Origin of the sequence: Palleronia sp. THAF1 (assembly GCF_009363795.1) — a bacterium.
Taxonomy (GTDB): domain Bacteria; phylum Pseudomonadota; class Alphaproteobacteria; order Rhodobacterales; family Rhodobacteraceae; genus Palleronia.
Window position 1 is genome coordinate 2,407,822 of record NZ_CP045420.1, and the last position, 54,815, is coordinate 2,462,636.

Sequence of the window (54,815 nt, forward strand, 5' to 3'; positions counted from 1 at the left end):
GGTCAGCCCGGCAAAATCCAAGCCGTCGCGCAGTTGCACGCGGTAGGTAGCGACGTTGGTCATTTCGATTCTCCGATTCCGACGCGCAGCCCCGCGCCGGTGTCTTCTGCAATGTAGAAAATCTCACGCGCATCGCGGCTGAGGGACGGCGGCGGGCCTTCCATCGTGAAGGCGATTTCAAGCGCGCCGTCACCGAAGCGCCAGCGCGCCCAGAGTGTGCGGTCGGACAGGCGGTCGACGGTGGTGTCCTGCCATCCGCTGCGCAGACGCGGGACAACGTGATCGTGGCGCAGGGACAGACAGTGGCGGGTCAGCTCTTCCCACGCATCGGCATCGGACGGTGGGTCGGAATAGGGGCGAGAGGCGCGGAACGTCGCCATCGCGTTCGGATCGGGCACCTCGCGCTCAGCGCTTGCGAACTCCGGGAACTCGGACCGCCGGCCTTTGCGCACGGCTTCGGCCAGATCGCCGTCGAAGTCGGTGAAGAACTGGAACGGCGCGCGGGCGCCGATCTCTTCGCCCATGAACAGCATCGGCACGAAGGGCGCGAGCAGAAGCATCGCGTGGACGGCGCGCATCGTGGCGGGGTCGGACAGCGATATCAGGCGCTCGCCGAAGGCGCGGTTGCCGATCTGGTCGTGGGTCTGGTTGGAATTGACGAAATGATCGGGCGACAAATGTCCGGACGGCTCGCCACGCGCCTCTGCCCCCTTGGGCCGGTCTTGCCCCTGATCGACCTGCCCGTCACGTAAGGCGGTCACCAGATCGCCGAACGGATCAACTGAGAACGGCGCGTAGTAGGACTGCGCCTCTCCGGTCAGCAGGCAGTGGATCGCGTGGTGATAATCGTCGTTCCACTGCGCGCGGATGGCCTCTTCGCCCTCGACGTAGGACGTGATGTTGCGTTCATCCTCGGTGATCAGGTGAATCGGATGGTCAAGGTCCAGCTTGCCCAGATGCCGGGCAAGATGGTGCAGCACGTGGGTGTCGTTCGGCGCGCCCAGCTGGTGCACGGCGTCCAGGCGCAGGCCATCCACGCCGTAATCGCGCAACCACATCTCGGCGTTCTGTTCGACGAATTGCAGCACTTCAGGGCGGTCGAAGTCGATGGCCGCGCCCCATGGCGTTTGCCGGTCGGCGGTGAAGAACGATGGGCACAGGTCGTTCAGCACTGCGCCCTCGGGGCCGAAATGGTTGTAGACCGCGTCCACCAACACCATGAGGCCCGCGTCATGGGCGACGCGCACGAATTCGGCCAGGTCCTGCGGCGTGCCGTAGGCGGGGTGCAGCGCGAAGGGCAGCACGCCATCGTAGCCCCAGCCACGGTCGCCCGCGAACTGGCCCAGCGGCATCAGCTCGACGCAGGTGATGCCCATGGAGGCCAGAGTGTGCAGTCGGTCGCGCGCGGCGCGTAGCGTGCCATCGCGGGTGAAGGTGCCGACATGGATTTCCATGATCACCGCCGTTTCCCATGCGCGGCCCTGCCACGGCTTGCGTTGTGCCAGCGCGTCCGTGTCGACAAGGATCGACCGCGCGTGAACGCCACCATCCTGAGCGCGCGATGCCGGGTCGGGACGTTCTGTGCCGTTGTGAATGAAGGCGTAGGTCTGGCCCGCTTCGGCCTCTACCTCTGCGCTGTGCCAACCGCCGTCATCGCGGGACATCGGTAAGCTGCGCTTGCCTATCGCCAGATCCAATCGGTCCAGCGATGGCGCCCAGGTCGCGATGCGCCAGCGTCCCGGTGCGATCTTGGTGGCGCCCCAGCGCGGCGTGACCTTCCCCATCTGTACCTCTTACCGTTCCCGACCCAAGGCCAACCGCGCGGACTGCGATGCTGTTCCACCCGTGCTTCCAACAACGGCGCGCGCAGCGCATAAGGAGTGCGAACCGAGGGAAGCCAACATGACGAACCGATATTATTCGCCCACCGGAGGGCATCCGCCGCAGGATCAGCTTCTGACCGACCGCGCCGTCTTCACCGAAAGCTACGCGGTGCTGCCCAAGGGCACGATGCGCGACATCACGACGTCCTTCCTGCCATTCTGGGACGCGACGCGCCTGTGGGTCATCGCGCGGCCCCTGTCGGGCTTCGCCGAGACGTTCAGCCACTACCTGATGGAGGTGTCGGCGGGCGGTGGATCGGACCGCCCCGAAACCGATCCGGCGGCAGAGGCGGTGCTGTTTGTGACCGAAGGCACCGCCAGCCTGTCCATCGGCGGCGAGGCCCATGCGCTGGAGGCCGGAAGCTACGCCTACCTGCCGCCCAACACCGATTGGCGACTGCATGCGACCGGGGACGCGCCCTGCCGATTCCATTGGATTCGTAAGGCCTATGCCGGGGTCGATGGCCTGCCGCGCCCCGACGCCTTCGTGACGCACGAGCGCGATGCCACGGTGGTCGAAATGCCGGGGACCGATGGCGCTTGGGCCACCACCCGTTTCGTCGCACCCGACGATCTGCGGCACGACATGCATGTAAACATCGTCACCTTCCAGCCCGGGGGCGTGATCCCATTTCTGGAAACACACGTGATGGAGCACGGGTTGTATGTGCTTGAAGGCAAGGCCGTCTACCGCTTGAACCGCGACTGGGTCGAGGTCGAAGCGGGCGACTACATGTGGCTGCGCGCCTTCTGCCCGCAAGCCTGCTATGCGGGTGGTCCAGGGCCGTTCCGCTACCTTTTGTACAAGGACGTAAACCGGCACATGGCTCTGCCGCGGTCGCTGTGATCAACCAAGACTGACGTCCAGGATCATCATCAGGATCAGCCCAACGATCAGGCCCAAAGTCGCGCGGTTCTGATTGCCGTTGGCGTGGGTCTCGGGGATGATCTCATGGCTGATGATATACAGCATCGCGCCGGCCGCGAAGGTCAGACCCCATGGCAGGATCGCGTCGCCTGCGCTGACGGCCAGAACGCCCAGCGCGCCGCCCACAGGCTCTACCAGCCCCGTGGCGGCGGCGATCAGGAACGACCGTCCGCGCGAATATCCATTGGCCAGCAGTGCCACGGCGACGGCCAGCCCCTCTGGCGCGTTCTGCAGCCCGATGCCGATGGCCAGCGACACGCCGTTTTCCACGTTGCCACCGCCGAAGCCCACGCCGACGGCCAGTCCTTCGGGGAAGTTGTGAATGGTGATCGCGATGACAAACAGCCAGATCTTGGCCAGCTTCGCGGACCCCACGCCTTCGCGCCCAGTCTCGAAATGCTCATGCGGCAACAGGTGGTTCAGCACCGCGACGAACCCCGCGCCCAGTGCCAGACCGCCCGCCGCGACGAAGGCGGCGCCGGTCTTGCCATAGTCGGGCGTGGCCGCGTCGATGCCTGGCAGGATCAGCGAGAAGAACGACGCCGACAGCATGACCCCGGCGGCGAACCCCAGGAACGCATCCGCCGCGCGCTGGCTGACCGTGCGCCCGACCAGCACGGGCAGAGCGCCCACGCCGGTCATCAGTCCCGCGGCAAGACTGGCCAAGAATCCAAGGGTCAGAATATCCATAAGGCACCGCAGGTAAGCCAATGCAACGCGACCTCAAGGACGTGGACGGCAATCGGACCGCTTGCTAGACACGCGGTTGTTCGCAGCAGGAGCCGCCATGCCCGTCATCACCGAGATCGAAGACCTCAAGCGCATCTATCGCCGCCGGGTGCCCAAGATGTTCTACGACTATTGCGAGAGCGGGTCATGGACGGAACAGACATTCCGCGAGAACTCTAGCGACTTCGATCTTATCCGCCTGCGCCAACGGGTTGCGGTGAACATGGACGGACGCACGACCGCCAGCCAGATGATCGGTCAGGACGTGTCGATGCCGGTGGCGCTGGCCCCCGTCGGCATGACCGGGATGCAGCACGCGGACGGGGAAATCCTTGCGGCGCAGGCGGCAGAGGCGTTCGGCGTGCCGTTCACGCTGTCCACGATGTCGATCTGCTCGATCGAGGATGTGGCGGCGGCGACGACCAAACCGTTCTGGTTCCAGCTTTACGTGATGCGCGATCAGGAGTTTCTGGAAGGCATCATCCAGCGCGCCAAGGACGCCAAGTGCTCGGCGCTGGTGCTGACGTTGGATCTGCAAGTGCTGGGACAGCGGCACAAGGATCTTAAGAACGGGCTGAGCGCGCCGCCCAAGCCGACATTGAAGAACATGCTGAACCTATCCACCAAATGGGGCTGGGGCATGGAGATGCTGCGCACCGACAAGCGCGAGTTCCGCAATATCGTGGGCCATGCCAAGGGTGTGGGCGATGTGTCGTCGCTGATGGACTGGACGGCACAGCAGTTCGATCCGCGTCTTGACTGGGACAAGGTCGCGCAGATCAAGGAGATGTGGGGCGGGAAGCTTATCCTGAAGGGCATTCTGGACGCCGAGGACGCCCGCCGCGCCGCCGATCTGGGCTGCGACGCGATCATCGTGTCGAACCACGGCGGGCGGCAGTTGGACGGGGCGCTGTCTTCGATCCGCGTGTTGCCAGAGATTTTGGAAGCGGTGGGTGACCGGATGGAAGTGCATCTGGATAGCGGCATCCGCTCGGGCCAAGATGTGCTGAAGGCCATCGCGATGGGCGCCAGGGGCGTCTACATCGGGCGTGCGTTCATCTACGGGCTGGGCGCGATGGGCCGCGAAGGCGTCACAAAGGCGCTGGAAGTCATCCACAAGGAGCTGGACGTCTCGATGGCGCTATGCGGCTACCGCGACGTGAAAGACCTGGATCGGAAGTGTTTGCTGATCGGGCCGGAGTTCGCGCGATACCAGCAGATGGCATAGGCGGGGCTCTGCCCGTCCGGGGCTCTGCCCGTCCGGGGCTCTGCCCCGGACCCCGAGGTATTTTTGGAACGATGAAGCTAAAGCGGGATGGTGACGCCGTCCCTGCCGATGGTGAGCGGGCCGTCGTAGGTTTGGCGCACGGGGGCTTCCCATTGCTGCGGCCCGAAGCCGGGCAGGCCGTCGGGGACCAAGTGGTTCAGGGCAAGGTGCTTGGCCCCGGCCTTGGTCGCGATGCGCCCGGCCTCTTCCGCCGACGTGTGACTGCGCAGGATATGGGTGCGCAGGCGGTCGTCTCCGTTCGGTGTGGCGGCGAACAGGGCATCGACGCCAGCGGTCAGCATCGCCTCATGGACCAGCAGGTCGGCGTCGCGCGCGAAATCGGTCATCGCGGGGAGCGGTGCGGTATCGCCAGAGATGACGACCGTTTTACCCCCGCCCTCTAGCCGCACCGCGAAGCTATCGGCGATGGGCGGGTGGTCGTTGCGGATTGTCGTGACGAAGAGCGAGCCGATGGTGAAGGACGGTGTGATTTCGTGGATCGTGACCAGATCACGCAGATCGGGACGCCCCTCGTCCGCGATGCGCAGGTCGATGTCGAAGGCCATGGCCGCGCAGAAGTGCTGCCAGTAGTCGGCAAGACCGGTCGGCCCGTAGATTGGAACGGGCCGCTTCAGCCCCGCGGTCCAAGCGGTGTGCAGCAGCGGCCCAAGCTCCAGATAGTGATCCGAATGCAGGTGCGTGATGATGATCGCGTCCAGCGCCGTCAGCGATACATTGGCGTCGCACAGGCCCCGCGCGGCACCCAGTCCTGCATCCACCAGCACCACCTGCCCCGCCAGTCGCACCAGTGTAGACGTGGGCATCTGGCTGCCGGGCCGGATCGCGGGGCCGCCCTTGCAGCCCATCAGCGTGATGCTATCCATCAATCCCTCCGCTACACGATTGCCCGCCCTGTGCCGCACCCGTGACACGGATCATGGTTAGCGGTAGCTGATGCCCGACACTAGCCGCGAGCACCCCATGGCCAAGACCTTCAAATTCACCGACCTGTTCGATCTGCGCTGGAAACGCGCAGAGGCAGACCTGATGACGCCCCTGACGCGCCTGTATGCCGACCGGATGGACCCGGCAGAGCTGCGCGACCGGGTGCGCGCCCTGCTGGCTGAGAAATGGGCCGCGCGGCCCGCCGACCTGCGCCGTCTGGACCTGGAGCGCGACATCCAGCCCGACTGGTTCCAGAGCCAAAGCATGGCGGGCTACGTCTTCTATGTTGACCGCTTTGCAGGCTCGATGGCCGGTGTCGCCAAGCGCATCCCCTATTTGCAAAGTCTTGGCATCCGCTACGCCCATTTCATGCCCTGCCTTCAGCCGCGCCCCGGCGACAGCGACGGCGGCTATGCGGTGATGGACTACGGCCAGATCGACCCCGAGCTGGGCAGCATGGACGATTTCCGTGCCGTGACGGCCAAGATGCGCAAGGCCGGGATCAGCCCCTGCATCGACATGGTGCTGAACCACACCGCCAAGGAACACGCCTGGGCCGAGGCGGCGCGCGCGGGCGATCCGTTCTACCGGGAGTTCTACCGCCTGTATGACGACGCCACTATCCCGCTTCAGTTCGAGGAGACGCTGCTGGAAGTCTTCCCCGAGCAAGCCCCCGGCAATTTCACCTGGGACGAAGGGATGCAGAAGTGGGTCTGGACCACCTTCAACACGTTCCAGTGGGATCTGAACTGGGAGAACCCGGAAGTCTTCCTGGCGATCCTTGGCATCATCCTCGACCTTGCGAACAGTGGCGCGGAAGTGCTTCGACTGGATGCCGTGGCCTTCATGTGGAAGCGCATGGGCACCGTCTGCCAGAACGAGCCGGAGGTGCACGATATCCTGCAGGCGCTGAACCAGGCGGCATCCGTTGCGGCGCCCGCCACGATCTTCAAGGCCGAAGCCATCGTCGGCCCGCACCAGCTAGTCCCCTACCTTGGCGCGGGACGGCACGTGGGCAAGGTGTCGAACCTTGCCTACCACAACAGCCTGATGGTGCAGTTCTGGTCGGCGCTGGCGTCGGGCAAGTCCGACCTGATGAGCCATGTGCTCGACATCCACTTCCCCGACAGCTTCGTGAATGCCGAATGGGCCACGTACATCCGCTGCCACGACGATATCGGATGGGCGATCACCGAAGATGACGCAGAGGCCGTGGGGTTGGACGGCGCAGCCCACCGCCGTTTCCTGACGGATTTCTATGCGGGCCGGTATGAGGGCAGTTTCGCCCGCGGTGCCGATTTCCAGGTGAACGAAGAGACCGGCGACGCGCGGACCAACGGCACCTTCGCCTCCCTCGCGGGGCTGGAGATCGCGCTTGAGACCGGCGACGAGGTGGCGGCGGAGCTTGCCGTGAAGCGCATCCTGATGGGTCACGCGCTGATCGCGGGCTTCGGTGGCATCCCGCTGATCTACATGGGCGACGAGATCGGGATGCGGAACGATCACGGCTACCTCGACGATCCCGACCGCGCGGGCGACGGGCGCTGGATGCAGCGTCCCGCGATGGATTGGATGACGGCGGAGCAAGCCGAAACCGACGACGGCCCCGCCGGTCGCCTGTGGCGCGGCGTGCGGCACATTCTGGCCGTGCGCGCTGAATGTGACGCCCTGCGCGGCGACGTCCCCAGCCGTGTGCTGCGCACGGGCCACGACAAGCTGTTCTGCATGACCCGCCCCGGCCCCGATGCCACGGTGACGGCGATCTACAACGTCACCGACGCCGAACAGCAGATCGAAGCGGATCGCGTTGGGTTGAACATCGACGCCCTGCCGCGGGACATGCTGTCGGGGGCATTGCCCGGCGTAGAGGAAGACCGGATCGTCGTGCCCCCCTACGGCGCGCTGTGGCTGGAGGCACGGGAGTGGTAGCGCCGATGACGGGCCGGCGGTGCATCGCCGGATTGTCGCACCGCTGCTACACAATCTGTGTAAACCTTCTGCGGAGCGAGAACCCCGCGCGAGGTGCACCATGCCCATCAAGCTGCGACTGGCGACCTTCAATATCGAAAACCTGTTCACACGGTTTGACTTCTCGGCGTTCCTGGATGGTCCGACCAGCCGCGCCGCGCGCTACCTCGATCCCGTCGTTCAGTTTCTCGGGCAATACGGCGATGGCGATCTGACGCAATTCAACGACTTCCGATCGCTCGTACGCACCGCCTCCATCTCGCAGGACGACGACAAGCGGCAGCACACGGCCCTGGCGCTTGCTGCGCTGGATGCGGATGTCGTGTGCTTGCAGGAAGTCGATGGCTACGATGCGCTGCAACGCTTCCTCAAGGCCTACTACGCCAAGTTAGGAGAGAAGACCTACCGCCATGTGGTGCTGCATGAGGCCAATGATCCGCGCGGGATCGACGTTGCGGTGGTCGCGCAGGACGATTGGCCGATCTACACGCGCAGCCATGCCGATCTGACGCCCGCATGGATCGACAACGAGCCCACGGGCGAGGCACTGCTAGAGCGCTTTCCTTTGGCACGCAGGCGCGCCGGGCAACTGCGGGGCAAACGCATCTTCCGGCGCGATTGCCTAGAGGTTCAACTGACCAAAGCCCCAGTGACCGTCTTCAACTGCCATTTCAAGTCCATGGGTGGGGGGCGAGACGACACGATGGGCATGCGCCAGTTGGAAGCGCTGACGGTCCGCGAGATCATCAATCGTCGGTTCGAAGATCCCTCCACGGCCCTTTGGGCGGTCTGAGGAGACCTCAACGACTACCGGCAGGTCATCAAGGTTCGTGCGCGAACCGACGATGATGGAAACCGTGTGGAAGATATCGTGACCGAAGATACATCCGGCATCGATCCGCTGATCGACGATGGGTTCGGCGTGAACCTGTGCGATATGCTGCCCCGACCGGACCGCTGGACGCACTACTACGCGTGGGAGCGGCACAAGACGCAGCTCGACTATATCATCACCTCACCCGCCCTGGCCGAAAAGATGGTGGGTGCGCCGCAAATCATCCGGGCCGGGATGCCGTGGCGGGTTCCGAACTCCGCAGACACGCCCCGCTATCCGCGCGTCGGATGGGATCGGCCCAAGGCGTCGGATCACTGTCCGGTGGTTGCCGAATTCAAACTGTAATTCCGCAGCCGGGATGGGGTTTCCAAACCCCTTTCCTTGTCCTATACGCCCGCATCCCCGTGCTGACACCCTTGGAGGCGGCGGGGTTCATGCAATTTCAGGAGAACCGATATGGCTGGCGAAACGCCCGACATCATCGCACACGAACGGACGGGGACAGGCAAGGGGGCCGCCCGTCAGGCCCGGCGCGACATGCTCGTGCCCGGCATCGTTTATGGCGGCGAGCAAGATCCACTTCCCATCAATCTGCCCTACAACGAGCTTGTGAAGAAGCTGAAGGCCGGCCGTTTCCTGGCCACGCTCTTCAATCTCAAGGTCGAAGGCCACGACGACGTGCGCGTCATCTGCCGCAACGTGCAGCGTGACATCGTGAAGGACCTGCCGGTCCACGTCGATTTCATGCGTCTGCGCCGCAACAGCCGCGTGTCGCTGTATATCCCTGTCGAGGTCATCGACGAGGATGACGCCCCCGGCTTGCAGTCGGGTGGTGTGCTGACCATGGTGCGCAACGAAGTCGAACTGCGCTGCACCGCGGGCGACATTCCCGAGAAGATTACGGTCTCTCTGGCGGGTAAGGACGTGGGCGATTCGATCCACATCTCCGAGGTCACGCTTCCGGAAGGCACGCGTCCGACGATCGACCGCGACTTCGTGATCGCCAACATCCAGCCGCCGTCGGGTCTGGCCTCTCAGTCCGATGACGAGGACGAGGTTGCACCGGATGAAGTGCCGTCGACCGAGATGGAAGACGGCTCCGAGAACGAGGACGCGGCAGGCGTCGACCGCTAAGGTCCAACGTCACGTAACAGCATTCAGGAATGGCGCGGGAGACCGCGCCATTTTGCTTTTTGGCTGTGCGTCTCTATGTAGCCACTTCTGTACTACGGGACGAAGAAGCCGGTGATTTAATGAAAGAATATATCAACGATCCGGATCAATCGCAGGCCCATCGGACCTTCGATGAACGGGCGAAGGAGGCGCGGGGCAAAGCCGCTGCGATAGACGGATCGATCTCTGGCGCGTCTGGTGTGCTGTTCGAACAGGCCATGGCGCAGACCCGGATGGCCGTCTGTCTTTCCGACCCGAACCAAGACGACAATCCGATTGTCTTCGCCAACAAGGCATTCCTCTCGCTGACTGGCTATGAGGAAGACGAGATCGTCGGACATAACTGCCGGTTCCTGCAGGGACCGAAGACCGACAAGTCGAAGGTCGATCAGATCCGCAAGGCGCTGGAGACCGAGGATGTCATCGTCGTCGAACTTCTCAACTACCGCAAGGATGGCACCGAATTCTGGAACGCGCTACATCTGGGCCCGATCTACGGACCGGATGGCCAGTTGCTGTACTATTTCGGCTCGCAATGGGACGTCAGCGATGTGCATGCCGCACGGGCGGACGAGCTGTATGCCAAGACAGTTGCGCGCGAACTCAGCCACCGGATGAAGAACATGTTCTCGGTCATCGGCGGCTTGGTGACCGTAACGGGCCGCACGCGCGGCATTCAAAACGAGGCGGCAGAGATCAACGATCGCATCCGCGCGATGGGCCGCGCCTTCGAGACGACTCTGGACGATGCGACGCACGGCAACGTGGATTTCCGTTCGGCGGTGAAGGCCGTCGTTGCGCCCTACGATCCCGAGGGGACGCGCATCAAATACGTCGGATCCCGTCTGCGCGTCAGCCCGAACGCCGTGTCTACCCTGGGCTTGGTGATGCACGAGCTGGCAACGAACGCGATCAAATACGGCGCCCTGTCGAACGACACGGGCACCGTCACCGTTTCCTGGTCTGCGGATTCCGAGAACCTGATGGTCGATTGGAAAGAAGCGGGTGCACCCGATATTTCGGAACCCAATCGTACGGGTTCGGGGTTGGGAATAATCGCGACCTTGCTAAGCGCCAGCGGCGGTCGGATAGAGCCGAAGTGGCAACCGAACGGCTTGCAGATGAGAATTGTGATACCCCATGGCTAATCAAAGCTCCGGCCCCGTCATCCTGTTGCTGGAGGACGAGCCGATGATCCTGATGGAGCTGTCCTTCGCAGTCGAGGACTTGGGCGCGACCCCTGTTACCGCGACCTCGGCGGAGAAAGCCCTGGAGGCCATCGAGGTTGCAATCCCCGATGCGGCGGTGCTTGATTTCAATCTGGGCCGAGGCAAGACATGCCAGGCGGTCAGCGCTCGTCTGGAGACCTTGGGTGTGCCGTTCGTCCTGCATTCGGGCGATCTGATGCGACAGGGTGAGGTGATCTCGAAGATGCAGGCGGAAGTGATCCCGAAGCCCTCGGACAGCCGGTACGTCGCCCAACGGGCGCTTGCTCTGGTCAGACAGGACGCCGCCGAATAGAACGGGCGGCGAACGGACAGGAGCAATCTGATGCGACTTTTCGCGGGGCTGGGCAATCCGGGCACGAAATACGCCGGCAACCGGCACAACATCGGCTTCATGGCTGTCGAGCGGATTGCGCAGGACCACGGCTTCCCGCCGTTCCGTCAGAAATTTCAGGGGATGGTCAGCGAAGGCCGATTGGGCGACGAACGCATCGTTCTGCTGATGCCGCAGACTTTCATGAACCTGTCCGGTCAATCCGTCGCTGCCGCCGCGCGCTTTCACAAGCTGGACGTGACCGATGTGGTTGTCTTCCATGATGAGATCGACCTCGCCCCCGGAAAGCTGAAGTGCAAAACCGGCGGCGGCCACGCAGGCCACAACGGTCTGCGCTCGATCCACCAGCACATGGGGCCGGATTATGGGCGTGTGCGCATGGGCGTGGGTCATCCGGGCCACAAGGATGCCGTTCCCGGCTACGTGCTGCGTGATTTCGCTAAGGCGGATGAGGCCTGGCTGGACGACATGCTGCGCGGCGTGTCCGACGGCGCAGAGGCGCTGGCGCGAGGCGACACGGGCGCGTTTTCGAACGCCGTCGCCCTGCGCCTGAACCCGCCGCGCCCCTCGACCGGGACGGCGAAACCGAAGCAAGATTCCAAGCCAGAGCCGCAGCCGGAGCCGGTGGATGACCGGTCTGCGATGCAGAAGCTGATGGATCGCTTTCGCTAAGCGATGATGGGGGCCCTGCCCCCGGTGCTGACGCACCTCCCCCGAGGTATTTTTGGAACGATGAAGCCGACGCGGTGGCACGACATGGCGCGCGGTCTACCCTACATAGCGCAGACCAAGGAGCGACCCATGAATATCGACGACCCGGTGAACGTGCGCGGTGGTAAGTTGGAAGCCTGCGGGATGGATCCCGTCACCGGCTTCTTCCGCGACGGCCACTGCAACGCCTGCACCGAAGATCAGGGCAGCCACACCGTCTGCGCCGTAATGACCGAGGAGTTTCTGGCGCTGTCGAAATACCTTGGCAACGACCTGTCGACCCCCCGCCCCGAATTCGGCTTTGCCGGGCTGAAGGCAGGCGATCGCTGGTGCCTGTGTGCCTCACGCTTCCTGCAGGCCGCAGAAGAAGGCGCGGGGCCGAAGGTGCATCTGGGGGCCACGCACAAGCGAGCGCTGGATGTCGTGCCGCTCGACGTGCTGGAAGCGCACGCCGAGGGCTGAGCGATCAGCTCGACTTCGAGATGTCGACGCCGAGAGCGCTTGCGACGGTGAAGATGTCCTTGTCGCCCCGTCCGCACATGTTCATGCAAATCAGGTGATCGCTCGGCAGGTCCGGCGCGATCTTCATGACGTGGGCCAACGCGTGCGACGGTTCCAACGCGGGAATGATGCCTTCGGTTTCGCAGCAGAAGGTGAAGGCGTCCAGCGCCTCGCGGTCGGTGATCGAGACGTATTGCGCGCGGCCGATGTCGTGCAGCCATGCGTGTTCCGGCCCGATGCCGGGATAGTCGAGGCCCGCCGAGATCGAGAAACCTTCAAGGATTTGGCCGTCGTCGTCCTGCAGCAGGTAGGTCCGGTTGCCGTGAAGCACGCCTGGGCGCCCCCCGGTCAGCGAGGCGCAATGCTCCATCTTGTCCGAGACACCCTTGCCGCCCGCTTCGACGCCGATGATGTTCACGCCATCGTCGTCGAGGAAGGGGTAGAACAGGCCCATGGCGTTCGATCCACCGCCGATGGCGGCGATCAGGGTGTCGGGCAAGCGGCCCTCTTGTTCCTGCATCTGGGACTTGGCTTCCGTCCCGATGATCGCCTGGAAGTCGCGGACCATGGCCGGATAGGGGTGCGGACCGGCGACGGTGCCGATGCAGTAGAAGGTGTCGCGCACATTGGTCACCCAGTCGCGCAGGGCGTCGTTCATGGCGTCCTTCAGCGTGCCGCGACCCGAGGTGACGGGAATCACCTCTGCCCCCAGCAGGCGCATGCGGAAGACGTTGGGCTGCTGACGTTCCACATCATGCGCGCCCATGTAGACGACGCACTTCAGACCGAACTTGGCGCAGACGGTGGCCGTGGCCACGCCGTGCTGGCCCGCACCGGTTTCCGCGATGATGCGCGTCTTGCCCATGCGGCGGGCGAGGATGATCTGGCCCAGCACGTTGTTGATCTTATGCGCGCCGGTGTGGTTCAGCTCGTCGCGCTTGAGGTAGATCTTGGCGCCACCCAGCCGTTCGGTCATGCGCTCGGCGAGATAGAGCGGGCTGGGGCGGCCGACGTAGTGGGTCCAGAGGTGGTGCATCTCGGCCCAGAAACTGTCGTCGGTCTTGGAATGCTCGTATTGCTCTTCCAGCTCCAAGATCAGCGGCATCAGTGTCTCGGACACGAAACGCCCCCCGAAATCACCGAAACGCCCCTTGTCGTCGGGGCCGGTGCGGTAGGAGTTCTTCAGATCGTCGGGCATGGTGCGGCGCTCCCTTTGGCTGGTGGTCAGCGATAGCGTTAGCGCGCGGCGGCGGCAAGCGGGCGGGTTAGCGCAGGCGGCGGCGGATCATGCTGGCGCGACGGCGCAGACGGATCAGCACTGTGGTGACCATCGGACGGAGCGACGGCACGTCGATAGCCAACAGCAGCAGACCCAGCGGCAGCATCCACAAGCCGAAGACAGGCAGAATCGCGAGCAGGCTTCCAAGGACCAAAAGGATACCCAACGGAATACGGATGATCGCGATGCTGGGGCGACGCAGGACCGGGACAACACGTTGCGCTTGAGGCACGATGCGGGCAAGCGCATCAAGCTGCCGGTCGAGCCTTCGGCGTAGGCGGTCGCGTCTTCGGTTATCGGTCATCGATTGCAGCTAGATACGGGCGTGCTGTCTTTCAATCCGCACGTCCGGCACGAAGCCAAACGGCGCGAGCCTCGGCGAACGACGGCACCACATCCGATGGATAGCGGTGAAAACGGGACGCCAAGGCGACCTTCGAAATTTCACGCATGGCTTGGAGATGCGCACCGGTACGGGCGTAATCCTGCATCGCCGCTGTATCCTGCCAGACTGTCAGCGACCACGCGCGCACGCCAAAAAGATGCGTGGCTGCATGAAGGTTGCCCGGATGCGCCGAAGCTTGCTTCAACGAGTCCTGCGACAAAGCGATGAAGCGCCCCAGCCGCAGCGGATGCGGCATCAGGCCCCCGACCGCGACAATCGGCACGGCCTAACCGTCCCGAAGGGCCGCACCGAAGGCGGCAATGCGGGCGCCATCCTTCACGCCGGGGGCGCTTTCGACGCCGGATGACACATCGACCTGCCGCGCGCCCGTCATCGCCACGGCCTGCGCCACGTTATCGGGCGTCAGTCCACCCGCCAGCATCCACGGCTTGGACCATTCCCGTCCGGCGATCAGATGCCAGTCGAAGGCCAGCCCGTTGCCGCCCGGAAGGTCGGCCCCCTTGGGTGGCTTGGCGTCGATCAGGAGCTGATCGGCCACCGCCTCAAAGGCGGGGATCGCATCAAGATCGTCCGCGTCCGCCACGCCGAGCGCCTTCATCACGGGCAAGCCGTAGCGTGTGCGCACTTCGGCCACACGTTCGGGCGTTTCCGAGCCGTGAAGCTGCAGCATGTCCAGGGGCACGGCGTCGGTCAGCGCATCCAACGCCGCATCGTCCGCGTTGACCGTCAGTGCGACCTTCGCCACGCCAACGGGCACCGACAGCGCCATGTCGCGCGCAACCTCCAGCGACAGGTGCCGGGGGGATTTGGGAAAGAAAACGAAGCCCAGATAGGTCGCGCCTGCCGCGATGGCGGCGGGAATGTCGGCCGGATCGGTCAGCCCGCAGAATTTGATGCGGGTGGTGCTCAAGATGCGCGGCGCGTGGGTGTCGAGCCGTCTTCCAGCAGGGCGAGAATATCGTTGCCCTTGCCGGGCTTTTCGCGCTTCATCTGCGTCACTTCACGCTCCAGCACCTCACGCTCGCGGCGTTCGGTGCGGGCGGCTCGGCGGTGCTTATGCTCGCGCGCATACTCCCACAGGAAACCGATCAGAAGGCCTACGACGACGGCACCAAGTATGACGACGAACATCGGCAGCGTGATCGTCCAGCTGATCCCCATGAAGCCCGCCATCGCCTCTGGAAGGACCCGCAACGTCACCTCCTGCGCGTTGGCCAGTGCCACGATCAGCAACAAGATGGCGACAATCGCCAGCAAAACAAATTTAACGATACGCATAGTCGTCTTCACTCCCCGTTCAGGCGATCCCTGAGTAGCTTGCCCGCCTTGAAGAAGGGCACGTGTTTTTCTTCGACCTGCACGGCTTCGCCCGTGCGAGGGTTTCGGCCCTGTCGCGCATCGCGCTTCTTGACCGAAAACGCGCCAAAGCCGCGAAGCTCGACACGGTTGCCTTGGCACATGGCGTCCACAATCTCTTCGAAGATCGTGTTCACCACCCGCTCGACATCGCGCAACGTAAGGTGCGGATTCTCTTCGGCCGCCTTTTGGATCAATTCGGAGCGTATCATTCTGGCACGTCCTTCGACTTTCGCATCGATTTCTGTTCGACGCATGGGAGCATCGGCATAAGGCCGGGAATTCGAAACGCAATCGTGATCGATGTTATAGCCTTATCGCTGACAAGGCACGAAAAAACCCCCGCAGCTTACGCCACGGGGGTAATTTTCAGCGATTTTTCGCGGGTTGCGGATCAGTCGTCGTCGCGATTCAGGGCAGCGCCCAGGATATCGCCCAACGATGCACCCGAATCAGACGAGCCATACTGCTCGACCGCTTCCTTCTCTTCCGCGATCTCGCGCGCCTTGATCGACAGACCCAGACGACGGGACTTCTGATCGACGTTCGTGACGCGCACGTCCAGCTTGTCGCCGACGCCGAAACGCTCGGGGCGCTGCTCGGAACGATCACGCGACAGGTCGGAGCGACGGATGAAGGACTTCATGCCCTCGTACTCGACCTCGATGCCGCCGTCTTCGATCGCCGTGACTTCCACGGTGATGATCGAGCCGCGCGACACGCCGCCGACCACGTCCGAGAAGCTGTCGTCGGTGGCCTTCATCGAGAGCGAAATCCGCTCTTTCTCGACGTCGACTTCCGTGACGACCGCGTTCACCACGTCACCCTTGTGGAAACGCTGGATGGCTTCTTCGCCACGCTCGTCCCACGAGATGTCGGACAGGTGGACCATGCCGTCGATGTCGTTGTCGAGACCCACGAACAGACCGAATTCGGTGATGTTCTTGATCTCGCCTTCGACCGGCGTGCCCTCGGGGTGGGTTTCCGCGAAGACTTCCCACGGGTTGCGCTGGGTCTGCTTGAGACCAAGCGAGACGCGACGCTTCTGGCTGTCGATCTCGAGCACCATGACCTCGACCTCTTGCGAGGTGGACACGATCTTGCCCGGGTGGACGTTCTTCTTGGTCCACGACATTTCCGACACGTGGACAAGGCCTTCGACGCCCGGCTCTAGTTCTACGAATGCACCGTAGTCGGTGATGTTCGTCACGCGGCCCTGGTGATGGCTGTCCAGCGGGAACTTTGCTTCGACGGTATCCCACGGATCGTCCTGCAGCTGCTTCATGCCCAGGCTGATACGGTGGGTTTCCTTGTTGATCTTGATGACCTGCACCTTGATCGTCTCGCCGATGGTGACGATCTCGGACGGGTGGTTGACCCGGCGCCACGCCATGTCGGTGACGTGCAGCAGACCGTCGACACCGCCAAGGTCCACGAACGCACCGTATTCGGTGATGTTCTTGACCACACCGTCCACGGCCTGACCTTCGGCGAGGTTCGCGATGACCTCTGCACGCTGTTCGGCACGGGACTCTTCCAGGATCGCACGGCGCGACACCACGATGTTGCCGCGACGGCGGTCCATCTTGAGGATCTGGAACGGCTGCTTGAGACCCATAAGCGGGCCCGCATCGCGCACGGGGCGCACATCGACCTGAGAGCCGGGCAGGAACGCAACGGCGCCGCCCAGATCCACGGTGAAGCCACCTTTGACACGGCCGAAGATCGCACCGTCGACGCGGTTCTCGTCGGCGTAGGCTTTTTCCAGACGGTCCCACGCGGCTTCGCGGCGGGCCATTTCATGCGAAATGACGGCTTCGCCGCGGGCGTTCTCGACCTGGCGAAGATAAACTTCGACCTCGTCACCGACGTTGATTTCGGGGGCTTCGCCGGGTTGGGCGAATTCCTTGAGATCGACGCGGCCTTCCATCTTGTAGCCGACGTCGATGATGGCTTGTCCTGCCTCGATGGCGAGGACCTTGCCTTTGACAACCGAACCTTCGTCCGGAGTGTCGATGTCGAAGCTTTCGTTCAGGAGGGCTTCGAATTCCTCCATGGATGCGTTTTGAGCCATGTGGCCTATGATTTCCTTTTAGCGGTTTATACTGGCCGTGCGGTTGTCTCCGCCGGTCTTGGGTTGGTCAGGACAGGGGGAACGCGGATGATAAAAAGGGCCGGTAAAACCGACCCTGCCCACGTCCGGGATCGTTCCGCCCCTTCGACGGTGTGGCAGATACGCCAGCTCGCCTCGTTTGGCAAGCGCGGTGACGGGTGTCTGACCGTTTACGGGGTCCGCGGCTGATGGACCGTTCTTCTGCACGGCGCGAAGATAGCGACCCTAACCGCCACGACAGGCTACCGCCCCATCCAGCCGCCATCGACGGTCAGGATCTCTCCGTTCACGTAGTCCGACGCGGCGGAGCACAGGAAGACAGCAGGGCCACCAAAGTCGGCAGGCGTACCCCAACGGCCCGCAGGGATGCGCGACAGGATCGCGTCCGAGCGATCGGGGTCGTCCTGCAGCGCCTGCGTGTTGTCGGTGGCGACGTAGCCGGGCGCGATGGCGTTCACGTTCACGCCCTGCCCCGCCCATTCGTTCGACAGAGCCTTCGTCAGCTGCGCGATACCACCCTTGGACGCCGCGTAGCCCGGCACCGTTATTCCACCTTGGAACGACAGAAGCGAGGCGATGAAGACGATCTTGCCCTGCCCGCGCGCCAGCATCCCGCGCCCGATCTCTCGGCTTAGGACGAACTGGGCGGACAGGTTCACCTCTATCACCTCGTCCCACAGCGCATCGGGGTGCGTCGCCGCGGGTTCACGGCGAATGGTGCCCGCGTTGTTGATCAGGATGTCGGGAGTGGTGCCGTCTTCTTCTATCTTTCGCGCGAAGTCCGTCACCGCCGTGCGATCCGAGAAGTCGCACTGATGCGAGGTAAAACGGCGGCCCATCGCGGTGACCGCCTGCTCAACCTCGCTGCCCGCTTCTAGCGAAGCGCTGACGCCCACAATGTCCGCCCCTGCCGTCGCCAGAGCTTCGGCAATCGCACGCCCGATCCCCCGTTTGCAGCCGGTGACGAGCGCGGTCTTGCCGGTCAGATCGAATGGGTTGGTCATGGCGGTCTCCGGTTCAGTGACGATCAACGCGGGCGGGCGCTTCGGTTTGTGGCGTGCTGGGCGAGGCTATCGCTCATCCGCCCGACCAAACCGCCGCTACGGCACCTTCGGCGGCGGCGACGGCCTCTGCGATGCTCATCTCGGTCGTGTCGATCCTTATGGCGTCTTCAGCGGCGCGCATCGGCGCATCGGCGCGGCCCGCGTCGCGTTCGTCGCGGCGCTTCACATCGGCCAGAACCTCTTCCAGCGTGGTGTCATCGTCGAACTCGGCGTGGCGTCGCGCCGCGCGAACCTCGGCGGAGGCGGTCACGAACAGCTTCACCTCTGCTTCGGGGCAGATCACCGTTCCGATGTCGCGTCCGTCCAGAACCGCGCCGTCGCCCAGCCGCGCAAAGCGGCGTTGGAAGGCGACCAGAGCTGCACGGACTTCGGGGATTGCGGCGACCTTGCTGGCGGCTTCGGCCACATCGGCAGAGCGGAGGCCATCGGTCTGCAAATCGTCTGGCATCAGGGCTGTTGCCGCAGCCACCGCGTCTTCACCGTTCAACACCCGCCGCCCGGTCGCGCGATACAAAAGCCCGGTGTCCAGATGACGGAACCCGAACCGCTGCGCGACGGCGCGGCTGATCGTGCCCTTGCCGGACGCTGCCGGACCGTCGATGGCGACGGTGAAGGCCATCAGGTGTCCGATTGCTCGAAATGGGGCAGCCGGTCGTCCAGCTCGTAGTAGTCACCCTTGTTGGCGACGTAGATGTGACGGTCCAGTTCCAGCCCCGTGGGTCCGTCCAACGTGCCCGCCATGATCGACAGTTCGTCACCGCCACCGTCCCAGAACAGGTTCGACCCGCAATCCGGGCAGAAGCCACGCTTCGCTGTATCCGAGGACTGATACCAGCGCACTTCGCCCTCGATCTCGACCTGCGCCTTGGGGGCGGATGTCGCGGCAACGTAGTGCCCCGACGTGCGCCGACACTGCTGGCAATGGCAGCCAGAGACCGGACGCAACGGGCCGGTGACGCGGTAAGAGACTTCGGAACACAGGCATCCCCCGGTCGTGGACAGGTGTTCTTTGTCGACGTCGAACATATCGGACATATGGCTTCCCTTTGGCTTTCGATGACACCTAGAGCGCGTAGGCGCGGCGTCAGGCGTTCGGACGGGTGAAGGTGGCGCCAAGATCGCCCATCAGCCGCTCGAAGATCGGGAACGATGTGGCGATGGGTGTGGCGTCGTCCACCATGACGGGCTTGGCGCTGGCCATGCCGAGGCATAGGAACGCCATGGCGATGCGGTGGTCCAGACGCGCGGCGACGGTCGCCCCGCCGGGCACACCGCCAGCACCCATGCCGGTAACTTTCCACCAGTCTTCGCCGTCTTCGACCGTCACTCCACACGCGCGCAAACCTTGCGCCATCGCGTCGATCCGGTCCGACTCCTTCACGCGCAGTTCCGCCACGCCGGGCATGTCGGTCACGCCTTCGGCGAAGGCCGCGACGACCGACAGGATGGGATACTCGTCGATCATCGAGGCGGCGCGTTCGGGGGGCACGCGGATGCCCTTCATATCGGGACTGAACCGCGCACGCAGGTCGGCGGCGGGCTCTCCGCCCTCTTCGCGCTCGTTCTCATAGGTCAGGTCTGCGCCCATCTCGCGCAGGGTCTCGAACAGGCCCGCGCGGGTGGGGTTGAGGCCGATGTTCGGGACCAGCACGTCAGAACCTTCGACGATTAGCGCGGCGCACACGGGGAAGGCTGCGGAGGATGGATCGCGCGGCACGGCGATGGTCTGGGGCGTCAGTTCCGGTCGGCCTTGCAGGGTGATAACGCGGCCCTCGTCGGTGACGTCCGTACTGATCGTCGCGCCGAAGCCGGACAGCATCCGCTCGGAATGGTCACGGGTGGCTTCGCGTTCCATCACGACGGTTTCGCCCGGCGCGTTGAGGCCCGCCAGAAGCACGGCGGATTTCACCTGAGCGGAGGGCACGGGCGTGGCGTAGCGCACCGGAACAGGGTCTGCCGCACCGACCAAGGTCAGCGGCAGCCGCCCACCGGACCGGCCCACGGCCTGCGCCCCGAACAGGGCCAACGGATCAGTCACGCGCGCCATGGGGCGACCGTTTAGAGAGGCGTCGCCGGTGAAGGTCGTCGCGAAGGGGTACGTCGCGACCGCGCCCATGAGCAGGCGCACACCGGTGCCGGAGTTGCCGCAGTCAATCACGCCGTCGGGTTCCGAAAAGCCACCGACGCCGACACCGTGGACGGACCACGCGCCGCCGCCGTGGCTGACGACATCGGCCCCCAGCGCGGCCATGGCGCGGCCCGTGTCCAGCACGTCCTGCCCTTCCAGCAAGCCGGTGATCTTCGTCTCACCCACCGCCATCGCGCCAAGGATCAGCGCGCGGTGGCTGATCGACTTGTCGCCGGGAACATGCGCCTCGCCGCGCAGCGGGTTGCCCTTGCGGGAGGAAAGCGGAACGGGATCGCCGTGGCCGGACATGGAAGACACCTCGCCTGTGATCGGGTCGAGGCGGTGCTGGCACGCGGCGCTTTTGCGCGCAAGATCAGATCGCGGCCAGAAGCGGCAGCAGAACGAAGATGAACAGGATGAACGGAGCGAAGGAATAGCGTTTCATGGGACCGGACCGGGCACTGTTGACGATGCCCTGATACGTGAATGTCGCCCGCTTCCGGCATGAAATCTGAGAACAATTCGCCCGATGCGCGACCTTCCGCCAAACGGCCTGAGGGCGCGCCGATTTTCCGCCGATCAGCGGCGGCGGAAGGTCAGGTAGTGCGGCACGCGGCCTTCGCGCAGAGCCTTCTGCTCGTAGCGTGTCGACAGCCAATCGCCCCACGGCTTGCGCCAGTCGGCGGGACGTTCGGCCAGCCAGTCGAAGCCCGCGTCCGGCACCTCTTCCAGCGTCTGGCGCACGTAGTCGGGAATGTCGGTCGCGACGCGAAAGATCGCGCCGGGTTTTAGAACGCGCGCGAGCGGTTGCAGGTGTTCTTGCGTCACGAAGCGGCGGCGGTGGTGACGGGCCTTGGGCCATGGGTCGGGATACAGCAGGAAGGCGCGGGAGATGGACGCCTCTGGCAACACATCGAACAGGTCGCGCACGTCGCCGGGATGGATACGGATGTTGTCGGTGCCTGCGTCACGGATCTTGCCCAGCAGCATCGCGACGCCGTTGATGTAGGGTTCGGCCCCGATGATGCCCACGTCCGGGTTCCCGGCGGCTTGATGCACCAGATGCTCGCCACCGCCGAAGCCGATCTCCAGCCACGTGTCGCGCCCTTGGAACAGGGTGTCCAAGTCCAGCGGAGTGCGGTCCGGGTTCTCGTCCCACTCTACCGGACCGGGCGACAGGGCGTCGAGGTCCTGCTCAAGGTAACGCTCGTGGCTGGCCTTCAGGTTGTGACCCTTGCGGCGACCGTAAAAATTGCGCCACGGCGCAGAGGGGGGCTTTTCCGACATGGGCCGCGCAATAAGTCAGGTGGGAACGGGGTGCAACGCAGGAGCGCGTTTGATGAGTGATGTGAATTGGGCCGAACTGCCCCAGCCGGAAGACGACGGCGCGGCGGATCACGTGAAGGGGCTTGTTCTGCCGGACTGGCCGCTGCCGTCGACCGACGGAGCCGATATTTCCATGGGCGTGCAGACGGGCCGGATCGTGGTGTTTTGCTACCCGATGACGGGTCGTCCCGACCATGACCTGCCGGACGGCTGGAACGAGATCCCCGGCGCGCGCGGTTGCTCGCCGCAAGCCTGTTCGTACCGCGATCTGTCGGAAGACCTGAAAGCCGCCGGGGTGGATCGGATCTTCGGGCTGTCGACGCAGCACACCGACTGGCAGGCCGAGGCGAAAGAGCGGTTGGGACTGCCCTACCCGCTGCTGTCCGACCACGGGGCAGAGATGGCAGAGGAACTGGACCTGCCGCGGTTCGAGGTGGACGGGACGGTTCTTTTGAAGCGAATGACGATGATCGTCGATGGCGGCACGGTGACCGCGGTACACTACCCTGTGTTCCCGCCGGATCAGGATGCCCAGTGGGTGCTGGACCAGCTGCGTTGAAGCCTACGTCTCGCGGTTTGCTGGGTGCGGCAGGTATTTGAAGAACGGTGAACTGGAGGGCGGCGCGCGTCAGGGGAGAAACTGCTTTTCCATGTCGACGCGGTGGAAACGGTCGGTCTGGTGGCGGCCCGTTTCGATGAAGCCGGCCTTGCGGTAGATCGCGATGTTTCGGGTCATGGCGACGTTGGTGTAAAGGCGCAGGGTCTTGTGCCCTTTGTCACGCGCGGTGCGTTCGGCGTGAGCAAGGATCGCCCGACCAAGCCCCTTGCCCTGAGCATTCGGCGCGATGGCGATGTTGTCGATCATCAGGGCGGGCGGCTGGTCGATCAGGATCGCAATACCAAGGATTGCGCCACCATCGTCCAGCACGAAAGCCTCGCCTGCGGCGATGCGGGACGCGTAGTCCTCTGACATCGGTGCGGGAGGCCTGCCGATCAACGGGATGTAGGGGGCATAGGCCGCGTCCACGATTGCCTTGATCGCAGACAGATCGGCGGGGGTGGCCGGGCGCAGCATTGCTGCCGCGCCCGACAAGGATCAGACCGCTTTCTTCAGCGCGTCGGCGATGTCCGTCTTCTCCCATGAGAAGCCGCCGTCCGCCTCGGGCGCGCGACCGAAGTGGCCGTAAGCGGCGGTGCGTTGGTAGATCGGCTTGTTCAGGCCCAGATGCGTGCGGATGCCGCGCGGCGTGAGGTCCATGGTGGCAGCAACGGCGCGCTCGATCTCTTCCTCGTGGACCTCGCCCGTACCGTAGGTGTCGGCGTAGATCGACAGGGGCTTCGAGACGCCGATGGCGTAGCTCAGCTGAATGCAGCAGCGCTTAGCCAGACCGGCGGCGACCACGTTCTTCGCCAAGTAGCGGGCGGCGTAGGCGGCGGAGCGGTCCACCTTGGTGGGATCCTTGCCGGAGAATGCGCCGCCTCCGTGGGGGGCCGCGCCGCCATAGGTATCCACGATGATCTTGCGGCCTGTCAGACCTGCGTCGCCGTCCGGCCCGCCGATCACGAAGACGCCGGTGGGGTTCACCCACCATTCGGTGGCGTCGGTCAGCCAGCCGTCGGGCAGGACTTCGCGGATGTAGGGCTCGACGATGGCGCGGATGTCATCGCTGGTCTGGGACTCGTCGCGGTGTTGGGTGGACAGCACGATAGAGGTCACCTCGACCGGCTTGCCGTCCTCGTAGCGCAGGCTGATCTGGGACTTGGCGTCGGGGCCAAGCGTCGGTTCCGTGCCGTCTTTGCGGACCTCTGCCAAACGCCGCAGGATCTGGTGGGCGTAGTGGATCGGCGCGGGCATGAGTTCGGGCGTATCTTCGACCGCGTAGCCGAACATGATGCCTTGATCGCCAGCACCTTCGTCCTTGTCGCCGTCTTCATCAACGCCCTGCGCGATGTGCGCGGACTGCGGGTGCAGCAGATTGTCGACCTGGCAGGTGTTCCAGTGGAACTTGTCCTGCTCGTAACCGATGTCCTTAATGCAATCGCGGGCGATCTGTTCGACCTTGCCCAGGTATTCGTCCAGCTTGCTTTTGTCGGTCAGGCCGACTTCGCCGCCGATGACGACGCGGTTGGTCGTGGCGAAGGTTTCGCAAGCGACGCGGGCTTCGGGCTGCTCGCCCAGGAACGCGTCAAGAACGGCGTCCGAGATACGGTCGCAGACCTTATCGGGGTGGCCCTCGGACACTGATTCCGAGGTGAAAATGTAGTTTTGACGCGGCATGGGGACGTGCTCCGTTGAATCCAAATCGGCGCGCACGCCAGGAAGCCGTTGTGCGCTTGACGCCGCGACGTAGCGGGGTGCGGCGTTCCGATCAAGGCGTTTCGCGCGAACGGGTCCAACCGAGCAAAAGACACAGCAAGATTGCCACGAACGCGGGCCAATCACCAAACCGCGCGTAGATCGTTGCCGGGGCGGCCGAGGGAAGCGGCACGTCAAGATGGCCCGCCAAGCCCAGCGGCAGCGATTGCAGAACCCGCCCCCGCGCGTCGATCACTGCCGAGATACCAGTGTTTGCCGACCGTATCATCGGCAGACCTTGTTCGATCGCGCGCATCCGGGCCTGCGCAAGGTGCTGTTGCGGGCCGGCAAAGGTGCCAAACCACGCGTCGTTGGTGATCTGAAGCAACCAATCGGGCCGCGCGGTCGCGCCGACCTCTTCTGGGAAAATCGCCTCATAGCAGATCAGCGGCAGTGCGCGGCCCAGCGGACCAAGGTCGATCAGGCGCGGGCCGGGTCCGGGGGAGTAGCCGAAGCTGGATTGCGCCAGCCCCCGGATGCCGAAGCGGGCGAAGAAATCGCCCATCGGGAAAAACTCGCCGAACGGGACGAGGTGATGCTTGTCGTAAACCTCGGCAATGGTGCCGCCCGCGCCCACGACGATCATTGTGTTGAAATAGCGGTCGCCTTCGGCGCGCTGGGTGCCGACCGCGATGGGGATGCCGCGTGCGGCGTTGGCGAGGCGCTGCAGGACGGGATGGCCCGGCTCGATCAGGTAAGGAACGGAGGTTTCGGGCCAAACGATCAGGTCAGGTGTGCCGGGGGCGGCGGTGATGCCCAGCGCGCGGTCGAAATGTGCGGCCCCGATCTCGGCGGCCCACTTCTCGTTCTGCGGCACGTTCGGTTGGACGATGCGGATGGTGGGCGCGCCGTCGGGGATCGCAGGGGCAGGCCCCCGCAGACTGCCCGCGCCGATGGGAAGAAGCCACAGGACCAGAAGCGCCGGGATCGCGGGCCAGCGCGGGCCGATGGCGGCAAGCGCAGCCCCCAGCAGAAGCGTCAGAAGCGACAGGCCGAACGGCCCGGTGACGGACGCGATCTGAGCGGCAGGCGTGTCGGCCCAGATGTAGGCGGGCAAGGCCCAGGGGAAGCCGGTCAGGATCAGTGAGCGTGTCGCCTCGACCGCCGCCAGCGCGCCCGCGAAGGCCACTGCGCCGCGCCAGCCGGGGCGGGCAAAGCGGCGTGCGACCCAGAAGGCGAGCGCCCAGAACAGCGCGAAGCCGGTTGCGGTAAAGAACAAGCCGAAGGGGGCCATCCAACCGTAGGTGTCGGCGTCCACAAGGAACGGTTCGACGATCCAGTGCAACGCGGCGGCGAAATAGGCGGTGCCCGCGATGAAGCCGATCCAGCCCGCACGGCGCGGCGTGGCAGAGCCGAGGCACAGCCAGCCTGCGAGTCCGAACCCCGCCAGCGCCAACGGCACCAGTGACAAGGGCACCTGACCCGACGCCGCCGCCAATCCGGCCAGCACCGCCAACAGGCGGCGGCGTGTTTCAGTCATGCTTGGTCGTGTCCGGGCAGACGCACCCGCAACCGCTTGAGGCGTCGGGGGTCGGCATCCACAACCTCGAACTCGGCGCCGGAGGGGTGTGGGATGACCTCTCCGCGGGCGGGCACGCGACCGGTGTGGACGACGATCAGACCGCCCAGCGTGTCGATCTCTTCCTCTTCCTCGGGGTCGCTCAGTCCCATCTCGACGGCTTCTTCAAAAGCGTTGAGCGGCGTGCGGGCCTGCGCGATCCAGATGCCGGGCTTTTCCTCGGAGAAGAGCTTATCCTCGTCCTCGTCATGCTCATCCTCGATCTGGCCGATGACCTGTTCTATCAGGTCCTCGATGGTGACCAGACCGTCCACGCCGCCGTATTCGTCGATCACCAGCGCCATATGCGTGCGTTCCGACTGCATGCGTTGCAGCAGAACGCCGATGGGCATGGAGGGCGGCGCGTAGATCAACGGGCGCATCATCGCGGTCAGGTCGAAGTCCTGCTCGTTGCCGAACCCGTGTTTCAGCGTGAAATCCTTGAGGTGAACCATGCCCTTGGGGTGGTCGAGCGTGCCGTCGTAGACGGGGATGCGCGTGACGCCGGTGTCGCGGAAGGTCTCGACCAGATCGTCGATGGAGATGTCCAAGGGCACCGCCGTAATTTCGACCGAGGGGATCGCCACGTCTTCGACGCGCATGCGCGATAGGTTCAGAAGGCCGGGTGGCGTGCGCTGAAAGCTCTGCTCCTCGGTCGCGTCGTCTGCCTCCTCGCCGTTCGAGAATGCCTCGAAGATGCGTCCGAAAAATCCGCGTTCGGGACTGTCGCCCTCGTCTTCGCCGGTGCCGTTCTCGGGCCCCGATCCGCCGTCCTGATGAGACATGTTGCCTTTCCGTCTGTCCGGGCGCGATTCGGCCCTAGCGGTTATATGGGTCGGGAAGGCCCAGTTTGCCAAGGATTTCGACCTCCAGCCCTTCCATCAGCGCGGCATCGCCGTCGCGTTCGTGGTCAAAGCCCAGCAAATGCAGCGTGGCGTGGACGATCAGGTGGGTGGTGTGGTCGGCCATCGAGATGCCCGCCGCGTCAGCCTCGGACGCTGTGACACCGTAGGCGATGGCGATATCGCCCAATTCCAGATCGTCGGGTGTGTCGGGGATGCCGCCGTCCTTTTCGGCGCCGCGTTCCTCCGACGGCCACGACAGGACGTTCGTGGGGCGTGGCTTGCCCCGAAAATCGGCGTTGAGCGTGGCGATGCGGGCGTCGTTGCAGGCAAGGATCGCCACTTCGGCGTCGGCGACGCCCCTATATGCAAGCGTCGCGTTGACCGCGCGAACGCACAGGGCTTCCAGATCGAGCACATTCCACGCCGCGTCTTCGATCAGAACGTCGATTTCGGACACGGGCGCTACGCCTCGTCCTTCTCGTAAGCCTCGATAATTGCGGCGACCAGCGGGTGACGCACCACGTCCTTCGAGGTGAAGTAGTTGAACGCGATCTTGGGGATGTTGCCCAGCAGCCGCTCCGCGTCGGCAAGGCCAGAGACCTGCCCGCGCGGAAGGTCCACCTGCGTGCGGTCGCCGGTGATGACCATGCGGGACCCTTCGCCCAGACGGGTCAGGAACATCTTCATCTGCATGGACGTGGCGTTCTGCGCCTCGTCCAGCACAACGAAGGCATTGGACAGGGTGCGTCCACGCATGAACGCAAGCGGCGCGATTTCGATCTTCTTTTCTTCGCGCAGCTTGCCGACCATCTTGGCGGGCAGAAAGTCGTTCAGCGCATCATACAGCGGCTGCATGTAGGGATCGACCTTCTCTTCCTGCGTGCCGGGCAGGAAGCCGAGGCGCTCGCCCGCTTCCACAGCCGGGCGGCACAGGATGATCTTGTCGACGTTGCCTTCGATGAACATGTTCACGCCCACCGCGACGGCAAGATAGGTCTTGCCGGTGCCTGCGGGGCCGATGCCGAAGGCCAGTTCGTTCGCGAACAGCGAGGCGACATAGGCCTTCTGCGCGTCGGTCCGGGGCTCCACCAACTTTTTCTTGGTGCGGATCTCTGTGCGGGGGCCCTTGAACATCTCTATCTGGTCGCCGTCGCCGATTTCCGGCGAGTGGCCCATGCGGATTTCGGCGTCGATGTCGGCGGGGCCGACCGTGCGACCCGCTTCAAGCCGTTCATACAGCGCGTTCAGCACATTCGCCGCGCGGCTTTGGCCTTCCGTGTCGCCGATCAGGATCAGGTGGTTGCCCCGGCGCAGGATCTGCACGCCCAGATGGCTTTCGATCTGCACCAGATGCGCGTCGCCGACACCGCACAGGTCGATCAGCAACCGGTTGTCGGCGAAATCCAGATGCGTCTCGGACGCGGGCGGCTCGGTCGTTGTCAGGGGCGGGACCGGGCTTTGGGTCTGGGACAATAAGCTGCTCCATTGGCGCGTGTTGTTCGTTTGATGGTGGGGCCTGCACCGGGGTTAGGCAAGGGGTACGTCCCCCGCAAACGCAAATGCCGCGCGGGATGGTCCCGCGCGGCATGGATCAGGGCATCGTCATCCGATCAGATGGGATCGGGCACGGGCGAACCGACGCCATCGGGACCATGCAGCGTGAACGGCGGCAGCAGTCCGCAGACGGGTTTGCCGTAACGGTCGAGACGGTTCATCTGGTAACCTTCGATACCGTCGTCGATGGCCCAGTGCTCGCAACCGTCGCCGTCCACCCAGATGCCGGGCGTCTTGGTCAGGTTTTCAAGATTCTTGGCATCGAAGCCGCGGTCGACGCTCTGGTCGGTCTTCACGCCGCAAGCGGACAGGGCCAGCACTCCGGCGAGGATCAGGAAAGGCGTTTTGCTCATGTCATTCACCGGATGCAGATGATTTCGACGCGACGGTTGGCTTGCATGCCCGCCGCCGTCTGGTTCGATGCACGGGGCTGGCGTTCGCCAAGGCCGCGCACGTCATTGATCGGCTTGCCCATTTGCGCGGCATAGCGCGCGACGGCTGTTGCGCGATTGTAGCTGAGGCGCAGGTTGTATTCGTCGCTGGCGCGGCTGTCGGTATGACCGATGATCGTGTAGGCCCGCGCTGCTGTCTGTCCGAAGAACTGGTTCAGGTAGGCCTGCCCTTCGCGGCGGATCTTGGCGCTGTCGGTCGCAAACAGAACGTCGGTGTTCATCACGCCGCAGGTTTCGACCTTGTGGCAGACGGGCGTGCCCTTGCGCGTCAGGCGGTTCGAGCCGTAGCCCTCCCAGCCGTCGTCGCGGACCCAGTGTTCGCAGCCGTCCGGGTCGATCCAGATGGTGCCGATGGCGCGTTGCTGCGCCTCGACGCTTGTCGTCATGCCCAGCGCGCAAAGGCCGGCAACGATGGCAGCCCCCATCGCGCGGCGTGCCGTGTTGGTGAATTGGTTGACCACCACTGTCTCCTTCAAGTCGTTGTTGGTCTTTTACGACCGCTATTGATCTTGGCCGACACGCTGGTCGACATCCCCCGTCTTATGCATCGGAAGATTAACGGCATTTTGACTCAAGGGAAGCGGAATCCGACTTGCAAGTGTCCAGTCTGACAGAGGTTTCGCGCTAGAGTAGTGTGGAAAGCGGCTTTTCGGCGCCCTGGAAACAGTCTGTCGCCGCTTTGTGCGATCCACCCTGCGGGATTCATTGGTAAGTGATGCGGGAGGGCCTAAAGTGGCCGAGGTTTCGTAATCAGGGGATGATCGGGAAATGAGAACTGCAATTATGGCCGTAGCGGCCGCCATCGCACTGGCCGCGCCTGCCAGCGCCCACCAGACGCACGCGCATAGCCACACGCACGGTCATCAGGCCGTCGCCCAAGAGGTGGTGCAAACGCCGACCGTCGTGGTCAGCTGCTTCCGGGGGCCGTGGGACAAGGTGATCTGGGATCATCCGCAAGCACCGTTCACCGACAGTCTGGTCGCCTACGGTTACTCGTTCGAGCGGGCGAACGCGATTGCCCAGCGCGTCTGCCGGGACGCGACCCTTGTCGGTCGTCCCGAGGCACTGCGCGCGACCACCATGCAGATTTTGCGCACCGCACCGCGTAACTGAACCTTCAGATCAGTGCGCCGGCGAGCGAGTTCGGCGCACTATCGGTGATTCGCACGCGGGCCAGATCGCCCACGGCCACGTCTGCCGACACGAACACGGAGTGCAGGTGGTCGGATTTGCCGATCATCTGCCCCGGCTCTCGACCCGTCTTTTCGAACAACACGTTCACCTCACGCCCGACCATTCGGTCCTGAACGGCGCGCTGCTGGTCGCGCAATAGCGCTTGCAGACGCTGCAGGCGGTCATCGGCCTGTGCTGCATCGATTTGCGCACGCTCTGCCGCAGGGGTGCCGGGGCGGGTGGAATATTTGAAGGAATAGCACTGGCCGTATTCCACGGCCCGCACCAGCGCCATCGTGTCGTCGAAATCGGCTTCGGTTTCACCGGGGAAGCCGACGATGAAGTCGCCTGAGATCAGGATGTCGGGACGCGCCGCCCGTATGCGCTCGATCAGGCGGATGTAGCTCTCGGCGGTGTGCTTGCGGTTCATCGCCTTCAGCACTCGGTCGCTGCCCGATTGAACGGGCAGGTGCAGATAGGGCATCAACTTCGGCTCTTCGCCGTGGGCCGCGATCAACGCGTCGTCCATGTCGTTGGGGTGGCTGGTGGTGTAGCGGATGCGCTCCAGCCCGTCGATCTTTGCCAGACCACGGATCAGCCCGGCCAAGCCGCCGTCGCCGCCGTGGTAGGCATTCACGTTCTGGCCCAGCAGGGTGACTTCGCGCACGCCACGCTCGACCAGCGCGCGCGCTTCGGACAGCACGCGTTCGGACGGGCGGCTGACTTCTGCGCCGCGCGTGTAGGGCACGACGCAGAAGGCGCAGAACTTGTCGCAGCCCTCTTGCACGGTCAGGAACGCGGTGGGGCCGCGCTTGGCCTGCCCCCTGCCCTTCAGATGCTCGAACTTGTCCTCTTCGGGGAAGTCGGTATCCAGCGCGCGGCCGCCGGCGCGGGTCTGTTGCTCCATTTCGGGCAGGCGGTGGTAGCTTTGCGGGCCGACGACAAGATCGACCATCGGCTGACGGCGCAGGATCTCTTCGCCCTCGGCCTGTGCCACGCAGCCCGCGACGCCGATCTTCAGATCAGGGTTGGCTTGCTTGAGGCCCTTCATGCGGCCCAGTTCGGAATACACCTTCTCTGCCGCCTTCTCGCGGATATGGCAGGTGTTCAGCAGGATCATGTCGGCATCGTCGGCGGTATCGGTCGCGACATACCCCGCTCCGCCCATGGCTTCTGCCATGCGCTCGCTGTCGTAGACGTTCATCTGACAGCCGTAGGTCTTGATAAACAGCTTCTTCGGCGCGCCCATCGTCTTGCTCCCGATCCTGTGGAAGCTTTGCCTCTAACGCGCGCCCACCTTCACCGCAATGTCCCCAAGGTCTTGCCAAACCGGACATCAGCGGGACAGAACGGCGCGGTGACGAATACAATCGCGACATATGATGATCTGGCGGCTTTCCAGCGGTCCGAGACGACCCTGAAAGGGCCCGTCGCCATCGTGCTGGTCGAAGATACGGTCGAGGTGCAAAGCACCTTGGATCATCTGGTGAAGCTGGGCTTCGCGACGCTGGTCGTGATGGCCCGCCCTTCGGATGTGATCGAACTGCCTGATACGGTGCCTACTATCCGGGTGGGCTGGCGCAACGACCGCGTGGGGGCGGTGCCCGCGGCCGTGAACGCAGTGGCCGAGAACGGTCCGGGGCTGTGGATGCACTACTGCTTCAACGCCGAATACCTGTTCTTCCCGTTCTGCGAAACGCGCCGCGTGGGTGAAATGCTGGCCTTCCACACGGAAGAGCGGCGATTTTCCATGCTGACCTACGTGGTCGACCTGTACGGAGCGGACGTGGGCAATGCCGTGGACCGCGATGGCGCGCATCTGGATGCGTCGGGCTACTACGCGAGCGTGCGCCCCGACCCGGAAAATCACAATCACCCCAAGGAGCGGCAGCTCGACTTCCACGGCGGATTGCGCTGGCGGTTCGAAGAGCACGTCCCTGCTCACCGCCGCCGCATCGACCGGATCGGCCTGTTCCGTGCGAAGCCCGGTGTCGCACTGTTGGACGACCACACCTTCACAGAGCCGGAGTACAACACCTACTCTTGCCCGTGGCACAACAACCTGACGGCGGCGATCTGTTCGTTCCGCGCGGCGAAGGCGCTGACGACGAACGCAGGCTCTCGGCACGATATCGACAGCTTCATGTGGTTTCGGTCAGAGCCGTTCCGCTGGCACTCGCAGCAATTACTGGATTTGGGGCTGATGGAACCGGGGCAGTGGTTCTGACCGCATGGGCGCATCTAATCTACAGCTAATCCTTGACGAGATCGTCGAAGAGATGCGGCATGTCACCGAGCGGGGTGACGTTGCGGATTACATCCCGCCCCTGGCCTGTATCTCACCCCAGAAATTCGGGATCGCCGTCGCGACGATAGATGGGGCCTGCCATATCGCCGGAGACGCGTGCGAGCCATTTTCCATCCAATCGGTGTCCAAGGTCTTCTCTTTGACGGCTGCGCTGGATGCAGTGGGCGAAGACCTGTGGGACCGGATCGGGGTCGAGCCGTCGGGATCGCCCTTCAATTCCATCGTTCAGCTGGAATCCGAGGCAGGTATCCCCCGCAACCCCTTTATCAACGCAGGCGCCATCGTCGTTGCGGACGTGCTTCTGGGCGGGCGGCACCCCGACGCCGCGATGGGCGCGTTGTTGAAATTCGTGCAGTCGCTGGCTGATGACGATACGATCTACGTGGACCATGCCGTCGCCGCCGCCGAAAAGGAAACCGGTTGGCGCAACGCGGCTTTGGCGAATTACATGCGCGATTTCGGCAATATCATGCACGATCCGGCCGATACGTTGTCCCTGTATTTCCAACAGTGCTCTCTGGCCCTGAGCTGCGAGCAGCTTGCGAAGGCGGGGCGGTTCCTGATCACCGACGGCGTCGATCCGCAGACCGGGTATCGCGTGGTGACGCCCGGTCGCGCGCGACGGATCAACGCGCTGATGCTGACCTGCGGGCACTACGATGGATCGGGCGAGTTCGCATTCCGCGTTGGTCTGCCGGGAAAGTCGGGCGTCGGCGGCGGCATCCTTGCCATCGCGCCCGGCATAGCCTCCATCGCCGTATGGTCGCCCGGGCTGAATACGCGCGGCAATTCAAAGCTGGGAACCTATGCGTTGGACCGGCTTACCTCCAGAGTCGACTGGTCGATCTTCGAACCGCCGATCTAAGACGCCCTATTCGACGCGGCGCAGCCGGATGATCACATCGACGGACGCGATCTCTGTGCCCTCGGGCGGTGTGGGCAGTTCGGCGATCTTCAACTGTTCGGCGGCGGCGTCGATCAGTTGGCCATCTTCTTCCAGCAGGAAGTGGGGATGGTCGTCCATGCGGGTGTCGAAGTAGCTTTTCTGCCCCTCGACCCGCACCTCTTGCAGCAGTCCCGCGTCGCAAAACGCCCTGAGCGTGTTATAGACCGTCGCCAGCGACACCGCTTCTCCGGCATCGCGGGACGCAGCGTACAAAGCCTCTGCGGTGACGTGCCGGTCTTGCCCGTCGCCCACCAGAAGCGCGGCCAGCGACACCCGCTGCCGCGTCGGGCGTAATTCAGCCCCCGCCAGCCAGTCGGCCCCGCGCGCAAGGCGGGTGTCGTCGATATGCGTGTCGATCCTGCTCATTACCGTCTATATAGGGTGGAAAGCGGATGGGTTTCAATCGCCCTGCCCTTGCACGATTTCGCCACCGCCTGATAAGCCACAGGCAACCCACGGGCAGGAGAGACCAATGGCCGACTATCCCACATCCTTCGACAAGGAAGCGCTGCTTGCCTGCGCACGCGGAGAGCTGTTTGGGGAAGGCAATGCTCAGCTGCCCCTGCCCCCGATGCTGATGATGGACCGCATCACCGACATTTCCGGCGACGGCGGCGAGCACGGCAAGGGCCACGTGGTCGCAGAGTTCGATATCACCCCCGACCTGTGGTTCTTCGAATGTCACTTCCCCGGCAATCCGATCATGCCCGGCTGCCTTGGCCTGGACGGTCTATGGCAGCTGACCGGCTTCAACCTTGGTTGGCGCGGCTGGCAGGGGCGCGGCTATGCGCTCGGCGTGGGCGAAGTGAAGCTGACCGGCATGGTCCGCCCAGACCGCAAGATGCTGACCTACGACGTGCAGTTCACCAAGGCCATCCAGACCCGCCGCCTGACCATGGGTGTCGCCAATGGCACGGTTCACGCGGACGGCGAGTTGATCTATCAAGTCAAGGACATGAAGGTCGCGCTGAGCGAAAGCTGACCTGTCCTAAAGGGAGAATCCCATGCGTTGCGTCCCATCGAAGGCCTGCCAATGAAACGTGTTGTCGTCACCGGTCTCGGGATCGTCTCGCCCATCGGCAACAACGTCGAGGAGGTCACGCAGGCCCTGAAGGCCGGCACCTCTGGTATCGAAGCCTCGGCGGAAATGGCAGAGCGCGGGTTCCGCAGCCAGATCGCGGGCACCTTGAAGATCAACGTGTCCGAGCATGTGGACAAGCGCACCCTGCGGTTCATGGGGCCGGGTGCCGCTTACGCGCATATCGCAATGGGTCAGGCGATTGCCGATGCGGGTCTGCCCGATGATGTTGTGTCGAACCCCAAGACGGGCCTGATCGCTGGATCGGGCGGGCCGTCCACCAGCGCGCTCTATGAGGCGCACAAGATCGTCGAAGAGAAGGGCGCGCCCAAGCGGATCGGGCCGTTCGCGGTGCCCAAGGCCATGTCCTCGACCGTCAGCGCGAACCTCTGCACAGCTTACCAGATCAAGGGGATGAACTTCTCGATCACCTCGGCCTGTTCGACCAGCCTGCACTGCATCGGCATGGCCGCGCAGCAAATCCAGCTGGGCTTGCAGGACGTGATGTTCGCGGGCGGCGGGGAAGAGCTGGACTGGACGCTGTCGTGCCTGTTCGACGCGATGGGCGCGATGTCGTCGAAGTTCAACGACACGCCCACCAAGGCCAGCCGCGCGTTCGACAAGGATCGCGACGGGTTCGTCATCGCGGGCGGCGGTGCGATGCTGGTGCTGGAATCGCTGGAGCACGCGCAGGCGCGCGGGGCGAAAATCTACGCGGAAGTCACGGGCTTCGGCGCAACGTCGGACGGGGCTGACATGGTCGCGCCCTCTGGCGAGGGCGGTGAGCGTGCCATGCGGATCGCGCGCGGCACCCTGCCGGAAGGACGTAGTGTCAGTTACATCAACGCCCACGGCACCTCGACCCCCGTCGGCGACGTGGGCGAGGTCGAAGCCGTGCGCCGCGTTTTTGGCGAAGGCTCCACGCCCCCGATCAGCTCGACCAAGTCGATGACCGGCCACAGCCAGGGCGCGACCGGCGCGCAGGAAGCCGTGTATTGCCTGTTGATGCTGCAGCACGACTTCATCGCGCCGTCGATCAACGTGGAAACGCTGGACCCGGCGATCCACGAAGGCGAGATCGCGACGAAGCTGGTGGAAAACGCAAACCTCGACACCGTGATGACGAACTCCTTCGGGTTCGGCGGCACCAATGGCTCTATGCTGCTGAGCAAGTGGAAGGACTGACCCCATGGGTATGATGGATGGCAAACGCGTTCTGGTGATGGGCGTTGCGAACGACCGCTCGATCGCCTGGGGATGTGCCAAGGCGATGGCGGACGCGGGCGCTGAACTGGCGTTTACCTACCAGGGCGACGCGCTTTTGAAGCGCGTGAAACCGCTGGCGGAAAGCGTCGGGTCGGACATTATCGTGCAGGCGGACGTGTCCGATGACGACAGCATGGATGCGGCCTTCGCCTCGCTCAAGGAACGCTGGGACACGCTGGATTGCGTCATCCACGCCATCGCGTTTTCGGACAAGGACGAGCTTACGGGCCGATTTATCAACACGACCCGCGCAAACTTCCGCAACTCGCTTTCGATCAGCTGCTATTCATTCATCGACGTGGCCAAGCGGGCGTCGGAAATGATGCCCAACGGCGGCACCTTGCTGACGATGACCTACCAAGGTTCGAACAAGGTCACGCCCTATTACAACGTGATGGGCGTGGCCAAGGCGGCGCTGGAATCGGCCACGCGCTACCTGGCGAACGACCTTGGCCCCCAGGGTATCCGCGTGAACGCCATCAGCCCCGGCCCGATGCGGACGCTTGCCGGCGCGGCCATCGGCGGCGCGCGCAAGACGTTCAAGTTCACGGACCAGAATGCGCCGCTGCGCTCCAACGCAACTCTGGAAGCCGTCGGAGCGACGGCTGTGTATCTGGCCAGCGACGGCGGGGCCTGCACGACTGGAGAGATCCTGCACGTCGACGGCGGCTACCACGTCCTTGGCATGCCGCAGGTCGAACATATCCACGTCTAAGGTCATCGTCGTCATGGGCGCCGCGGTCTGGCCCGGCGGCGTCCCCTCGCCCACGCTGGAACGGCGCTGCGATGCGGCGGCAAGCCTTTTTCTGGCAGGCGGGTTCGATGCGGTCATCCCCTCCGGCGGGGTCGGCATCCACGGCCCGGCAGAGGCACAGGTGATGCGCGATCTGCTGATCTCACGCGGCGTGCCGGTGGATGCGATCCGGCTGGAGGACCGCGCCACGACCACGATGGAAACGGCGATCAACGTCGCCGTCATGCTTGCCCCCGATGCAGGCATCACCGTCGTCAGCGACACGTATCACCTGCTTCGGTGCTGGCTGGCGTTCAAAGGGTGCGGCATGTCGGTCAGACTGCGCTCTGCACGTCACGGGCACCCCACGCCGCGCACACGTATCGCTTTGAAGGCTTGGGCGCGTGAAGCGGCCGCCCTGCCCTACTACGCGTGGCGCATCTGGGTACGTCGATAATTTACTCTTTGCTTTTGCAAGTACCCATGGGCACAGCGGCGCGGCCAAGACCGACGCCGGATCACTGGCTCGCGGCGGCCTCGATGGGGCCGGGACGTTCTTCATCCGGGACGCCGCCGATCAGCAATCCGCCGATGAAACAGGCGACCATGAAGGCCATGAGCTTGATGAGATAGCCCGAGCTCGGCTCAGAGGGATTGAGTCGAGCCCAAGCCATCGTAATCGTATCACTCAACATGAAAGTTCACTCCGAACAGAAACTGGTAAACGACGAAGGGCGCGCCCGTACAGGCGCGCCCCCCGAAGAAGAACGCATAAGCCGCGCTTACTTGATCTCGACGATCTCCACGTCGAAGGTCAGTTCCTGACCGGCCAGCGGGTGGTTGGCGTCAATGGTGACTTCGGTGTCGTTCGATTCGGTCACCATGACCGGGATCGCCTGACCGTCGGGCGTCTGCATCTGCAGCTGCGTGCCGGGATCGACCGGGATGTCCGCCGGGATCTGCTCACGCGGGACAGCCTGGACGCGGGCAGGGTCTCGGTCGCCATAGGCCTGTTCGGGCGCGATTTTCACCTGCTTCTTGTCACCCTGCTCCATGCCGTGCAGCGCAGAGTCGAGGCCCGGGATGATCTGGCCAGAGCCCAGTTGGAATTCCAGAGGCTCGCGGCCCTGGCTGCTGTCGAAGGTGGTGCCGTCGGCGAGGCTACCGGAATAATGCATGGCGATCGTGTCGCCGGCTTTCGCTTGGCTCATGGTGTTGTCCTTTCGGTAAGATGGTTCGATTGGGGCCACCGGAACGGCGACGCGGGGATGTTCATGCCCCTCGACATGGCCGCTATGGATGCGGTTTAAACCCCCGAAACCCGATTTCCTCGGTTTTCCGGGCTGGGAACGCCGCCAAACCCGTGCGACGGTGGCGCAAATTCCGAGGACCCCATGCCCATCACCACCTGCATCTTTGACGCCTACGGCACCTTGTTCGATGTCTCTGCCGCCGCACGCGACGCCGCAGCCGAGCCGGGCCGCGATGTGCTTGCGGATCGGTGGCAGGTGCTGGCCCGCGACTGGCGGGCGAAGCAGTTGGAATACAGTTGGTTGCGCGCGGTCATGGGCGATCACTGCTCGTTCTGGCAGGTCACGCAGGACGGGCTGGATTGGGCGCTGGAGGCGAACGGTCTGGACGGAGACGCGGACCTGCGTGAGCGGCTTCTGGCGCTGTATTGGCAGCTGTCGGCCTATCCGGAAGTGCCAGATATGCTGGCCGCTTTGAAGCTGGCGGGCAGACATGTCGCGATATTGTCGAACGGGTCGCCCGACATGCTGGCGGGCGCTGTGGACAGCGCGGGCGTGGGCGACTTCTTGGATGCCGTTCTGTCGGTAGAGGACGTAGGCGTCTTCAAACCCGCCGATGCCGTCTATGACATGGTTGGCGCGCGTTTCGGCTGTGCGAAGAAAGAGGTGCTGTTCGTCTCGTCCAATGGCTGGGACGCGGCGGCGGCGTCGCGCTACGGTTTCCACACCGCATGGGTCAACCGCGCCGATCAGCCGGTGGACCGCGTGGGCGGCCAGCCCCATCACGTACTGCATGACCTTACCCCCATTCCGGGAATTGCCGATGCCTGACTTCACCACATTCGACGGCTTGCGCCTGCACTATGAGGATCAGGGCGAAGGCCAGCCGATCCTGTGTCTGTCGGGCCTGACCCGCACCACGCAGGACTTTCAGTATCTTGCGCCGCACCTGTCGAACGCGCGGTTGATCGCGCTCGACTATCGCGGGCGGGGGAAATCCGACTGGGCCGATCCGTCGACCTATACCGTGCCGGTCGAGGGACGCGACGTAATCGAACTGCTCGATCATCTGGGGTTGGAGCAAGTCTCGATCATCGGCACCTCGCGCGGGGGGTTGATCGCGATGCTGCTGGCGGCGGTGGCCAAGGATCGCCTGTCGGGCGTTTGCCTGAACGACATCGGCCCCGACATCGCGACCGAGGGGCTGGCCGTCATCATGGACTACGTGGGCCGCACGCCGCCGCAGAAGACGCACGCGGACATGGCAGAGGCCATGGCCACCCGCATGGTCGGCTTCGAAGGCGTGTCGTCCGAGCGTTGGCAGCAGGAAGCCCGAACGCATTTCACCGAAGACGCTGAGGGACTGGCGATCACCTACGACCCGGCGCTCGGCGATGTGGTGCGCGCGGGGGCCGGTGAACCTGCCGCCGACCTGTGGCCCTGGTTCGACGCGTTGGAAGGGCTGCCGCTGGCCTGCATCCGGGGCGCGAACTCTGACCTGCTGTCGCCCGAGACCTTCGCGGAAATGCAGGCCCGCCGCCCCGACATGATCGCGGCAGAGGTGCCGGGGCGCGGGCATATTCCGTTTCTCGATGAGCCAGAGGCGCTGGTTGCCATCGCCGCGTGGCGCGGCAGGCTTCCGGCGGTCTGACTCGCAGCGGCGCGCCATCGAGTATTTGGGAAAACAAAGAAGGGTGTGGGCATGACCCCAGAGGCGATCAGGGCAGCGGCGCAGCGCATTTACGGTCACGCGCGGCGCACGCCGGTGCTGACCTCGCCCTTTCTGGATGAGATCGCCGGTCGGCGCGTTTTCGTGAAGGCCGAACCGTTGCAGGTGACGGGGTCGTTCAAGTTCCGGGGTGCTCTGTCGGCGGTGTCGGCCTTGCCTGACGGAACGGGCGTCATCGCCTATTCGTCGGGCAACCACGCGCAGGGTGTCGCGGCGGCGGCGGCGTTGCGGGGGGTGACGGCGGTGATCGTGATGCCCGCCGACGCCCCCGCCCTCAAGATCGCAAACACCCGCGCGCTGGGGGCAGAGGTGCTCCTTTACGACCGCGCGGGCGGTGAAAGTCGGGAAGACATCGGCGCGGCAGTGGCGAAAGAGCGCGGGTTGCACCTGATCCGCCCCTATGACGATCCGGATGTTATCGCCGGGCAAGGCACGGTTGGGCTTGAGCTGGCCGAGCAACTGCCGGGCGATGTGTCGGGCGATGTGCTGGTTTGCTGCGGCGGCGGGGGGCTGAGTTCTGGCATCGCCGTCGCTTTGGCCGATACCCGCCCCGATCTGCGGGTGCGCCCGGTGGAGCCCGTGGGCTTCGACGACGTGGCCCGGTCTCTGGACGCGGGCGAGCGGCTTGGCAACGACCGCGTTTCGGGCTCGATCTGCGATGCGATCGTAACGCCGATTCCGGGAGAGCTGACGTTCCCGATCCTGAAGCGCCTGAGCGGGCCGGGCCTGAGTGTCACAGATGAACAGGCGCTGTCGGCGATGGCGCAGGCGTGGTTGCGCTTGAAGGTCGGCGCGGAACCGGGCGGCGCGGTGGCGCTGGCGGCGGCGCTGTATCACAGCGACCGGATCGAAGGCGACGCGGTGACCGTCATCCTGTCGGGCGGCAATTGCGATCCGGCGATGATGACGCGCGCGCTGGCGGGGCTGTAGCCGATGGAGCCGGTCTTGCATGTTGCGACGCATGGTGCGGCGGGTGGTCCGGCGCTGGTGCTGCTGCACGGGCTGGGGCAGGACGGTGGGATCTGGGCAGATGTAGCCGATGCAATGCCGCGCGATCTGCATGTGCTGCGCCCCGATCTGCGGGGGCACGGCGCGTCTCCGGTGCCCGATCCTCCCTACGCCATGGGGCGGATCGTCGGCGATCTGGAGCGCAGTCTTGCCGCCCACGGCGTGCGGGATGCCGTCGTCGCGGGACTGGGCTTGGGCGGGATGGTGGCGCAGGCGCTGGCGGTGAAACGACTGGACTTGGTGCGGGCGCTGGTTCTGGTGAACAGCGCCCCGAAGATTGGCACGCCCGACGGGTGGCGAGCCGAAGCAGAGCGACGCGACAGGATCCCCGAGGGCGCGGACCCGCGCGGCTATGCGGGCACTTGCGCGGCGCTGGCGGGCACCGACCTGATGGCTGCGACGGCAACGCTGCGCCTGCCCGCGCTGATCCTGTCGGGCACGCGCGACCGCACGGTGCCGCCCGACTTGGCGCAAGAGGCGGCGACGCTGATTCCCGGAGCGGAAACGGTTCTGCTGCGCGGCGCGGGCCACGATGCACCACGCGAGGCTCCCCAAGACGTGGCGCGCGTGTTGATGGACTTCCTTGCGCGCATCGGCCACCTTTCATCCCCTGCGGAGGGCCAACGATGACTGAAATCCTGTTGATCCACGGCTCTTGCCACGGAGCGTGGTGCTGGTCAGAGGTGCTGGCTGAACTGGAGACCATGGGCCAACCCGCTCGCGCCATCGACCTGCCGGGACACGGCGACGATCCCACCCCGCGCGCAGAGGTCACGCTGGACGCCTATGCCGATGCGATCCTGCAGGCCATCGAGCGGCCCACCATCGTCGTGGGTCACTCTATGGGCGGGTTTCCCGTGACAGCGGCCGCGCTGAAGGCACCGGAACTGGTTGCGAGACTGGTCTACCTGACCGCCTACGTTCCGCGGGACGGCGCCAGCATCGCCGACATGCGCCACGACTGGCCCGAGCAGCCCTTGCTGCCGGTGATCCGCCATTCAGAGGATCGCACCACGTTGCTGTTCGACGATGCCAGTCTGGAACCATTGTTCTACCACGACTGCACGCCGGAACAGATCGCCCGTGCGCGCAAGCACCTGACGCCGCAGCCAGTTCTGCCGCAGCGCGTGGGCCTGTCGCCTGCCACGCCGGAGGTGCCGCGTCACTACATCGTATGCGACGATGACCGTGCGATCCTGCCCGGTTTCCAAGAGCAGATGGCGAAGGGGATTGCGGACGTGCAGCACATGCCCACGTCACACTCACCTTTCTTTGCGGCCCCGCGCGATCTGGCACGTCGCCTTACCGCACTTGCCGCGTTATAGGTCGCCGAGTTGCGCCCCTGCGCGCGCCGTTCGGACTGTTCATGCGCACTCGCCTGCCCCTGATCTTCATCTTCATCACCCTGATGATCGACGCCATGGGTATCGGTCTGGTGATCCCCGTGATGCCGTCGCTGATCCGCGAGATCGAGGGCGGCACCATCGCCCAAGCCGCCCTGTGGGGTGGCATTTTCGCGACCGCTTACGCGGGTATGCAATTCCTGTGCGGCCCGCTTCTGGGCACGCTGTCGGATCAATACGGGCGGCGGCCGATCCTGCTGATCACCCTGTCGGTCATGGCGCTGGACTACATCATCGTCGCACTGGCCGGAAACATCTGGGTGCTGTTGGCCGCGCGGATCATGGGGGGTATCGCGTCCTCGACACGGTCGGTGGCGACCGCCTTCATCGCCGACATATCGACGCCCGAACAGAAAGCCGCGCGCTTCGGTCTTGTTGGCGCGGCCTTCGGGTTGGGCTTCGTTGCGGGGCCGCTTCTGGGCGGAGTGCTGGCCGAATTCGGCACTCGCGCGCCGTTTTGGGCCGCTGCGAGTCTGGCGCTGGCGAACATGATCCTTGGCGTGATCGTGCTGCCGGAAACCGTGACCGACAGCATCCGCCGCAAGTTCCACTGGAAGCGCGCCAACCCGTTGGGGGCGCTTCTGGATCTGGGCCGTCAGGAACGCGTGGGTCGCCTGACGTTCCTGTTCTTCCTCTATCAGACCGCCTTCTTCGTCTATCCCGCGATCTGGGCCTACTTCGCGGAAGAGCGCTTTGGCTGGGGACCGCGCAGCATCGGGTTGTCGCTGGGGCTGTTCGGCATCTCGCTGGCCGTGGTGCAGGGGGCGCTGATCCGGTTGGTTCTGAAGTATCTGGGCGACCGGCGGACGGTCCTATGGGGGATCGTGTTCAACGGCGTCGCGTTCCTGGCGCTTGGTCTGGTGACGAGCGGCACGGTGGCGCTGATCCTGACCCCGCTCGCCGCCTTGGGCGCCGTAGTGATCCCCGCGCTACAGGCGATGATGAGTCGGGCAATCCCGGACAACAGCCAAGGCGGGTTGCAGGGGCTGCTGACCAGCGCCGGGGCACTTGCGATGATCGTATCGCCGCTGATCATGAGCAACATCTTCTGGCTCGCCACGGCAGAGACGACGCCCTTCTACCTGCCGGGGGCGCCGTTCCTGCTGTCCATGGTGCTTATGGGCGTCTGCGTCTGGGTGTTCCTGAGCCGGAAGAGGATGACCTCCTAGGGACTGAGAGGGCGAGCAGATTAGAAAATTCGCAGGGGTTCATCACGCCCTACGAATTTCCGTGATCTTCGACCGCGACCGGTGCGGCCTACAGCCCCGCCCCGCGGATCGCCTTCACGACGCCGTCCACGATCCGGTCCGCCTCGTCCCGCGTCAGGCAGAACGGGGGCGCGAAGCCAAGGATGTCACCGCCCGGCATGGCGCGCCCGATGATGTGATGCGTCGCCAGTTCCGCAATGACCTTCGCACCGATCTTGCGCGACGGATCGAAATACTTGCGCGGATCGCGCTTCTCGACCAGCTCGACGGCGCAGAGCATACCCTCGCCCCGAACCTCTCCTACGTGGGGGTGATCGGCCAGGGCGTCGGCCATTTGCGCGTTCAGATAGGCGCCGACCGTCCCGGCGTTCTCCATCAGCTTCAGCTCGTCCAACAGCTTCAGGTTCGCGACGCCAGCCGCCGCCCCGATGGGGTGCGCCGAGTAGGTCCAGCCGTGTCCGATGGGGCCGTTTTCGTCCGTGCCCTGCTCCAGCACCTTCCACACCTTGTCCGAAATGATGGACCCGGACAGCGGGGCGTAAGCCGAAGTCAGCCCCTTTGCCACTGTCATGAAATCGGGCTCGATCCCGTAGTACTCGGACCCCCAGTAACTGCCCAGACGTCCGAAACCGGTGACGACCTCATCCGCGACCAGCAGGATGTCGTGCTTCTTCAGGATCGGCGCGATGGCCTCCCAGTAGCCGACGGGCGGGGGCACGATGCCACCGGTGCCAAGCATCGGCTCTGCCCAGAAGGCGGCGATGGTGTCGGCGCCCTCGCGTTCGATCATCTCTTCCAGATCGGCGGCGCATTGCGCGACGAACTGCGCCTCGGACTGCGACCAGTCTTCACGCGCGAAGTAATAGGGTGCCGTGGTGTGCAGCACGCCCGCCAACGGCAGGTCGAACTTGTTGTGGAACAGCGGCAGGCCGGTCAGTGATCCGGTCATCAGCCCCGACCCGTGGTAGCCCCGCCAACGCGAGATGATCTTCTTCTTCTCGGGCCGGCCCAGGATGTTGTTGTAGTACCAGATCAGCTTGATGTTGGTCTCGTTCGCGTCCGATCCCGACAGGCCGAAATAGACCTTGCTCATGTGATCCGGCGCGCGGTCCATCACCATCTTGGCCAGCGTAATCGAGGCCTCGGTGCCGTGGCCGACGTAGGCATGATAGTAGGACAACTCCTTGGCCTGCGTGGCGATGGCCTCGGCGATCTGCTGCCGCCCGTAGCCCACGTTCACGCAGTAGAGGCCCGCGAAACCGTCCAGCCAGCGCTGGCCGTCTCGGTCCTGAATGTGACTGCCCTCACCGCCGGTGATGATCCGGCCCTGCATCTCGCCGCGGGCGAATTGGCCCAGATGCGTCGAGGGGTGCATGAAGCTTTCGCGGTCCCATTGGCCCAGCTGATCGTTGCGCAGGATCTCATTCATGGCAGGTTCCTTCATTCGATGCTTGCGCCAGTCCTACGCCGCGTCGCACACAATGCAAAGTCTTGTGGAGGGGGCCCATGTCCGAGCGTTTCAGCCAAGCCGAATTCGACCGCCGCATCGCGCTGACCCGGCGCGCGATGGAAAGAGAGGGGCTGGATGCCCTCTTCGTCACCAACCCGTCGAACATGAACTGGCTGACGGGCTACGACGGCTGGTCCTTCTACGTGCATCAGGGTGTTCTGCTGTTGCCCGATGGCGCCCCGGTCTGGTGGGGCCGTCGCATGGACAGCTTCGGTGCACGCCGCACGGCCTGGATGAGCGCGGACTACATCCGCGACTACACCGACGACTACATCCAATCCGATGACCTGCACCCGATGGAGACCTTGGCCGCGCTGTTCGCCGAGCATGGGTTGGCGTCGGCGCGCATCGGGGTCGAGAAAGAGAACTACTATTTCACCGCCCGCGCACTGGAAGTGCTGCTGGAACAGATGCCGCAGGCCACCTTCGCCGACGCCACCAACACCGTGAACTGGCAACGCACCGTCAAATCCGACGAGGAACTGGTGGTCATGCGCAAGGCCGCCGCGATCTCGACCAAGATGATCGAGGGCGTGATGGAGCGGGTCGAGCCGGGTATGGCCAAGAACGATCTGGTCGCCGAAATCTACCGCGACGCGATCCAGGGGGTCGACGGCGCGTGGGGTGACTATCCTGCCATCGTGCCGCTGGTGCCGTCTGGCGAAGATGCGACGGCGGCGCATCTGACATGGGATGGGCGGCCGTTCGAGACGGGCGAAGCGACATTCTTCGAACTGTCCGGCTGTCATCGCCGCTATCACGCGCCGTTCTGTCGGACAGTCTTCCTTGGCACGCCCTCGGACCGCGTGCTGCGGACCGAAGCCGCGTTGATCGAAGCGATAGAGGCTGGGCTGGACGCCGCCCGCCCCGGCAACCGCGCCGCCGATATCGCAATTGCTCTGAAATCCACCCTACTGCGTCACGGCATCGAGCGCCCGGGCCGCGCGGGCTATGCGGTGGGGCTGTCCTATCCGCCGGACTGGGGCGAGCACACCGTTTCCATCCGCGAAAACGACCAGACGATCCTGCGCCCCGGCATGACCTTCCATTTCATGCCCGCCCTGTGGATGGAGGATTGGGGGCTGGAGATCACCGAGACCATTCTGATCAAGGACGACGGTCCGGCAGAGTGCCTTTGTCACTATCCGCGCAAATTGATCGTGAAACCATGACGCTGGACACCGCAATCTTGCACTTATCGAACATGGTAGCCTTCCCCACCGTGTCCGATCGACCCAACCGCGCGCTGATCGACTGGTATGCCGAACGGCTGGAAGCGGTGGGTGCGCGCGTCCGGGTGCTGGCGGCGCAAGACGGCGGCAAAGCCAACCTCTTTGCGACCATCGGGCCAGAAGGCGACGGCGGCATCGTGCTGTCGGGCCACACCGACGTGGTCCCGGCAGAGGAAGCAGGCTGGACCAGCGATCCATTCGCTTTGCGGGAAGACGATGGGCTGCTGTATGCGCGCGGGTCCTGCGATATGAAGGGCTTTCTGGCCTGTGCCTTGGCGGTTGCAGCGCTCTACGCCGAAGGCACCTTGCGCCGCCCGCTGCATTTCGCGCTGACGCACGACGAGGAAGTCGGCTGCCTTGGTGCGCAAGCCCTTGTGGATCAGCTGAAATCCGAAAACGTCAGCCCCGCCGTCGCGATCATTGGGGAACCGACATCGATGAAGATCATCGACGGGCACAAGGGCTGTTGCGAATACACGACGACCTTTCACGGGCTCGAGGGGCACGGATCGGACCCGGATCGCGGTGTTTCAGCGACCGAATACGCGGCGCGATTCATGGTGCGTTTGCTAGAGCTGCGCGCTGACCTGAAGGATCGCGCCCCGGCCAACGGCGCCTTCGACCCACCCTACACCACCGTTCAGGTCGGCCGGTTCGAAGGCGGCGTTGCTCGCAACGTCATCGCCGGGCTGGCACATGTGGATTGGGAACTGCGCCCGGTAAACGCAGCTGACAAGGATCACGCCATCCGCACGATGCGCGATTACTGCAATTCCGTGCTGCTTCCGGCCATGCGCGCCGTCCACGAAAGCGCGAAAATTGAAACTTCGACGATCGGCGACGTGGTCGGGTTAGAGCCCGTTACTGACAACGAAGCCCGCGATATCGTCTGCGCGCTGACCGGCGACAACGGCACCGCCACCGTCGCGTTTGGGACGGAGGCAGGGCTGTTCCAGCAACTCGGCTGTGCGGCAGTTGTCTGTGGTCCCGGCTCTATCGAACAGGCACATAAGGCGGATGAATACGTCAGCCGCGACCAGCTTGCCGCCTGCATCACGATGCTGGAACGGTTGGACGCGCGTCTGCGCTAGGCCCAGCTTTTCTTCAGCACGCGCAACCAGTTGCCATGGCAGATCTTTTCCATCAGCGGCGCGTCATAGCCGTGGTCCGCCATCGCCTGCCGTAGCACGCCCAGATCGCCCACGGTCCGCAATTCGGCGGGCACAAGCGCGCCATCGTAGTCCGACCCGATCCCCACGCGATCCTCGCCCAGCCGGTCGATCAGGTGATCGAGGTGCCGCAATAGAACGTCCACGCCTACGTCCGAGCGCATCTTGCCATCAGGTCGAAGGAAAGCGCAGGCGAAGTTCAGGCCCACCATCCCGTCGCTTTCAGCGATGATATCAAGCTGTGCGTCGGTCAGGTTGCGGGCGTGCGGCGAGACGGCATGGGCGTTGGAATGCGTCGCCACCACGGGCCGTGTGCTGATCGCCGCCACGTCGCGGAAGCCCGCCTCGTTCAGGTGGCTCATGTCCAGCATGATCCCCAGCCGGTCGCATTCGCGCACCAGCCGCTTACCTGCATCCGTCAGTCCGGGACCAATATCGCCGGTAGAGGGGAAGCGGAAGGGCACGCCATGCCCGAAGATGGTATCGCGCGACCAGACCGGGCCGAGGGACCGCAGGCCGCGCGCATAGAAGCCTTCCAGTTCTGTCGAATCGGGGCCGATGGCCTCTGCCCCTTCGATGTGGCAGATCGCGGCCAGCCGATCCGATCCCAGCGTTTCGCGCAGATCGGCAACGGTCCGGCACACCCGAACCATGCCCTGCCGTTCCAATTCTTCCAGGATCGCGAATTCTTCCTCGACCACACGGCTGGCGGCGCCCTGTGCGACCATATCCGGCAGCGGCATGTCGTAGGTCTCGCCCTGCATCGCGGCCATGCGGGCCGAGGCATCCATGGGCGACGGCACCCAGATCGCGAAGAAGCCCCCGCCGAAACCACCGGCGCGGGCGGCAGGCATGTCGATGGCTCCCTCGCCCCCCTGCGCCAGTCCCGCCACGGCTGAGACCCCGCCCAGCGTCAAAAGGCGTGTCAGCAGGTCATTGTGCCCGTCGAAGATTAGCGGCTCGCGCATGGGATCGCTCCTTTTTCGTCACGGGCACCCAACGCGAAAGCGCGGGCGGGGACAACCGGAAGGAGTGGGCGGGCGAGGGTTTGAAGGGCTGGAACGCCGAACGAGGTTCGCGGAAGGCGAGCACGAGAATTAAACCGGGTGCCGCACGCGTTTGCGGGCAAACGCTTTCGCGCACTGTTTTTTAATCTTCGATTGAAAAACTTGGTGGAGCCGATCGGGATCGAACCGACGACCTCGTCATTGCGAACGACGCGCTCTCCCAACTGAGCTACGGCCCCACTCGGGCGCAGGGAGTGCCCCAGCCCCCTACCCTTGTCAAGCGGGGAACAAGGCGGGATCGGGAGGCGTTGCAGTGCAGAATGTTTTTAAATCTCATTGTCAAATTCCGGCAGCTTGCGCGCCGTCTTTGGGTGCGTGCGGCGCTGATCTCGGGGATGGCGGTGCTGGCGGCCCTGCTGGCGCCCCTTGGCAACTTGCTGCCCTTTTCGCTGACGACGAAGATCGACCGTGAAACGCTGCAGGCGCTGCTGGATATTCTGACGAACTCCATGCTGACGGTGGCGACGTTTTCGCTGTCGATCATGGTGACCGCGCATCTGGCCACCGATGGCAACGCCACGCCGCGTGCCTACCGTTTGCTGCAACAGGATCGCCGCACGCAGACCGTGATCGCCACATTTATCGGGGCGTTCATCTACGCGCTGACGCTGACTATCCTGATGAACACGGGGTTGTTCGTCGAAGGCGAACTGGCGCTGGTCTACATCCTGACGGTTTTGGTGATCGGCATGGTGGTCGTCGCGATCCTGCGGTGGGTCGGCCACTTGGATGGCTTGGGCTCGGTCGAGGCGACAATGCGGCGCGCGGACGAACGCGCTGAAGAGGCGATCAAGGACTTCAACGCCTATCCCTATCTGGGCGGCCGTGCCGCCCTGCCTGTCGTGCCGGCAGGGGCGACCAAGCTTATCTCGGACCAGACCGGCTACGTACAGAACATCGCCACGACATCCCTGTCGGATACCGCAGGGGAAATCGGCGTCACCGTCCACGTCCAACAACGCGCCGGGGATTGGGTGATGAAAGGAGAGACGCTGGCCCAAGTCGTCGGCGATGTGCGGCTGACCGATGAGCAGGCCACTTCGCTGCGCGCAAATTTCCTTATCTCCGACCGGCGTGAGCACGGGCAGGACATCCTGTATTCCCTGCTCCTTCTGACCGAAATCGGAGAGCGCGCCCTGTCGCCCGGCATCAACGACCCGCGCACGGGTGTGTATATCGCCAGTCGGCTGTCGCGCCTGATCAGTGAGATCGAGCCGGAACGCGAGATGGCAGAGCCAGCGGCGCCGAACGTCTACATGCCGGGTCTGAACATGATGGGCCTTGTGGCAACGACGCTGGATCCGATCTCGCGCGACGGGCGGACGTTCTTCGAGATCGGGCATGCCATCCAGACCGCCGCGCGCGATCTGGCCAAGCACGATGATCCCGGCATCGCCCAATCGGCCCGTGGCCTAAGTGCGCGCGGACTGAGTTATTCGCGCGACGGCATCCTGATCCTGGAAGACCTGCGCCGCATATCCGAGCACGCCATCGCCGACGGCCCCGCCCCTGTTACCAGCGAGAAGCCAAAGGAAGCGGTGGTCGAGGCGCTTGGAGAAGAGGATAACTCTAGTTTCTTCCGCGAGACCAGCTAGCCCCTACTCCGCCGCCTCTTGGTAGCTTTCCAGCGGCGGGCAGGTGCAGATCAGATTGCGGTCACCGTGGGCATTGTCGACCCGGTTCACGGGGGGCCAATACTTGTCCACGCGGAACGCGCCCGCCGGGAAGCACCCGACTTCGCGGCTGTAGGGGCGGTCCCAGTCGCCCACGAGGTCTTCCACCGTATGCGGCGCGTGTTTCAGCGGGTTGGCCTGCGCGTTAGATCGTCCCTCTTCGATGGCGCGGATCTCTTCGCGAATCGCCAGCATGGCGTCGCAAAAGCGGTCCAGCTCGGCCATTGTTTCCGATTCCGTCGGCTCGACCATCAGGGTGCCGGCTACCGGCCAGCTCATCGTCGGGGCGTGGAAACCGTTGTCCATCAGCCGCTTGGCAATATCGTCCACCGTGATCCCGGCGCTGTCTTGGAAGGGGCGGCAATCAAGGATGCACTCATGCGCCACGCGCCCGTTCTGCCCGCGGTAGAGCACCTTGTACGCGCCATCCAACCGTTCCGCGATATAGTTGGCGTTCAGGATCGCGACCTTGGTGGCCTGTGTCAGCCCCTCGCCGCCCATCGCCCGGCAATAGGCCCAGCTGATCGGCAGAATGGATGCCGATCCAAAGGGCGATCCGCTGACGGCCCCTTCATCGGCGCTGCCCGGCGCGCCCGGCAGATGAGTCGCCAGATGGGCGCGCACGCCGATCGGGCCCATGCCCGGCCCGCCCCCACCATGAGGGATGCAGAAGGTCTTGTGCAGGTTCAAGTGGCTGACATCCGCGCCGATCCTGCCGGGCTTCGACAGTCCGACCATCGCGTTCAGGTTCGCGCCGTCCAGGTAGACCTGTCCGCCGAACTCATGCGTGATGTCACAGACTTCGCGGATGCCCTCTTCGAACACGCCATGGGTCGACGGATAGGTCACCATGCAGGCCGCAAGCCGGTCGCCCGCCGCCTCCGCCTTGGTGCGGAAATCCTCGACATCCACGTCGCCGCGCTCAGTGCATTTCACCACGACGACCTTCATGCCCACCATCTGCGCGCTGGCTGGGTTGGTGCCATGCGCGTTCACCGGGATCAGGCACACATCGCGCTGATCGTCGCCGTTGGCGGCATGGTACGACCGGATCGTCAGCAAGCCCGCGTATTCTCCTTGCGCACCGGAGTTCGGCTGCATCGACATGGCGTCATAGCCCGTGATTTCGCACAGACGCTTGGACAGGTCACCGATTAGCGCTGTATATCCCTGCACCTGATCCAGCGGCGCAAGCGGATGGATATTGGCGAACTCGGGCCATGTAACGGCGGCCATCTCAACAGCCGCATTCAGCTTCATGGTGCAGGACCCCAGCGGAATCATCGCCCGGTCCAGCGCCAGATCGCGGTCGGCCAAGCGGCGCATGTAGCGCATCATCTCGGTTTCGGCCCGGTTCATGTGGAACACCGGATGCGTCAGATAATCAGAGGTCCGCGCCAAGGCCTCGGGCAAGCGGTAGCCAGCATCGGCGGCGGGTCCGGTCACGCCGAATGCTTCCAGCAATCGCTCCAGAGTCTCATCCCGCGTGGTCTCGTCCAGCGCGATGCCAAGCTGTGTGTCACCCACGCGACGCAGGTTGATCCGTCGGTCCGCAGCGGCTGCGAAAATCACCTCGCGCAGCGCGCCGACCTCGACCGTGATTGTGTCGAAGAAGTGCTTCGGCGCGACCGTATAGCCCGCGCCTTCCAAGGCAGAGGCGACACGCGCCGCCTTCTGATGAATCCGCTGCGCGATGGCTTTCAGCCCCTCGGGCCCGTGGAACACCGCGTAGAAACCGGCCATCACGGCCAGCAGAGCCTGCGCGGTGCAGACATTGCTCGTCGCCTTTTCGCGGCGGATGTGCTGTTCGCGGGTTTGCAAGGACAGGCGATAGGCCTGATTGCCCCGCGCATCGACGGACACGCCCACGATCCGCCCCGGCATCGCCCGCTTCATGGAATCACGACAGGCCAGATACGCAGCATGCGGCCCACCGAACCCCATCGGCACGCCGAACCGCTGAGTCGAACCCACGGCGATGTCGGCCCCCATCGCGCCCGGCTCTTTCAAAAGCGTCAGCGCCAGCGGATCGGCGATCACGATCCCCAACCCCTTGGTCCTGTGCAGCGCCGCGATATGGTCCGTGAAGTCGCGCACTGCGCCATGCGTGCCGGGATACTGGAACACGCCCGCGAAAACCGCGTCCGCATCCATGTCGTCGGGCGATCCCACGATCACCTCGATCCCCAGCGGCGCGCAGCGCGTGCGGATCACAGCGATGTTCTGCGGATGGCAGCCTTCGTCCACGAAGACCGCGCCCGCCTTCGACTTGGACACCCGTTGCGCCATGGTCACGGCTTCCGCCGCCGCCGTCGCCTCGTCCAGCAGAGACGCGTTCGCCACCTCCAGCCCGGTCAGATCGCAGACCATCGTCTGGAAGTTCAGCAGCGCCTCCAGCCGCCCCTGGCTAATCTCGGGCTGATAGGGCGTGTAGGCCGTGTACCAAGCCGGGTTCTCAAGAATGTTCCGCTGTATCGCAGGCGGCGTGACCGTGCCGTGGAATCCTTGCCCGATCATGGTCGAGAACACTCGGTTCTGCTTGGCCAGCTGCCGCAATTCGTACAGCAACTCGCGCTCGGTCGCGGGCGGGTCCGTCAGCGGCGTGTCCTGACGGATGCCCGCAGGCACCGTCTCATTGATCAGCGCATCGAGGCCATCCACGCCCAAAGCGGAAAACATCGCGTCCATCTCTGACGGCGACGGCCCGATGTGGCGGCGGTTCGCGAAATCGTAGGGGTCATACCCGGTCGGTTCAAACGGCATGGCGTTATCCTTTCCGGGCGCGTCGCACCCCTTCATCGTTCCACAAATACCTGCGCCGCAGGCAGGCCAGCGGCCCGCCCAGCGCGCGTCAGATGAATTTCTTGTAGGCCGCTTCGGACATGAACTCGTCCAGCGCGGACATATCCTCGACCCGCATCTTGAAGAACCAGCCCGCGCCCAGCGGATCGTCGTTCACCAGCCCCGGATTATCTTCGAGTGCGGTGTTTACCTCGATGATCTCGCCATCGACCGGGGCCATGATATCGGACGCGGCCTTCACGCTTTCGATCACTACCACGTCGTCTTCTTTCACGACGACCCGGCCCTCATCGGGGAGTTCGACGAAAACGATATCTCCCAACTGTTCGGCGGCATGTTCGGTGATGCCGACGGTGATGACGTTTTCCTCGTCATCCTCGGGGCGCAGCCATTCGTGTTCTTCCGTAAATTTCATCGCAGCAAGTCCTTGTCAGCGTTTGTAGGTGGCGGGGCGGAAGGGCAGATCGACGACCTCGACCGGCAAGCGCCGCCCACGCAGCTCACCCTGCAGTTTGGTGCCGATGGCGGCGTGGTCAATATCCACGTAGCCCATGGCGATCGGATGCTCGACGGATGGCCCGAATCCGCCGCTGGTGATACGCCCGACGGCGCGATCTTCGGCAAAGAGCTCCACCCCGTCGCGCATCGGCGCGCGGCCTTCGGGTTTCAGGCCAACACGCAGGCGGGTCGGTGCGCCGTCCAGCTCGGCCAGCACCCGTTCCGCCCCCGGAAATCCGCCTGCTCGCGCGCCGCCTGTCCGACGCACCTTCTGAATCGCCCAGACTAGGTTCGCCTCGATCGGAGAGGTATGGATGTCGATGTCGTTTCCATAGAGGCACAGGCCCGCTTCCAGCCGCAACGAGTCGCGTGCGCCAAGGCCTACGGGGACCACGCCGTCTGCTTGCAACACGCGGCGCGCGAAGGCTTCGGCCTGCGCAGCGTCCACCGAAATCTCATAGCCGTCTTCGCCCGTGTATCCCGAACGCGAGACCCACAGATCGCCGTAGTCGCTGCCCAGTGTGGCCACATCCATGAAGGACATTTCCGCAGCGCCGGACGCGACGCTGTCCAAGACGCTTTCCGCCAAAGGCCCCTGCAACGCCAGAAGCGCGCGGTCCAACATCTTCACGTCGCATTCCGGCAAGCCCTTCTGCAGCAGCGCCAGATCGGAGTCCTTGCAGGCGGCATTCACCACAAGGAACAGATCGCCCGCGCGACGCGCGATCATCAGGTCGTCGAGTATCCCGCCGTTGTCGCCTAAAAACAGCCCGTACCGCTGTCGTCCGACTGCCAGCCCGATAACGTTCTGCGGCACCAGACGCTCCAACGCGGCGGCCGCCGCATCCAGCCCGTCCGGGTGCGTCACCACGATCTGCCCCATGTGCGACACGTCGAACAGCCCCGCGCCGGATCGGCAGGCGACATGCTCTTTCATCACGCCCAGCGGAAATTGAACCGGCATCTCGTAGCCCGCGAAGGGCACCATCTTGCCGCCGAGTTCGACGTTCAGGTCATACAAAGCAGTGCGCAGCGGCGACATCCCTAAGCCTCCTTGGCCCGTTTCGTCGCCCCCTCTGTCCTTGCGCCTGAGATCGCTATCCCTTCGGCGGGTGCATCCGCACCACTCTCCAGAGTTCCGTCGCACGAAGGTCCTGGGGCCTGAGAGTTTACCGGGGCGGTTGCTCCTTCGGCATCGGGCGCACCCGATTCTCCCTTCGTGCAGGACATAGGTGCCACAACCCCGCCCCCCTTGCCAAGTGGCGCGACAGGGGCGACATCGGCGCCATGCATGATCCCCACTTCTTCGGCTATGGCAGCCTCGTGAACCGCCGCACCCACGTCTACACGCCTTGCCACCCCGCGACCTTGCCCGGCTGGCGGCGCGAATGGCGCGCGACCGCGCTGCGTCCGGCAGCATTCCTGACTGCCCGTCCCGTCGCGGGGTCTGCCATCGACGGCTTGATCGCCCCCGTGCCCGGCAACGACTGGGCCGCGCTCGACCAGCGTGAGGCAGGCTATGACCGTGTGCCTACGGACGCTGTCCACCATCCCCTATCTGGCGCGCCACAGATCGCCGTCTACTCCATCCCGCCGCGCCCCGACGATCAGTCCGAATGCCCGATCCTGCTGAGCTATCTGGATGTCGTGGTGCAGGGCTTCCTGACCGAGTTCGGAGAAGAGGGCGTGACCCGCTTTTTCCAAAGCACGGACAATTGGTCGCTGCCCGTGGCCGATGATCGCGCCGCACCGCTTTATCCCCGCGCGCAACCCGTCAGCCGCGCCGAAACCGTGCTGATAAACGGCTGGTTGGCCAATCTGGGGT

Annotated in this window: 61 protein-coding genes, 1 tRNA gene and 1 riboswitch (2 of these 63 only partly in view); of the genes, 28 read left to right on the forward strand and 34 right to left on the reverse strand. The window is 64.5% G+C overall.

The genetic code is table 11. From position 1 onward, the window contains the following. Both treY and treZ read right to left on the reverse strand, forming a co-directional pair. A protein-coding gene (gene treY / locus FIU81_RS11900) for a malto-oligosyltrehalose synthase (protein ID WP_124111270.1) crosses the window boundary here: on the reverse strand, nt 1-63 show its start. Its footprint begins 2,145 nt before the window's first position; only the first 63 of its 2,208 coding nucleotides appear in the window; its start codon is at nt 61-63; the stop codon falls past the left edge of the window. Continuing rightward, nucleotides 60-1,784, reverse strand: a complete 1,725-nt coding sequence (gene treZ / locus FIU81_RS11905; RefSeq protein WP_124111269.1) for a malto-oligosyltrehalose trehalohydrolase — start codon at nt 1,782-1,784, stop codon at nt 60-62. The genes treY and treZ overlap by 4 nt, the downstream gene beginning before the upstream one ends. A 118-nt stretch (nt 1,785-1,902) precedes the next feature. Here treZ and FIU81_RS11910 point away from each other — a divergent pair, with 118 nt between their 5' ends. Then, nucleotides 1,903-2,730: a bifunctional allantoicase/(S)-ureidoglycine aminohydrolase gene (locus tag FIU81_RS11910; RefSeq protein ID WP_124111268.1), complete on the forward strand. Its 828-nt coding sequence runs from the start codon at nt 1,903-1,905 to the stop codon at nt 2,728-2,730. Here FIU81_RS11910 and FIU81_RS11915 read toward each other — a convergent pair whose 3' ends face one another. Next, complete coding sequence (locus FIU81_RS11915) at nt 2,731-3,501, reverse strand: ZIP family metal transporter (protein WP_124111267.1); 771 nt, start codon at nt 3,499-3,501, stop codon at nt 2,731-2,733. Nucleotides 3,502-3,598: 97 nt separating this feature from the next. Here FIU81_RS11915 and FIU81_RS11920 point away from each other — a divergent pair, with 97 nt between their 5' ends. Further along, complete coding sequence (locus FIU81_RS11920) at nt 3,599-4,768, forward strand: alpha-hydroxy acid oxidase (RefSeq protein WP_124111266.1); 1,170 nt, start codon at nt 3,599-3,601, stop codon at nt 4,766-4,768. Nucleotides 4,769-4,845: 77 nt separating this feature from the next. On the opposite strand, the gene FIU81_RS11925 is transcribed toward FIU81_RS11920, so the two are convergent. After that, nucleotides 4,846-5,691: an MBL fold metallo-hydrolase gene (locus FIU81_RS11925; protein ID WP_124111265.1), complete on the reverse strand. Its 846-nt coding sequence runs from the start codon at nt 5,689-5,691 to the stop codon at nt 4,846-4,848. Nucleotides 5,692-5,761: 70 nt separating this feature from the next. On the opposite strand from FIU81_RS11925, the gene FIU81_RS11930 reads away from it, so the two are divergent. The 8 genes from FIU81_RS11930 to FIU81_RS11965 all read left to right on the forward strand — a co-directional run bounded on the left by FIU81_RS11930 (nt 5,762) and on the right by FIU81_RS11965 (nt 12,461). Further along, a complete protein-coding gene (locus FIU81_RS11930; RefSeq protein ID WP_254695910.1) occupies nt 5,762-7,681 on the forward strand; it encodes an alpha-amylase family protein in 1,920 nt (639 codons plus the stop codon). A 100-nt stretch (nt 7,682-7,781) separates the two neighbouring features. Next, the gene (locus FIU81_RS11935; RefSeq protein WP_124111264.1) at nt 7,782-8,513 is read left to right on the forward strand and encodes an endonuclease/exonuclease/phosphatase family protein; all 732 of its coding nucleotides are present in this window, start codon (nt 7,782-7,784) and stop codon (nt 8,511-8,513) included. A 78-nt stretch (nt 8,514-8,591) separates the two neighbouring features. Further along, complete coding sequence (locus FIU81_RS11940) at nt 8,592-8,900, forward strand: hypothetical protein (RefSeq protein ID WP_152460917.1); 309 nt, start codon at nt 8,592-8,594, stop codon at nt 8,898-8,900. Between the two features lie 111 nt (nt 8,901-9,011). Beyond that, the gene (locus FIU81_RS11945) at nt 9,012-9,689 is read left to right on the forward strand and encodes a 50S ribosomal protein L25/general stress protein Ctc (RefSeq protein WP_124111262.1); all 678 of its coding nucleotides are present in this window, start codon (nt 9,012-9,014) and stop codon (nt 9,687-9,689) included. Nucleotides 9,690-9,808: 119 nt separating this feature from the next. Continuing rightward, nucleotides 9,809-10,876 (forward strand): PAS domain-containing protein, encoded by a 1,068-nt coding sequence (locus tag FIU81_RS11950; RefSeq protein ID WP_124111261.1) that lies wholly within the window; start codon nt 9,809-9,811, stop codon nt 10,874-10,876. Next, the gene (locus tag FIU81_RS11955; protein WP_124111260.1) at nt 10,869-11,249 is read left to right on the forward strand and encodes a response regulator; all 381 of its coding nucleotides are present in this window, start codon (nt 10,869-10,871) and stop codon (nt 11,247-11,249) included. The genes FIU81_RS11950 and FIU81_RS11955 overlap by 8 nt, the downstream gene beginning before the upstream one ends. A gap of 30 nt (nt 11,250-11,279) precedes the next feature. Beyond that, entirely contained in the window at nt 11,280-11,960 is a 681-nt protein-coding gene (gene pth / locus FIU81_RS11960; RefSeq protein ID WP_124111259.1) for an aminoacyl-tRNA hydrolase, read from the forward strand. A 129-nt stretch (nt 11,961-12,089) separates the two neighbouring features. Beyond that, the gene (locus FIU81_RS11965; protein WP_124111258.1) at nt 12,090-12,461 is read left to right on the forward strand and encodes a DUF2237 family protein; all 372 of its coding nucleotides are present in this window, start codon (nt 12,090-12,092) and stop codon (nt 12,459-12,461) included. Nucleotides 12,462-12,465: 4 nt separating this feature from the next. Here FIU81_RS11965 and trpB read toward each other — a convergent pair whose 3' ends face one another. From trpB to trmB, 12 genes are all read right to left on the reverse strand, one after another. Continuing rightward, on the reverse strand, nt 12,466-13,698 hold the full coding sequence (gene trpB / locus FIU81_RS11970; RefSeq protein ID WP_124111257.1) for a tryptophan synthase subunit beta: 1,233 nt from the start codon (nt 13,696-13,698) through the stop codon (nt 12,466-12,468). A gap of 67 nt (nt 13,699-13,765) precedes the next feature. After that, entirely contained in the window at nt 13,766-14,083 is a 318-nt protein-coding gene (locus FIU81_RS11975; RefSeq protein ID WP_124111256.1) for a tryptophan synthase subunit beta, read from the reverse strand. Between the two features lie 31 nt (nt 14,084-14,114). Then, nucleotides 14,115-14,420 carry a hypothetical protein gene (locus FIU81_RS11980; RefSeq protein WP_124111255.1) on the reverse strand — a complete coding sequence of 102 codons (306 nt, stop codon included), beginning with the start codon at nt 14,418-14,420 and terminating at the stop codon, nt 14,115-14,117. A gap of 30 nt (nt 14,421-14,450) precedes the next feature. Next, nucleotides 14,451-15,095, reverse strand: a complete 645-nt coding sequence (locus FIU81_RS11985; RefSeq protein ID WP_124111254.1) for a phosphoribosylanthranilate isomerase — start codon at nt 15,093-15,095, stop codon at nt 14,451-14,453. Next, nucleotides 15,092-15,463, reverse strand: coding sequence for a lipopolysaccharide assembly protein LapA domain-containing protein (locus FIU81_RS11990; RefSeq protein ID WP_124111253.1), 372 nt, complete (start codon nt 15,461-15,463; stop codon nt 15,092-15,094). Before FIU81_RS11990 ends, FIU81_RS11985 begins: the two co-directional genes overlap by 4 nt. Nucleotides 15,464-15,471: 8 nt before the next feature. Next, complete coding sequence (gene ihfB / locus FIU81_RS11995) at nt 15,472-15,753, reverse strand: integration host factor subunit beta (RefSeq protein ID WP_124111252.1); 282 nt, start codon at nt 15,751-15,753, stop codon at nt 15,472-15,474. Between the two features lie 182 nt (nt 15,754-15,935). After that, nucleotides 15,936-17,615 (reverse strand): 30S ribosomal protein S1, encoded by a 1,680-nt coding sequence (rpsA, locus tag FIU81_RS12000; protein ID WP_124111251.1) that lies wholly within the window; start codon nt 17,613-17,615, stop codon nt 15,936-15,938. A gap of 281 nt (nt 17,616-17,896) precedes the next feature. Then, a complete protein-coding gene (locus FIU81_RS12005) occupies nt 17,897-18,658 on the reverse strand; it encodes an SDR family oxidoreductase (RefSeq protein WP_124111250.1) in 762 nt (253 codons plus the stop codon). A 73-nt stretch (nt 18,659-18,731) separates the two neighbouring features. Continuing rightward, the gene (locus FIU81_RS12010) at nt 18,732-19,337 is read right to left on the reverse strand and encodes a (d)CMP kinase (protein ID WP_124111249.1); all 606 of its coding nucleotides are present in this window, start codon (nt 19,335-19,337) and stop codon (nt 18,732-18,734) included. Continuing rightward, entirely contained in the window at nt 19,337-19,753 is a 417-nt protein-coding gene (locus tag FIU81_RS12015; protein WP_254695911.1) for a GFA family protein, read from the reverse strand. Before FIU81_RS12015 ends, FIU81_RS12010 begins: the two co-directional genes overlap by 1 nt. A 49-nt stretch (nt 19,754-19,802) precedes the next feature. After that, nucleotides 19,803-21,155 (reverse strand): 3-phosphoshikimate 1-carboxyvinyltransferase, encoded by a 1,353-nt coding sequence (gene aroA, locus FIU81_RS12020; protein WP_124111248.1) that lies wholly within the window; start codon nt 21,153-21,155, stop codon nt 19,803-19,805. A 270-nt stretch (nt 21,156-21,425) separates the two neighbouring features. Then, nucleotides 21,426-22,133 carry a tRNA (guanine(46)-N(7))-methyltransferase TrmB gene (gene trmB, locus FIU81_RS12025; protein WP_124111247.1) on the reverse strand — a complete coding sequence of 236 codons (708 nt, stop codon included), beginning with the start codon at nt 22,131-22,133 and terminating at the stop codon, nt 21,426-21,428. A 52-nt stretch (nt 22,134-22,185) separates the two neighbouring features. Here trmB and FIU81_RS12030 point away from each other — a divergent pair, with 52 nt between their 5' ends. After that, entirely contained in the window at nt 22,186-22,731 is a 546-nt protein-coding gene (locus FIU81_RS12030; RefSeq protein ID WP_124111246.1) for a peroxiredoxin, read from the forward strand. Nucleotides 22,732-22,800: 69 nt separating this feature from the next. On the opposite strand, the gene FIU81_RS12035 is transcribed toward FIU81_RS12030, so the two are convergent. From FIU81_RS12035 to FIU81_RS12070, 8 genes are all read right to left on the reverse strand, one after another. Continuing rightward, the gene (locus tag FIU81_RS12035; RefSeq protein ID WP_124111245.1) at nt 22,801-23,247 is read right to left on the reverse strand and encodes a GNAT family N-acetyltransferase; all 447 of its coding nucleotides are present in this window, start codon (nt 23,245-23,247) and stop codon (nt 22,801-22,803) included. Nucleotides 23,248-23,268: 21 nt separating this feature from the next. Next, complete coding sequence (gene metK, locus FIU81_RS12040) at nt 23,269-24,450, reverse strand: methionine adenosyltransferase (RefSeq protein WP_124111244.1); 1,182 nt, start codon at nt 24,448-24,450, stop codon at nt 23,269-23,271. A 91-nt stretch (nt 24,451-24,541) separates the two neighbouring features. Then, nucleotides 24,542-26,008 (reverse strand): apolipoprotein N-acyltransferase, encoded by a 1,467-nt coding sequence (lnt, locus tag FIU81_RS12045; RefSeq protein WP_124111243.1) that lies wholly within the window; start codon nt 26,006-26,008, stop codon nt 24,542-24,544. Continuing rightward, nucleotides 26,005-26,871 (reverse strand): CBS domain-containing protein, encoded by an 867-nt coding sequence (locus tag FIU81_RS12050; protein WP_124111242.1) that lies wholly within the window; start codon nt 26,869-26,871, stop codon nt 26,005-26,007. Before FIU81_RS12050 ends, lnt begins: the two co-directional genes overlap by 4 nt. 34 nt (nt 26,872-26,905) lie before the next feature. Continuing rightward, the gene (gene ybeY, locus FIU81_RS12055) at nt 26,906-27,388 is read right to left on the reverse strand and encodes an rRNA maturation RNase YbeY (protein WP_124111241.1); all 483 of its coding nucleotides are present in this window, start codon (nt 27,386-27,388) and stop codon (nt 26,906-26,908) included. Nucleotides 27,389-27,393: 5 nt separating this feature from the next. Further along, nucleotides 27,394-28,374, reverse strand: a complete 981-nt coding sequence (locus tag FIU81_RS12060; protein WP_254696060.1) for a PhoH family protein — start codon at nt 28,372-28,374, stop codon at nt 27,394-27,396. A 167-nt stretch (nt 28,375-28,541) separates the two neighbouring features. Beyond that, a complete protein-coding gene (locus FIU81_RS12065; RefSeq protein WP_124111239.1) occupies nt 28,542-28,838 on the reverse strand; it encodes a hypothetical protein in 297 nt (98 codons plus the stop codon). A 5-nt stretch (nt 28,839-28,843) separates the two neighbouring features. Then, nucleotides 28,844-29,398 carry an OmpA family protein gene (locus tag FIU81_RS12070; RefSeq protein WP_413816209.1) on the reverse strand — a complete coding sequence of 185 codons (555 nt, stop codon included), beginning with the start codon at nt 29,396-29,398 and terminating at the stop codon, nt 28,844-28,846. Nucleotides 29,399-29,705: 307 nt separating this feature from the next. Here FIU81_RS12070 and FIU81_RS12075 point away from each other — a divergent pair, with 307 nt between their 5' ends. Beyond that, entirely contained in the window at nt 29,706-30,050 is a 345-nt protein-coding gene (locus FIU81_RS12075; RefSeq protein WP_124111238.1) for a hypothetical protein, read from the forward strand. A gap of 4 nt (nt 30,051-30,054) precedes the next feature. Here the strand turns inward: FIU81_RS12075 and miaB are convergent, their stop codons facing one another. Further along, nucleotides 30,055-31,359, reverse strand: coding sequence for a tRNA (N6-isopentenyl adenosine(37)-C2)-methylthiotransferase MiaB (gene miaB, locus FIU81_RS12080; RefSeq protein ID WP_124111237.1), 1,305 nt, complete (start codon nt 31,357-31,359; stop codon nt 30,055-30,057). A gap of 108 nt (nt 31,360-31,467) precedes the next feature. On the opposite strand from miaB, the gene FIU81_RS12085 reads away from it, so the two are divergent. Together FIU81_RS12085 and FIU81_RS12090 are read left to right on the forward strand one after the other, a co-directional pair. Further along, nucleotides 31,468-32,337: a hypothetical protein gene (locus FIU81_RS12085; RefSeq protein WP_413816210.1), complete on the forward strand. Its 870-nt coding sequence runs from the start codon at nt 31,468-31,470 to the stop codon at nt 32,335-32,337. 4 nt (nt 32,338-32,341) lie between these two features. Beyond that, complete coding sequence (locus tag FIU81_RS12090; RefSeq protein WP_124111236.1) at nt 32,342-33,283, forward strand: glutaminase; 942 nt, start codon at nt 32,342-32,344, stop codon at nt 33,281-33,283. Between the two features lie 6 nt (nt 33,284-33,289). Here FIU81_RS12090 and irrA read toward each other — a convergent pair whose 3' ends face one another. Next, complete coding sequence (irrA, locus tag FIU81_RS12095; RefSeq protein WP_124111235.1) at nt 33,290-33,730, reverse strand: iron response transcriptional regulator IrrA; 441 nt, start codon at nt 33,728-33,730, stop codon at nt 33,290-33,292. Nucleotides 33,731-33,836: 106 nt separating this feature from the next. On the opposite strand from irrA, the gene fabA reads away from it, so the two are divergent. The 4 genes from fabA to FIU81_RS12115 are packed head-to-tail and all read left to right on the forward strand — an operon-like array spanning nt 33,837 to nt 36,898. Next, on the forward strand, nt 33,837-34,346 hold the full coding sequence (gene fabA / locus FIU81_RS12100) for a bifunctional 3-hydroxydecanoyl-ACP dehydratase/trans-2-decenoyl-ACP isomerase (RefSeq protein ID WP_124111234.1): 510 nt from the start codon (nt 33,837-33,839) through the stop codon (nt 34,344-34,346). Nucleotides 34,347-34,397: 51 nt separating this feature from the next. Beyond that, nucleotides 34,398-35,627, forward strand: coding sequence for a beta-ketoacyl-ACP synthase II (locus FIU81_RS12105; protein ID WP_124111233.1), 1,230 nt, complete (start codon nt 34,398-34,400; stop codon nt 35,625-35,627). Nucleotides 35,628-35,631: 4 nt separating this feature from the next. After that, nucleotides 35,632-36,423, forward strand: a complete 792-nt coding sequence (locus FIU81_RS12110) for an enoyl-ACP reductase (protein WP_124111232.1) — start codon at nt 35,632-35,634, stop codon at nt 36,421-36,423. Nucleotides 36,424-36,436: 13 nt separating this feature from the next. Continuing rightward, the gene (locus FIU81_RS12115) at nt 36,437-36,898 is read left to right on the forward strand and encodes a YdcF family protein (protein ID WP_124111231.1); all 462 of its coding nucleotides are present in this window, start codon (nt 36,437-36,439) and stop codon (nt 36,896-36,898) included. 61 nt (nt 36,899-36,959) lie between these two features. Here FIU81_RS12115 and FIU81_RS16765 read toward each other — a convergent pair whose 3' ends face one another. Continuing rightward, complete coding sequence (locus FIU81_RS16765) at nt 36,960-37,136, reverse strand: hypothetical protein (protein ID WP_172971467.1); 177 nt, start codon at nt 37,134-37,136, stop codon at nt 36,960-36,962. An 87-nt stretch (nt 37,137-37,223) separates the two neighbouring features. Further along, nucleotides 37,224-37,652: an FKBP-type peptidyl-prolyl cis-trans isomerase gene (locus FIU81_RS12120; RefSeq protein WP_124111230.1), complete on the reverse strand. Its 429-nt coding sequence runs from the start codon at nt 37,650-37,652 to the stop codon at nt 37,224-37,226. A gap of 183 nt (nt 37,653-37,835) precedes the next feature. Here FIU81_RS12120 and FIU81_RS12125 point away from each other — a divergent pair, with 183 nt between their 5' ends. Genes FIU81_RS12125 through FIU81_RS12150 form a run of 6 tightly spaced genes read left to right on the forward strand, consistent with a single transcriptional unit; the run spans nt 37,836 to nt 43,000 of the window. Next, nucleotides 37,836-38,522 carry a haloacid dehalogenase type II gene (locus tag FIU81_RS12125; RefSeq protein WP_124111229.1) on the forward strand — a complete coding sequence of 229 codons (687 nt, stop codon included), beginning with the start codon at nt 37,836-37,838 and terminating at the stop codon, nt 38,520-38,522. Next, nucleotides 38,515-39,342 carry an alpha/beta fold hydrolase gene (locus FIU81_RS12130; protein WP_124111228.1) on the forward strand — a complete coding sequence of 276 codons (828 nt, stop codon included), beginning with the start codon at nt 38,515-38,517 and terminating at the stop codon, nt 39,340-39,342. Before FIU81_RS12125 ends, FIU81_RS12130 begins: the two co-directional genes overlap by 8 nt. A 51-nt stretch (nt 39,343-39,393) precedes the next feature. Beyond that, a complete protein-coding gene (locus tag FIU81_RS12135) occupies nt 39,394-40,350 on the forward strand; it encodes a threonine/serine dehydratase (RefSeq protein ID WP_124111227.1) in 957 nt (318 codons plus the stop codon). Between the two features lie 15 nt (nt 40,351-40,365). Beyond that, the gene (locus FIU81_RS12140) at nt 40,366-41,058 is read left to right on the forward strand and encodes an alpha/beta fold hydrolase (RefSeq protein ID WP_172971468.1); all 693 of its coding nucleotides are present in this window, start codon (nt 40,366-40,368) and stop codon (nt 41,056-41,058) included. After that, nucleotides 41,055-41,753, forward strand: a complete 699-nt coding sequence (locus tag FIU81_RS12145; protein ID WP_124111225.1) for an alpha/beta fold hydrolase — start codon at nt 41,055-41,057, stop codon at nt 41,751-41,753. Before FIU81_RS12140 ends, FIU81_RS12145 begins: the two co-directional genes overlap by 4 nt. A 41-nt stretch (nt 41,754-41,794) precedes the next feature. Next, nucleotides 41,795-43,000 carry a TCR/Tet family MFS transporter gene (locus tag FIU81_RS12150; RefSeq protein ID WP_124111224.1) on the forward strand — a complete coding sequence of 402 codons (1,206 nt, stop codon included), beginning with the start codon at nt 41,795-41,797 and terminating at the stop codon, nt 42,998-43,000. A gap of 88 nt (nt 43,001-43,088) precedes the next feature. On the opposite strand, the gene FIU81_RS12155 is transcribed toward FIU81_RS12150, so the two are convergent. Continuing rightward, complete coding sequence (locus FIU81_RS12155; RefSeq protein WP_124111347.1) at nt 43,089-44,459, reverse strand: aspartate aminotransferase family protein; 1,371 nt, start codon at nt 44,457-44,459, stop codon at nt 43,089-43,091. A gap of 86 nt (nt 44,460-44,545) precedes the next feature. On the opposite strand from FIU81_RS12155, the gene FIU81_RS12160 reads away from it, so the two are divergent. Continuing rightward, nucleotides 44,546-45,721 carry a M24 family metallopeptidase gene (locus FIU81_RS12160; RefSeq protein WP_124111223.1) on the forward strand — a complete coding sequence of 392 codons (1,176 nt, stop codon included), beginning with the start codon at nt 44,546-44,548 and terminating at the stop codon, nt 45,719-45,721. Then, nucleotides 45,718-46,872, forward strand: coding sequence for an acetylornithine deacetylase (gene argE / locus FIU81_RS12165; protein ID WP_124111222.1), 1,155 nt, complete (start codon nt 45,718-45,720; stop codon nt 46,870-46,872). Before FIU81_RS12160 ends, argE begins: the two co-directional genes overlap by 4 nt. On the opposite strand, the gene FIU81_RS12170 is transcribed toward argE, so the two are convergent. Further along, nucleotides 46,869-47,918 (reverse strand): dipeptidase, encoded by a 1,050-nt coding sequence (locus FIU81_RS12170; protein ID WP_124111221.1) that lies wholly within the window; start codon nt 47,916-47,918, stop codon nt 46,869-46,871. The genes argE and FIU81_RS12170 overlap by 4 nt on opposite strands. A gap of 202 nt (nt 47,919-48,120) precedes the next feature. Further along, nucleotides 48,121-48,196, reverse strand: a tRNA-Ala gene (locus tag FIU81_RS12175). A 132-nt stretch (nt 48,197-48,328) separates the two neighbouring features. Between FIU81_RS12175 and FIU81_RS12180 the strand changes: the two genes are divergently transcribed. Then, the gene (locus FIU81_RS12180; RefSeq protein ID WP_172971469.1) at nt 48,329-49,612 is read left to right on the forward strand and encodes a DUF2254 domain-containing protein; all 1,284 of its coding nucleotides are present in this window, start codon (nt 48,329-48,331) and stop codon (nt 49,610-49,612) included. A gap of 3 nt (nt 49,613-49,615) precedes the next feature. On the opposite strand, the gene gcvP is transcribed toward FIU81_RS12180, so the two are convergent. From gcvP to gcvT, 3 genes are all read right to left on the reverse strand, one after another. Beyond that, nucleotides 49,616-52,453, reverse strand: coding sequence for an aminomethyl-transferring glycine dehydrogenase (gcvP, locus tag FIU81_RS12185; RefSeq protein WP_124111219.1), 2,838 nt, complete (start codon nt 52,451-52,453; stop codon nt 49,616-49,618). Nucleotides 52,454-52,541: 88 nt separating this feature from the next. After that, the gene (gene gcvH / locus FIU81_RS12190) at nt 52,542-52,907 is read right to left on the reverse strand and encodes a glycine cleavage system protein GcvH (RefSeq protein WP_124111218.1); all 366 of its coding nucleotides are present in this window, start codon (nt 52,905-52,907) and stop codon (nt 52,542-52,544) included. Nucleotides 52,908-52,922: 15 nt separating this feature from the next. Beyond that, entirely contained in the window at nt 52,923-54,032 is a 1,110-nt protein-coding gene (gene gcvT, locus FIU81_RS12195; RefSeq protein WP_124111217.1) for a glycine cleavage system aminomethyltransferase GcvT, read from the reverse strand. A gap of 97 nt (nt 54,033-54,129) precedes the next feature. Beyond that, a riboswitch (glycine riboswitch) is annotated at nt 54,130-54,217 on the reverse strand. Nucleotides 54,218-54,277: 60 nt separating this feature from the next. Here gcvT and FIU81_RS12200 point away from each other — a divergent pair. Beyond that, nucleotides 54,278-54,815 carry the 5' portion of a gamma-glutamylcyclotransferase family protein gene (locus FIU81_RS12200; protein ID WP_124111216.1) on the forward strand. 53 nt of this gene lie beyond the right edge of the window, so 538 of the gene's 591 nt are visible here — the first part of the coding sequence; it begins with the start codon at nt 54,278-54,280; its stop codon lies off the right edge, out of view.

Coding starts and splice junctions, on each gene's coding strand:
- FIU81_RS11980 (WP_124111255.1), bottom strand. CDS start 14,420: ATGCCGCATCCGCTGCGGCTGGGGCGCTTCATCGCTTTGTCGCAGGAC.
- FIU81_RS12135 (WP_124111227.1), top strand. CDS start 39,394: ATGACCCCAGAGGCGATCAGGGCAGCGGCGCAGCGCATTTACGGTCAC.
- FIU81_RS12110 (WP_124111232.1), top strand. CDS start 35,632: ATGGGTATGATGGATGGCAAACGCGTTCTGGTGATGGGCGTTGCGAAC.
- gcvT (WP_124111217.1), bottom strand. CDS start 54,032: ATGTCGCCGCTGCGCACTGCTTTGTATGACCTGAACGTCGAACTCGGC.
- FIU81_RS11910 (WP_124111268.1), top strand. CDS start 1,903: ATGACGAACCGATATTATTCGCCCACCGGAGGGCATCCGCCGCAGGAT.
- FIU81_RS12105 (WP_124111233.1), top strand. CDS start 34,398: ATGAAACGTGTTGTCGTCACCGGTCTCGGGATCGTCTCGCCCATCGGC.
- FIU81_RS12125 (WP_124111229.1), top strand. CDS start 37,836: ATGCCCATCACCACCTGCATCTTTGACGCCTACGGCACCTTGTTCGAT.
- FIU81_RS12160 (WP_124111223.1), top strand. CDS start 44,546: ATGTCCGAGCGTTTCAGCCAAGCCGAATTCGACCGCCGCATCGCGCTG.
- FIU81_RS12015 (WP_254695911.1), bottom strand. CDS start 19,753: ATGTCCGATATGTTCGACGTCGACAAAGAACACCTGTCCACGACCGGG.
- FIU81_RS11955 (WP_124111260.1), top strand. CDS start 10,869: ATGGCTAATCAAAGCTCCGGCCCCGTCATCCTGTTGCTGGAGGACGAG.
- ihfB (WP_124111252.1), bottom strand. CDS start 15,753: ATGATACGCTCCGAATTGATCCAAAAGGCGGCCGAAGAGAATCCGCAC.
- miaB (WP_124111237.1), bottom strand. CDS start 31,359: ATGGGCGCGCCGAAGAAGCTGTTTATCAAGACCTACGGCTGTCAGATG.
- lnt (WP_124111243.1), bottom strand. CDS start 26,008: ATGACTGAAACACGCCGCCGCCTGTTGGCGGTGCTGGCCGGATTGGCG.
- FIU81_RS11990 (WP_124111253.1), bottom strand. CDS start 15,463: ATGCGTATCGTTAAATTTGTTTTGCTGGCGATTGTCGCCATCTTGTTG.
- gcvP (WP_124111219.1), bottom strand. CDS start 52,453: ATGCCGTTTGAACCGACCGGGTATGACCCCTACGATTTCGCGAACCGC.
- irrA (WP_124111235.1), bottom strand. CDS start 33,730: ATGAGCAGGATCGACACGCATATCGACGACACCCGCCTTGCGCGCGGG.
- FIU81_RS12005 (WP_124111250.1), bottom strand. CDS start 18,658: ATGACCAACCCATTCGATCTGACCGGCAAGACCGCGCTCGTCACCGGC.
- trpB (WP_124111257.1), bottom strand. CDS start 13,698: ATGCCCGACGATCTGAAGAACTCCTACCGCACCGGCCCCGACGACAAG.
- FIU81_RS11920 (WP_124111266.1), top strand. CDS start 3,599: ATGCCCGTCATCACCGAGATCGAAGACCTCAAGCGCATCTATCGCCGC.
- treZ (WP_124111269.1), bottom strand. CDS start 1,784: ATGGGGAAGGTCACGCCGCGCTGGGGCGCCACCAAGATCGCACCGGGA.
- trmB (WP_124111247.1), bottom strand. CDS start 22,133: ATGTCGGAAAAGCCCCCCTCTGCGCCGTGGCGCAATTTTTACGGTCGC.
- FIU81_RS12075 (WP_124111238.1), top strand. CDS start 29,706: ATGAGAACTGCAATTATGGCCGTAGCGGCCGCCATCGCACTGGCCGCG.
- FIU81_RS12030 (WP_124111246.1), top strand. CDS start 22,186: ATGAGTGATGTGAATTGGGCCGAACTGCCCCAGCCGGAAGACGACGGC.
- FIU81_RS12050 (WP_124111242.1), bottom strand. CDS start 26,871: ATGTCTCATCAGGACGGCGGATCGGGGCCCGAGAACGGCACCGGCGAA.
- FIU81_RS12010 (WP_124111249.1), bottom strand. CDS start 19,337: ATGGCCTTCACCGTCGCCATCGACGGTCCGGCAGCGTCCGGCAAGGGC.
- FIU81_RS11975 (WP_124111256.1), bottom strand. CDS start 14,083: ATGACCGATAACCGAAGACGCGACCGCCTACGCCGAAGGCTCGACCGG.
- FIU81_RS11950 (WP_124111261.1), top strand. CDS start 9,809: ATGAAAGAATATATCAACGATCCGGATCAATCGCAGGCCCATCGGACC.
- rpsA (WP_124111251.1), bottom strand. CDS start 17,615: ATGGCTCAAAACGCATCCATGGAGGAATTCGAAGCCCTCCTGAACGAA.
- FIU81_RS11935 (WP_124111264.1), top strand. CDS start 7,782: ATGCCCATCAAGCTGCGACTGGCGACCTTCAATATCGAAAACCTGTTC.
- FIU81_RS12145 (WP_124111225.1), top strand. CDS start 41,055: ATGACTGAAATCCTGTTGATCCACGGCTCTTGCCACGGAGCGTGGTGC.
- metK (WP_124111244.1), bottom strand. CDS start 24,450: ATGCCGCGTCAAAACTACATTTTCACCTCGGAATCAGTGTCCGAGGGC.
- gcvH (WP_124111218.1), bottom strand. CDS start 52,907: ATGAAATTTACGGAAGAACACGAATGGCTGCGCCCCGAGGATGACGAG.
- FIU81_RS11965 (WP_124111258.1), top strand. CDS start 12,090: ATGAATATCGACGACCCGGTGAACGTGCGCGGTGGTAAGTTGGAAGCC.
- fabA (WP_124111234.1), top strand. CDS start 33,837: ATGGCCGACTATCCCACATCCTTCGACAAGGAAGCGCTGCTTGCCTGC.
- aroA (WP_124111248.1), bottom strand. CDS start 21,155: ATGTCCGGCCACGGCGATCCCGTTCCGCTTTCCTCCCGCAAGGGCAAC.
- FIU81_RS12065 (WP_124111239.1), bottom strand. CDS start 28,838: ATGAGCAAAACGCCTTTCCTGATCCTCGCCGGAGTGCTGGCCCTGTCC.
- FIU81_RS12120 (WP_124111230.1), bottom strand. CDS start 37,652: ATGAGCCAAGCGAAAGCCGGCGACACGATCGCCATGCATTATTCCGGT.
- FIU81_RS12115 (WP_124111231.1), top strand. CDS start 36,437: ATGGGCGCCGCGGTCTGGCCCGGCGGCGTCCCCTCGCCCACGCTGGAA.
- FIU81_RS11925 (WP_124111265.1), bottom strand. CDS start 5,691: ATGGATAGCATCACGCTGATGGGCTGCAAGGGCGGCCCCGCGATCCGG.
- FIU81_RS12150 (WP_124111224.1), top strand. CDS start 41,795: ATGCGCACTCGCCTGCCCCTGATCTTCATCTTCATCACCCTGATGATC.
- FIU81_RS12170 (WP_124111221.1), bottom strand. CDS start 47,918: ATGCGCGAGCCGCTAATCTTCGACGGGCACAATGACCTGCTGACACGC.
- FIU81_RS11930 (WP_254695910.1), top strand. CDS start 5,762: ATGCCCGACACTAGCCGCGAGCACCCCATGGCCAAGACCTTCAAATTC.
- FIU81_RS11945 (WP_124111262.1), top strand. CDS start 9,012: ATGGCTGGCGAAACGCCCGACATCATCGCACACGAACGGACGGGGACA.
- FIU81_RS12130 (WP_124111228.1), top strand. CDS start 38,515: ATGCCTGACTTCACCACATTCGACGGCTTGCGCCTGCACTATGAGGAT.
- argE (WP_124111222.1), top strand. CDS start 45,718: ATGACGCTGGACACCGCAATCTTGCACTTATCGAACATGGTAGCCTTC.
- FIU81_RS12090 (WP_124111236.1), top strand. CDS start 32,342: ATGGGCGCATCTAATCTACAGCTAATCCTTGACGAGATCGTCGAAGAG.
- FIU81_RS12035 (WP_124111245.1), bottom strand. CDS start 23,247: ATGCTGCGCCCGGCCACCCCCGCCGATCTGTCTGCGATCAAGGCAATC.
- FIU81_RS11915 (WP_124111267.1), bottom strand. CDS start 3,501: ATGGATATTCTGACCCTTGGATTCTTGGCCAGTCTTGCCGCGGGACTG.
- pth (WP_124111259.1), top strand. CDS start 11,280: ATGCGACTTTTCGCGGGGCTGGGCAATCCGGGCACGAAATACGCCGGC.
- FIU81_RS16765 (WP_172971467.1), bottom strand. CDS start 37,136: ATGTTGAGTGATACGATTACGATGGCTTGGGCTCGACTCAATCCCTCT.